The sequence below is a fragment of the Saccharospirillum salsuginis genome, from assembly GCF_014651855.1.
GTDB classification, from domain to species: domain Bacteria; phylum Pseudomonadota; class Gammaproteobacteria; order Pseudomonadales; family Natronospirillaceae; genus Saccharospirillum; species Saccharospirillum salsuginis.
Genome location: NZ_BMXR01000003.1, coordinates 170,105 through 225,561 on the forward strand (window position 1 = coordinate 170,105; position 55,457 = coordinate 225,561).

Genomic DNA, 55,457 nt, shown 5'->3' on the forward strand with positions numbered 1-55,457 from the left:
CAGATATCGGCGTAGCCTCTTCTGCCCTACAAAACAAAGCCTCAGCCCGTTACACAAATACCATCTTCAAACCGTGGCGCTGGGCCAGGCAGGGCCAGGGCCGTTCGGGATCGGTCACCAGGGTGTCGACATTGTCCACCGGCCCGGCCAGACCCGGCAAACCGTCGATGATTTCCATCCCCGCCAGATCCAGCCGGTTGGCGTAACCATCCCCGATCAGGGTATGCACCATCAGGTTGGCCAGTGCCATGTCCCAGCTCAGCAACGGCCGGCCGCTGTGCAGGCGCAACCGATCGTGCATTTCCTCCAGCAGCCGTTGTCCGAAATACACCTTGTCGAGCACGCCCACCATGCCGTAGTCCAGGCGCTGCGGGTCGATGGCGGCGAAAAACTGATCCAGGATGGCGGTCAGTTGGGCCATGGCCGACGTGCGCTCCAGGGAATCGCAAATACCGTCCGCTTCGGCCAATAGAACCGGCAACAGCAATACATACTGATGCAGCATGGCCGAGAGCCGTTCCTCCGGCTCGCCATGTTCCACGATAAAGACGTTCGGGTGTTTTTGGTAAAACTTGTCCAGAAACCGCTTCAGGCTGGTCTGACTGTCCGGAGCGTCCAGTGCGTTGTTCAATACGGTATTGATGTGACTCGATGACATGGGCAGCGGCCCCTTACCACGATAACACTCAGGTTCCGATGCCGTAGCGCGAGCATCGAAGTTCCCTGTTTCCAGGTTCCGAAAATGATCCAAAGCCATACTCATATCCTGACCATATGATCGGAGTGTAGCTTAGACAGGGCTTATTGCCCGTTCGAGCCCCGAAAAAATTCAGGAAAATCAACGATCAGCGTTTGGTTTGTGAAACCGTCGACAGTGCATTTGTGTCCGCCCTGGTCGTTCCAGGGCGAACCCGGAACCAAAAGATCGCCAGCATCCACATCGATCGGGTCAGGAACAGCAGCGAAAATCCGAACCACAGCCAGTGGTTGCCCGGGGGTAGCCACTGGCTGGCCACAATAAAGACCACGAAGCCCGCGATGACGCCGTTGCGCATGTCCGAGGTGCGTCGCGCGCCGATGAAGACGCCGTCCAGCCAGAATGCCAGCCCGCCGATGACCGGCAGCAGAGTGATCCAGAATCGGTAGCGGTCGGCCTGCTGTTGCAGATCCGGTTGGCTGGTCAGCAAATCGATGATGACCCCGCCGAGGGCACCGAACGTCAATGTCATCAGCGCCATCAGTCCGGCGGCGGACCACCCCGTTGTCCACAGGACCTGCGACAGCAAACGCGGACTGCCACGCCCGGTCGCCATCCCCACCTGGGCTTCGGCCGCCGCCGCACTGCCGTCCAGGGTGTTGGAGATCAGCGTCAGGAAGGTCAGCAGAATGGCGTTGCCGGCCAACACCAGATCACCCAATTGGGCGCCCAAACGATTGAACCAGGCAAATCCCAGCAGGAGTAGAAAGGTGCGCAGGAACAGGCTGAAACTCACCGAGAAGATGGCCCGATAGGCGCTCAGGCGCGTCAACAGATCCCGATCCAGCCCCGGTGCCAGCCCTTTCAGTGTCTTGCGCAGCGTGATCAGCACCAGAGCCAGGGCCAGGTACTCGCTGATCACGGTACCCAGCGCGATGCCGTCGGTGGTCATGCCGACGCCATAGACCAGCACCACGTTCAGGACCAGATTCACCATCTGCGCCAGCGAGACGGTGTAGAGGCTGATGCGCGTATTCTGCAGACCGGTGAAAAAACCGAGCAACATGGTGTTGAAGACCTGGGCCGGCACGCCCCAGATGCGGATGCTCAGGTACAGGTCCGCCTGCGCGGTAACCTCGGCCGAGGCGCCCATGAACGCCAGCCCGTGATCGATCAGCCAGCCATGGCTGAGCACCACCAGAGAGATCAGACCGAGAGCCACCAGGCTGTACTGGGCCAACTGAGTACGCACACGGCCGGCGTCCCGCGCCCCCCAGGCCTGGGATGTGAAGCCGGACAGCCCCATCGACAGGAAATTGAAGCCCCAGAACACGAAAGCCATCAGACTGGACCCCAGCGCCACACCGGCCAGGTAGACACTGTCATCCAGGTGCCCGAGTACGGCCGTGTCGACCAGGCCAAGCAACGGCAGCGACAGATTGGCCAGCATGACCGGCCACATCAGCCCCCAGGTGCGTACCCAGGCCTGGCGCGGAATGTTTCTCATTGACACAGTTCCTGTTCGAGGGACCCTTGCGAGCAAAAAAAGAATGGCGCCATAATTGCGCTAACGTCTTGTTTTTACAAATAAAATTGACGAATGACCGGGGTTTATAACTGAGTCGCCCGGTAACAGACGCTTGGGTTTTAAAAATATCCGTGTTTATACTAACTTCGACCGTTTCTGAATCGGGTTAACCGGGGTTTCTGGATCGGCGTACGACAAGAGAGTGGCGGGGTCTCACCGACCTGGCCATGGGCACCGTCGTGCCGTGCAGTACCAGAGACGGCCAGGGAATCGAACAACCATTCCCCATCCGGTACTCCCTATACAATAACAATGCAGAGGTGAAGGATGCAGACAAGGCTGCTTCGAGGGCTTTTTGCCCTTATGGCGATGCTGCTCGGGTCCTGGGCTCAGGCCGACTGGACATTGAACATGCCCAAGGGCGTGACGGACATCAGCCAGGAAGTGTACGGGTTGCACATGCTCACATTCTGGGTGTGCGTGATCATCGGCATCATCGTATTCGGGGTGATGTTCTATGCGATGTTCAAGCATCGTAAATCCAAGGGCGCCGTTTCGGCCAATTTCCACGAAAGCACCAAGGTGGAACTGGCCTGGACATTGATCCCGGCGGTGGTGATTTTCGCCATCGGCGTGAAGGCCACCTATACCCTGGCGGATATGTACAACACCGACGACTCGGAACTGACCGTCGAGATCACCGGGTACCAATGGAAGTGGCGGTACCGGTATCTGAACGACGATCCGAACGCCGAGGTCAGTTTCTTCTCCAATCTCGCGACCTCCCGCGACGAGATCAACAACCGCCTCGACAAGAACGAGAATTACCTGCTCGAGGTGGACGAGCCCCTGGTGCTGCCGGTTGATCAAAAGGTCCGTTTCGTGCTCACCGCGGCCGATGTCATCCATTCCTGGTGGGTGCCGCAACTGGGCGTCAAGAAAGATGCCATTCCCGGCATCGCCAACGAAGCCTGGACCATCATCAATGAGACCGGCACCTACCGTGGCCAGTGCACCGAGCTGTGCGGCAAGGACCACGGCTTCATGCCGGTCGTGGTCGAAGCCGTGCCCCAGGAGGAATTCGACACCTGGCTGGCCGGCAAACAGGAAGAAGCGCGCAAGCTGGCCGAGTTGACCGAGAAAGACTGGACCATGGATGAACTCATGGAACGGGGTCGCCAGGCCTATCAAACCACCTGCGCGGCCTGTCACGGTCAGAATGGCGAAGGCGCCGGCTTCCCGGCTCTGGCGGGCAGTGCCATTGCCACCGGCCCGGTCGAAGACCACATCGACATCGTTGTGAACGGTGTGAACGGTACGGCCATGCAGGCGTTCGGCGCCCAGCTGAGCGAGGTCGATATCGCCGCCATCATCACCTACGAACGCAACGCCTGGGGTAACAACGTCGGCGACATGGTCACGCCGGTCGATATCCTCAACTACAACGCCGGCCAATAAGGAGAAGTGACATGACGACTGCGACTCACGACCATGATCACGCGCATCACGGGCCGGCCAAGGGGATAACCCGCTGGCTCTATACCACGAACCACAAGGACATCGGCACGATGTACCTGTGGTTCAGTTTTGCCATGTTCCTGCTCGGCGGCACCTTCGCGATGGTGATCCGCGCCGAGCTGTTCCAGCCGGGTCTACAGCTGGTGCAGCCCGAGTTCTTCAACCAGATGACCACCATGCACGGTCTGATCATGGTGTTCGGCGCGGTGATGCCGGCCTTCGTCGGTCTCGCCAACTGGATGATACCGATGATGATCGGCGCGCCGGACATGGCGCTGCCGCGAATGAACAACCTGAGCTTCTGGATCCTGCCGTTCGCCTTCGCGATGCTGGCCAGTACCCTGTTCATGGAAGGCGGCGCGCCCAACTTCGGCTGGACCTTCTACGCGCCCTTGTCGACCACCTATGCGCCGCCGAGTGTGACCTTCTTCATCTTCGCGGTGCACATCATGGGCGCCAGTTCGATCATGGGGGCGATCAACATCGTCGCCACCATCCTGAACATGCGCGCCCCGGGCATGACCCTGATGCGTATGCCGCTGTTCGTCTGGACCTGGCTGATCACCGCCTACCTGCTGATCGCGGTCATGCCGGTTCTGGCCGGTGTGGTCACCATGATGCTGATGGACATCCACTTCGGTACGGCCTTCTTCAACGCCGCCGGTGGCGGTTCGCCGGTGCTGTTCCAGCACGTCTTCTGGTTCTTCGGGCACCCCGAGGTGTACATCATGATTCTGCCGGCCTTCGGCATTGTCTCGGCCATCATCCCGGCCTTCGCCCGCAAACAGTTGTTCGGCTACAGCTCCATGGTGTACGCCACCGCATCGATCGCGTTTCTGAGCTTTATCGTCTGGGCGCACCACATGTTCACCGTCGGCATCCCCTTCCTGGGTGAAGCCTTTTTCATGTGGGCGACCATGCTGATCGCGGTGCCGACCGGGGTGAAGGTGTTCAACTGGGTCACCACCATGTTCCGGGGCTCGATGACGTTCGAGACGCCGATGCTGTTCGCCGTCTGTTTCGTGGTGCTGTTCACCATCGGCGGTTTCTCCGGCCTGATGCTGGCCGTGGCACCGGCCGACTTCCAGTATCACGACACCTACTTCGTGGTGGCGCATTTCCATTATGTGCTGGTGCCGGGGGCGGTGTTCTCCATTATGGCGGCGGTTTACTACTGGCTGCCGAAATGGAGCGGCAAGATGTACAACGAGACCCTGGGCAAGGTGCACTTCTGGCTCAGCTTCGTCGGCGTCAACGTCCTCTTCTTCCCGCAGCACTTCCTGGGTCTGGCGGGCATGCCGCGCCGGATTCCGGACTACGCCCTGCAGTTCGCCGACTTCAACATGATCTCAAGCATTGGCGGCTTCCTGTTCGGCGCCAGTCAGCTGTTGTTCCTCTACATCGTGGTGCACACCATCGTCGCCGGCAAACCGGCCAAGGCCAAACCCTGGGACGGTGCCGAGGGCCTGGAGTGGTCGGTGCCGTCGCCGGCGCCCTACCACACGTTCGAGACGCCGCCGGATATCGACAAGGCGCCCCAACTCGACCGTAAAGAGCCCTGATCGATGAGCGAGCACCGGACCGATACCGAACGCAAGAGCGGTGGCCACCACTCGGTGGTGGTCAAATCCCTGCTCGCGGTCGTGGGCATGCTGGCCTTCGTCTTCGTCGGTCTGGTGCCCATGTACAACCTGATCTGTGAATGGACCGGCGTGACCGGCCGAACCACTGGGGCGAGCGAGGTTCAGAATTTCGTCGTCGCCGAGGATAGGCCGATCAAGGTCCAGTTCCTGGCCACGAACAACGCCGACATGCCCTGGGAGTTTCGTCCCATGGTCAAGCAGGTGACGGCGAAACCGGGTGAGTTGGTGCAGGTGAATTTCTACGCCCGCAACAAAACCCGGCGGGACATGACGGCCCAGGCCATTCCGAGCCTGTCCCCGTTCGAGTCCACGCCCTACTTCCACAAGACCGAGTGTTTCTGTTTCAACCAGCAACCGCTGGCCGCCGGCGAAGATGTGGAAATGGGCCTGGTGTTCCAGATCGACCCCGATCTGCCGGACTGGGTGCGCACGATCAGTTTGAGTTACACGCTCTACGATATAACCGAACAACAGGAGGTGGCCTCCGCCAAGCCCTGAACGGGCCGGCGGCAGGCAGAGCCGAATTTGCCATTGTGAGCCCGCGCGCCGCGCGGGTAACAAAAAGAATAAATGGAGAGTGCTATGTCCAGCAGTGCAAACCATGAACACTATTACGTACCGGCGCAAAGCCGACTACCGGTGTGGATGGCCTTTGCCATGTTCCTCACCGTCTTCGGCCTCGGTAGCATGTTTAACGATATGTCGGCCGGCCGGGAATCCTCGAACGCCCAATGGTTCTTTATCGCCGGTTTCGGTGTGTTGGCCGTTGTTCTGTACAACTGGTTCAGCCAGGTCATTCGCGAAAACCACGCCGGCCTGAACAGTCAGCAGCTGAAGCAGTCCTACGTCTGGGGCATGGGTTGGTTCATCTTTTCCGAAGTGATGTTCTTCGCCGCGTTTTTCGGTGCCCTCTTCTATGTGCGTAACCTGGTCGGTCCCTGGATTGGCGGCGAAGGCGCCAAGGGCGTCACCAACTACCTCTACCCGGGCTTCGAATTCAGCTGGCCGCTGATGAACAACCCGGACAACGAACTGTTCAGAGCGCCGGAGGCCATCATTCATGCCTTTGGTCTGCCGCTGCTGAACACCATCATACTTGTCGTTTCCAGTGTCACCCTGACCATTGCCCACCACGCCCTGCGTGCCGAGAACCGCAAGCAACTGAACATCTGGCTGGGCATTACCATCGTCCTGGGTCTGGCGTTCCTGTTCTTCCAGGCCGAGGAATACATCGAAGCCTACAGTCACCTGGGCCTGACCCTGGAAAGTGGCATTTATGGTTCGACGTTCTTCATGCTGACCGGGTTCCACGGGGCGCACGTCACCATCGGGACCTTCATGCTGATCGTTCAGTTCCTGCGTTCCCTGCGCGGTCACTTCAAACCGGACGATCATTTCGGGTTCGAGGCATCGGCCTGGTATTGGCACTTTGTGGACGTCGTCTGGCTCTGCCTGTTCGTCTTTGTCTACTGGATCTGAACACGGGGATGCTTCGCGGCCGATAGGCTCCGGCCGGCGGGGTTACAGAAAGGCTCGAATCGGCCGGATAAGGTGTTCCGGCTGATTCGCTCCCGCTGTCAGTAGCGCCCGCTCCAGGGCGCGTTCTGCGTCAGTTCACCGGTTACAAAGCCGACTATCAGTACGACGATGATCAGTACCGCCAGCGAGACCCGGATCGTCAGCAATTTCACCAACCGTTTGGATTCCGGTTCATCCTTGAACAAGGCAACGAGACCGCCGCTCAACGACAGCAGCATGGCGATGATCAGGATTATCAAGATGGCTTTCAGTAACATCGAACGGTGTCCCCTCTGATGTTTCGACCGGGCTGGCGCCTGACCGCATTTGTCGGTGTGTTTTTGCCACTGTTCGTGACTTTGGGAGTCTGGCAGCTTAACAGAGCTGACCAAAAAACCCAGCTGGTGGCGCGGATCGAAGCCGGTCAGGCCAGCGTGAAATCGCTGAACCGCCGGACCGAACCGCAGCCCTATCAGCGCTATGCCGTCACCGGACGGTTATCGACCGAACGAGTCTGGCTGTTGGACAATCGGACCCATGAAGGCCGCGTCGGTTACGAGGTCTGGGCGCCGCTTGCGACCGACCATGGATGGTATCTGGTATCGCTCGGCTGGGTGTCCGGTACCGGCGACCGGCAGCGCCTGCCCGAGGTCGAACTGCCCGACGGTGAGCGCCGCTGGATCGGTCAATCGCGGCCTTTGAGCGACAGCATCGTCCTCGGCGAAACGCCGCTGGCCGATCAGTGGCCCCAGGTGGTGCAGCGCATTCAACCGCAGGCCATGGCCGAGCGCATGCAAATGCCTGAACCCAAGGGCCTGCTGCAACTCGAAGCCGGCCAGGCCGGCGTCGGCCCGGTGATCTGGACACCGACGGTGATGTCCCCCGAACGGCACCAGGGTTACGCCGTTCAATGGTTTGCAATGACGGTCGTCCTGTTGATGATGTATGGCTACGCCGGATGGCGTCGAAGCGACCGGGGGTCGACATCGACCACCGGCGAAAACGAATGATTGATGTCTGGAGATAACCGCATGACCGAAGGCCACGCCAGCGGGTCCAAAACAAACTACAGCCGCGTCCAGTTGCTGATCATCCTGTTGACGCCCTTGATCGTCATGGTGGCTTCGACGGCGCTTTATTACTCGGGCTGGCTGGTACCGGACGAGCGGGTGAACCACGGCGAGCTACTCGATCCGGTTCTGTCGCTCGACGATCTGGGTCTTGAACTCGAGGTCGTCAATCCTGAACGACAGTGGCTCTGGATCCAGACCGCTATCGATTGCGATGCCGCCTGTCTTGAGGAAGTGGCTCGACAGCGGCAGATTCAGGTCGCGCTCGGCAAATACGAGCCGCGCGTTAAACGGGTGTTACTGACCGAGACCACCGGTCTCGATGAATTGAGTGGCGACTATCCGGGCATGAGCGTCGTCAACCGCCCCGCCGCTGGCTATTCGGCCGATTTTCGGGATCGAATCCCGGTGGAATTCGGCCGGGAGAACTTCATTTTCGTCGTCGATCCGCTCGGCAATATTCCGTTGTATTTCACGCCGTCGAACGACTACAAGGAACAGCTTGAGGACATGAAGCAGCTCCTCAAGTTGTCCACCATCGGTTAAGGGCGCCACCATGTTATCTCTACAGGGAACCAAACCCGGATTTCGACTGTCGGTATTCGCCACCCTCTTCGCCATCGGCGTGGTCGGACTCGGCGCCTTTACCCGACTGGTGGACGCCGGTCTCGGGTGTCCGGACTGGCCCACCTGTTACGGCCACGTCTGGGCACCGCAAACCCAGGAGGAAATCTCCGCCGCCAACGCCGCCTTTCCGGAAATTCCGGTCGACCACGCCAAGACCTGGCCGGAAATGGTGCACCGCTACCTGGCCTCGGCTCTCGGACTGCTGATCATCGGCATCGCCGCGGCGGCGTTTCGCCATCGCAAGCGGCCCGATCAGCCGTTCAAACTGCCGATGTTCCTGCTGTTCCTGGTGATTTTGCAGGGCGCATTCGGCGCCTGGACGGTCACGCTGAAACTTTGGCCGCAGGTGGTGACGGCTCATTTGATGGGCGGCTTCACCACCTTCACCCTGCTCTGGCTGCTGACGCTGAGGCTCGGCGGCTACCGGTCGACCTCGTTGTTTTCACTGCACCAGCGCGCCCTGCCGCGAGGGCTGGCGGCCCTGGCTCTGGTTGTGGTCATCGGCCAGGTATTTCTGGGCGGATGGACCACCTCGAACTATGCTGCTCTGGCGTGTCCGGATTTCCCGATGTGCCAGACCCAGCTATGGCCGGAGATGAATTTCGGCGCCGGTTTCGATCTGGCCCATCCGATCGGCCCCAATTATCTGGGCGGTCATCTCGACATCCCCTCGCGCACGGCCATACATATGGCCCACCGGATCGGCGCATTGATCACGACGGTGGTGTGCCTCTGGCTGGCGGTCCGGTTGATCCGCGAGCGGTTCTCGGGCCTGGGGGTCACGCTCTTGCTGATCCTGTCGGCGCAAGTCACACTGGGCATCAGTAACGTTGTTTTCGGTCTGCCGCTGACCGTGGCCGTCCTGCACAACCTGGGCGGCGCACTGTTGCTCGCAACGGTGGCGACGGTCAATTATGAGCTCTATCGGGAGGCGAACCATGTCTAAAACCGCGACGGCCCGCCATCAGGGGCTCTGGCACGATTTCTATGAGATGACCAAACCCAAGGTGGTGATGCTGATGCTGATCACCGCCTGGGTCGGCATGGCTTTGGCCCCGAGCGAAAGCTTCCCGCTGGCCGGCGTGGTTCTGGGCACGCTCGGCATCGCCGCACTGGCGGCTTCGGGTGCGGCTTTCAACCATTTGCTGGACCGTAAGATCGACCAGCGCATGGCCCGCACCCATCGTCGGCCGGTGGCCACCGGCCGGGTCAGCATGCAGCAGGGCGTGGTCTTCGCCGGTTCGCTGACCGTGCTCGGTTTCATCGTGCTCTACCTGTGGGTCAATACCCTGACCGCCTGGCTGACGCTGGCCTCCATGGTCGGCTATGCCGTGATCTACACCGGCTTTCTGAAACGGGCCACGCCGCAGAACATCGTCATCGGCGGCCTGGCTGGCGCCATGCCGCCCTTGCTGGGCTGGACCAGCGTCACCGGTGAGATCGGTGCCCTGCCGCTGTTGCTGGTGCTGATCATCTTCGCCTGGACGCCGCCGCATTTCTGGGCACTGGCCATCCATCGCATCAAGGATTATCAGAACGCCGAGATTCCGATGATGCCGGTCACCCACGGCATCGCCTACACCAAGATGCACGTCTGGCTGTACAGCTGGTTGTTGCTGGCGATTTCGTTGCTGCCGTTCGCGACGCTGAACATGGGCCCGGTCTATGCCGTTTGCGCCCTGGCGTTGGGGCTGCGTTACCTGCAATGGAACTGGTGGTTGTTGATGGATCGTAAAGCCAACGCCGCCTGGGGCTCGTTCCGCTTTTCCATCACCTATTTGCTGTTACTATTCGTGGCGCTGTTGCTCGACCACAGCGTAAGAGCCCTGTTCTAAGAACAGGGTTTTGAGGAAAGTGTTCTGAGGAGAGCGCCTTGACCGGCCATACCGCGACCGACCCGACCCGCCAACAACAGCGCCGCATCCTGATCACCGTTGTGGCGTTGATCGGCATCGTGCTGGCCCTCTTTGTCGGCGTGATGATACGCACGCTGCTGGCGACCCCGGATCTGAAAGCCGAACTGGAAACGCGTAGCGCCCTCTATTTCGACCCGCCGCGCAGCGTCCCGGCCGTGGACCTGGTCAACCATCACGGCGAAGCCTTCAATACCGCGAATTTCGACGGCCGTTGGCAGCTGATCAACTTCGGCTACACCCATTGCCCGGACATCTGCCCGACCAACATGATGGATATGGCCAAGGCCAATGAATTTCTGGCGGCCGAAGGGTTGGCCGACCAGACCCAGATGTGGATGATCACCGTTGACCCGGCACGGGACACCCCTGAAAAACTCGCCGACTACGTGCCGTTTTTCGACGACAGTTTCATCGGCCTGACCGGTGACATCGATGAGCTTCAGCCGCTGGCGCAGCAGCTCAATACGGTGTTCTACAGTGAAGGCAGCGGTGATGTGAACGAAGCCTATACCGTTGCCCACAGCGACAACATGGCCATTCTCAACCCCGACGGCGAATACGTCGCCCTGTTGCGCCCGCCGCACCGGCCCAAGCAGATTGCCGAAGTCCTGTCCCTGCTGATCCAGTACGCCGACTGATCAGCGTTGTCCCGGCGCCCCGGACCACCGTGTCAGGTGGCGCCACAGCCATTCCATCGGACCCTGCTGAAACACGTTCAGCCATACCATCGACAGCGCGATATTCACCGCCCAGATGCCGAGCGTGACCGGGACCAGCTCCACCAGCGTAAGACGTTCATACCAGCCGAGTCCGTGGCCGTAAAACAGGCCGGTGGCGATGACGCTTTGCAACACATAGTTCGTCAGCGCCATGCGTCCGACCCGTTCCAGCGCGTGAACCAGGCGCGGCCAGAGACCGCTGCGATAGAACAGTACAGCGAAGCCGAGATAGGCCTGGGCCATCATCAGGGCGCCGAGGTAGGCCAGTACGTCCCGACCCAAGGCGACCGTCCCCAGACTGAAACCGTTCGCGGACTGATAGAGGTAGGCGGCCTGGGTCAACACCAGGCCCGGCACCAGCCACCCCAGCGACCACAACCCGTAAAACGACGGCCGGTATACGGCCCGGGCGATGCCCAGCCGGAACAGCGCGATCCCCACCAGCATCAGACCACCGACGAACCAGACCAGATAGAACGGCAGCCCCAGCAGGTGCATGTCCAGGCTGGACTCGATACGCCAGTTCAGCGCTTCCAGCCAGGTTCCGCGATGGGCGGCGATGTCCGCGTCGATCCCGCCGATGGACGTCTGATACAGCTCGGCGCGAGCCTCCGGGGTATAGAGCCAGACGTCCAGCAGGCTCAACAGCAGCGGAATGGATAGGAAAACGAAGGCGGTCTTCAGTTGCCGTCTTATCGTCCAATTCAGGGCCGGCGTCAGCACCAGCGCCGTGACCGCGTAGGCCACCAGGATGTCGCCGTCCCAGATCAGGTAGGCGTGCACCAGGCCAATGACCAGCAGACCCAGGTTGCGCCGCAGATGAATCGACCGGACGCTCCGCCCGGCGGCCAGGGCGTTACTCGCGACGATCCAGTTGCTGATGCCGAACAGCATTGAAAACAGCGCGATGAATTTCTGTTCGACGAACAGATAACCGATGGCATGGACCAAAGTCTCCGCGGCGGACAGCGAATCCCGGATGCCGGGGCTCAGATAGGCCAGTTCGACCTGGGCGAACGCCTGGATATTCATCACCAGAATGCCGAGGACCGCGAGGCCGCGCAGCATGTCGAGGAAGGGGATGCGGGGGATCGAAGTGGCAGCGGTCACGGGCCGTGGTGTCCTGGGTTGGGGATCCGGCCGGCCAGTGTCCGTTGTTTGCGGGGCACACTCAAGTTGTTGGTGTGTCGTAGGGCGGAAGAACCGAAGGCGTTATCCGCCGTTGAGTGGTTTGCGACGCGGATGGATCGTGTTGTGGCTCGATTCCTAACGGCAGATAACGCCCTTCGGGCCCGAAGCCGGGATGCCGGACCAGACGTACCACTTCTGCCCTACCTGATTATTCCCAGACGCTGGTGATGGTCGATTCCACCTCGACTGGGCGCCAATCCTTCACCTGTCGGTTGATGAACCCTGCGTCCTCATAGGCCCGGGTCACCACGCCCTCTTTCTTTAACCGCATCAAGCCCAAATGCAGCGAGGCATTGAAGTAGCTGCCATCCGGGTGGGAGCGGGAAATCGCGAAATGGCGTGAGCCGGTCAGGCCGATCTTGACCCCCGGGATCGGCACCAGGGTGCCCTCTTCCAGAGTCAGGACCATATCCTCGGTGCGTTGAAACGGCGCCAGCAGGTAGTCCTGTTCACCGGTAAAGACGGCATCCACCATTTCGCCCCAGGTGTCGGCGTGGGTCACCCGGGCGCCGAACGCGTTCAGCGTCTGCCAGTCGATGACCCAGTTGCGACTGGAGACCCCTCTGAGCCGGCGCAGTTCGCCGTCGGATCGGGCGGTCAGGGCATCGCGGTTGGCCTGGGGGGTGTAGAACCCGGCTTCGAACTGACCGCGTTCAATCACGGCGGTGGTGATGTAGAGGTCTTCCCAGCGCTCGGTCAGATCGTTCATCCAGGCGCTGGTGGCCGAGGCGATGGCGGTGCCTTCGACCAGGGCTTCCAGCGTCTTGGCATAGTCGGCTTCGGTTTCGAAGCGCAGTTCGAAATCCGAATTGGCGCGGTCCAGCGCTTGTTGCATCAGGATGACTTCGACCACATCCCGGCGACTGCCGGGGCCGGAAAAGTCCGTAATCTCCAGCGGGTCCCGGCCGTCGACCAGTTGTTGATAGTCCGCCCAGACATCGGGCGGCACCAGGACGGTGATCGGGTCGGCCAGTGCAGCCGGCAGCAGGGACAGAAAACACAGGAATTTTATTATTGGTTGTTTCATGACAGCACCCAGCATGGCTGAAGGATGCTGTGAGTAAAGCTCAGTATAAATACCAATGCAATACCATTTTAACAAATGGTATCTATAATCGGCTAAATTACGACCATTGGTATTGTCTTTACTGGCCTTTGAACCGTTGCTCAGTACACTTCGGAGCGCAGTCGATCCAGATCCCGACACAGCTGTCCAGCGCCGATCAGCAGGCTGGGCGTTGGCCGGTGCATGGTGTCCGGGTCGACCGTGACCAGGGCGTTGTTGTTCACAGCCTGGAGCTGCGGCCATTCGGTCCAGGGGGATTCGGCCTCGTTGCCGACGGGGCCGGTCACGATGACCTGGGGGTCCTGCTCGAACACCGCTTCGAGACTGATTTGCGGCGAGATCACCGGCAGGTCGGCGAAGACATTGCGGCCGCCGCACAGGTCGATGATATCGCTGATGAAGCTCTCGCCGTTCAGCGTATAAATGGGGTCGTGCCAGACTTCGTAGAACACCGACAAGGTCTCCCGGTCGCCGTAACGGCTGCCCAGTTCGCCGATGGCGGTCTCGAAGGTAGTGGCCGCGTCGTTCGCCGATTCGTCCAGCCCGGTCAGGCGTCCGAAATCCCGCAGGGCGTCGGCGATGGTGGTGAAGGTCTGCGGGTCGCTGTGAAAGACCGTCAGCCCCATGCGTTTCAGTTGCTCGACGTCCTTCATCGCGGGCCCGCTGGTGAAGGCGATCAGCAGATCCGGTTTCAGATCGATGATCGCCTCCTGATTGAGGGCGTTGTAGTCGCCGATGCGCTGGATATCCCGGGCGGCCTTGGGATAGTCGGAATAGTCGACGGTGGCGATGATGCGATCGCCGGCACCGATCTCGAACATCAACTCGGTGGCATGAGGCACCAGAGTGATGACACGCTGTGCCGGTTCATCCAGTGTGATGTCCTGACCGGTATCATCGGTCAGTGTGATCTCGGCCAGGCCGGTCAGTGGCAGTAAGAGGCCGAATAATAAACAGAACAAGCGGTTCATCTGGGGGTCTCCCGTGATTCGATGTCGAACGGGAACGCCCGCGAACGGTGGCCGGGCAAGGCCGGATGTCCAGGGTCGCGTGGATTGGCGTTCAGCCACTCTGGCAGGTCTTCGGACTTGGGGGCGGATGCGAACGAGTTCGCATTGGCCTCGAAGGGCGGCTTCCCATCGGTCTCGCCGACAGTGCCACAATGCCCGTCTCGTTCCCCCTCACCGCTGCGCGACAGTTCCGGATTCGCACCGGATTCCCTCGTCCCGATCAATGAGGACGTTCCGGCCCCTTCAAGTGGGGCCGGAAACACCAAAGTCCGGCGATGGTAGGCAATCGACTCCCGACGATCAAGGCGAACACTGGGCAGCACGTCGGGCCTGTGTCATTATGCTCGATTAAACCCGAGCGCGATTCTCCAGGGAGCCGACGACGGCTGGTTCAAGGCTCCCCAGGGAACGGTCAGGACCGTCGATGTGTTTCTGGTACGGCGCTCCCGGTTGGGAGAACGGACGGCTGGCAACGAGGAACCCGAATGTTACCGCTCTATCCCGAGTTACGCCCTTTCAAGACTGAACAATTGCCGGTGACGGACGGTCATCGGCTTTATATGGAGCAATCCGGAACCCCGGGCGGTTTGCCCGTGGTGGTGGTGCACGGTGGCCCCGGTGCGGGCTGTTCCGCACAGATGCGCCGCTTCTTCGATCCGGAACGCTACCACATCATCCTTTTCGATCAGCGCGGCTCCGGCCGGTCCGAACCCCACGCCGAAACCTCGGCCAATACCCCGACCGATCTGGTGGCGGACCTGGAGCGGATTCGAACCCACCTCGGGCTGGACGACTGGATCCTGTTCGGCGGCAGCTGGGGCACAACCCTGTCCCTGCTGTACGCCGAACAATACCCGCAGCACACCAAGGCGTTGATCCTGCGCGGCGTCTTCCTGGGCCGCCAGGCCGATCTGGACTGGCTCTACAAGAACGGCGCCGCCCGTTATTTCCCCGAGGAATGGGAGCGTTTCATCGAACCGGTCGACGGCAAGAACGGCAACGACCTGATCGAGAGTTACTACCAACTGCTGCACGGCAGTAACGACCTGGCCCGGGTGAGCGCGGCCAAAGCCTGGGCGCGCTGGGAAGCGGTCAACGCCTCACTGCGGCCCAGCCAGCAATCGCTCGACTATTTCACCGCCACCCATGTCGCCCTGAGCCTGGCGCGCATCTCCAGCCACTATTTCCGCAAACGGTGCTTTCTCGAGGAGAACCAGATATTGCGGCACAGCCAGCACCTGGAGGGGATCCCCGGCACTATTGTGCACGGTCGCTACGACATGATCTGCCCGCCGGACCAGGCCTGGCAGCTGGCGATGCACTGGCCGGATGCCGAGCTGGACCTGATCCGTGAAGGCGGCCATTCCGCCTTCGATCCCGCCATTGTCGACGCCCTGGTGCGGGCCACCCAACGCTGGGCGCATCATTTCGGCAGCGGTGACGGGGAAGCCTGATGAAAGCCCTGATCCAACGTGTGAGCCAGGCCCGGGTGGACGTCGACGGAGAGACGGTCGGCGCCATCGATCAGGGGCTGCTGGTGCTGGTGGGCGTCGACCGGGACGACGGACCGGAGGCGATCGACAAGCTGGCGCACAAACTGCTCCATTACCGGGTGTTCGGTGACGAAGACGGCCGCATGAACCTCAATGTTCAACAAGTGAACGGCCAGTTGTTGTTGGTGTCGCAATTCACCCTGTCCGCCGACACGCGCAAGGGGCTGCGTCCCAGCTTCACTTCGGCGGCGCCGCCGGCCGAGGGCGAGTCGCGCTTCAACGAACTGGTCGCCGCCGTGCGCGAGCGGTACGATCGCGTTGAGACGGGACAATTCGGAGCCGACATGAAAGTCTCGCTGCTGAACGATGGCCCCGTGACCTTCCTGTTGGAGTGTTGAAACGGGCCGTGGCGGACACCCACGACACCCCGGACTCGTCGTCGACCGCCCAACCCTCTAAACTGGTTGTACGTTATTAACGAGAACTCGACTTGACCACCATCCCTGCCAGCGATCCGCCATTCGACGATCGGCTGCTGCAGGCCTGGAAGCTGATGATCAGCGACCCGGCCAAGGCATTGGCTTTGGTGCGTCATGCTCGCACACTGTTCGAGCCGAACGAGTTGCAACGCTGCCAGTTGGGGTTCCACGAAGGCTGGTGCCACATATTCCTGGGCGACTACATCGAAGCCCTGAAATGGCTGTCGCAGGCGCTGTCGCTCGCCGAGCGGCTGGAAAACAACGCCGAGATCAAGCGTGCCTGCAACGGCATCGGCATGGCCTATCACAGCATGGGTCAATACGGTCAGGCGCTGCAATATTACGAGCGCTCGCTGGAACTGAACCAGCAGGCCAATGACATCAACGGCATCTTCGCCGCCCTGCAAAACCTGGCCGCGCTGCATTATGAAATCGACGACCTGGAGACAGCCGAGAACCTCCTGAACGAAGCCCTGGGGCTCGATACCGGTCCGGTAAGCCAGGAGAACCTGGGCGAGGCGGCACTGCAGCAGGCGCAGATGCACAGCAAGCTCAACCGCTTTCAGGATGCCCTGCTGGGCTGCCGCGCAGCCCTCAACTACGCTCGCCAGCTCGACTACGACCACCTGGAAATCCAGGCGCTTATCGCTGTCGCCCGATGCCAGCGACTGCAAAACCGGCTGGTCGAGGCCGAAACCACGCTCCAGGTCACCATCGACCACCCCGAATTCGACAAAGAGGGCGTGGCCGGCCTGAACGCCTTCATCGAACTGGCCAAGACCCAGGCCACCACGGGGCATTTCTCCACCGCCGTGCGCACCCTACGTCAGGGCTTGCGGCGCGAAGGCTTGCCCGAATTCAGCCTGATTCAGCAACGGGCGCTGGAAACGCTGTCGATCTGCCTGGAAAAAGCCCGCAAGTACCGCGCCGCCATGCTGGTGATGCGTCTGGCGCTCGACATGGAGCGCAAACTGCAGAACCAGGACATCCGCCGGCAGATGGAACTGCGCCGCTTCCAGTCGGAAATGGATGCCGAGCGCCTGGCGCGCAAGATCACCGATCATGAAAACAAGCTTTTAAAGGCCACCCAGTCGCGCCTGCAATTGATCAACGAGCTCTCCCAGCAACTGACGGCTTCGCTGGATGTGGACGAGATCGGTCGCAAACTGTATGAGATCGTCGCCGAGCGGCTCGACGTCCATTTTGTCTCGCTGGCGCTGAACCGGCCCGAAGCCGGGGCCATCGAATTCCGGATGATCATCGACAACGGGGTCGATATCCCCGTCTACAGCATTCCCCACAGCGTGCGTGACAGCCGGGCCGTGCGAACCATCCTCGGCGGTGAACCCATCCTGTTGGGCGATGAAAGCCGCGACGCCCAGATCCAGTGGGTGGGCGACAGCCGTATTTTGCCACGTTCCCAGCTGTTCATACCGCTGGTTCACAACCACGACGTGCTGGGCATGTTCTCGCTGCAGAGCGCTGTGGAAAACCGCTTTACGCACGAAGAGCTCGACCTGCTGACGTCCCTGGCGCCGTTCGTCGCCATCACGCTCAGCAACGCCATGAGCCACCAGCAATTGTCCGAACTGAACCAGGCGCTCACGCACGAGAAAACGCAGATCGAAGCCGCGCACGAGCGCATCGAGCACATGGCCAACCACGATACTCTGACCGGCTTGCCCAATCGGCGGCTGCTGGCCGAATTCGTGGAGGACAAGGTATTGTGCGCCAATGCCCAGGGTCTGGGGTTTTATCTGGTCTACATCGACCTGGACGGATTCAAACCGGTCAATGACCGCTACGGCCACCGCGTTGGCGACAGGGTACTCACCGTTCTTTCCCACCGACTGCGCGACTCGCTGCGCAAGACCGATTTCGCAGCCCGCGTCGGCGGAGACGAATTCATCATCATCATCGACGACTTCGACAGCCGGAGCTCGCTCGATGCCTTCATTCGACGCATCCTCAACGTCATTGAAAAACCGGTGCAGATTGAACAGGATCGATTGGCCGTCTCCGCCAGCATCGGCGTCGCCCGCTATGGTCAACACGGGCGGGACCTCGACCACCTGATGCACCACGCGGATCTCGCGATGTACGACATCAAACGCTCCGGCAAGGGCGGGATAGCGTACGCGGGGAAAGCGTTGCCGCCGCTCTAGACCAACCGGGTGCATTCGATGGCGGGACAACAAATCAAAACCGGGATGCGTTTCTTGGGAATCCGGTCTCATTTCGTTCGATAGGATTAATCGATTACGAAGTTGGCCTGATCCCGCAACCTATGAGGGATAAGAAACCACAGTGAATATGTTGGGAACCCTGTATTTCATGACCGGCAAAATGGGCGCCGGTAAGTCGACTTTCGCGGAGCGATACGCCCGGGAGCATTCCGTCGCCCTGATATCCGAGGATGCATGGCTGGCCGCACTTTATCCGGACGAAATCCGGAATTTCAGCGACTTTCTGGATCGACACAAGCGCCTGTTGTCCGTCATGCAGCCGCATATTCAGAGTTTATTGCAGGTGGGTACCTCGGTCATTCTGGATTTCCCTGCGAACACAGTCGCTGCCCGACAGGGCTTCAAACAACTGGCCGAGGCGGTCGGCGCCAATCACCAACTGTTCCATCTCGATGTGGCCGATGAGTTATGCCTGAGCCGACTGGAAACGAGGCGGACCGAACAGCCTGAAAGAGCGCACTTCGATACACCCGAGGTGTTCGAGCAGGTCACAGCCCTGTTTGAAGAGCCGACGTCGGATGAGGCCCTGAACGTGACGGTGGTGACCCACACCGGATAACGCCTCAGTTGGGGCACTTACCGGACGAGCCGGGTCAGCCGCTGAACGTAATGATCTTCACCGCCAAACTCAGAAACGCCACCAGACATACCAGCCAGGCCCAGAACACCAGGGTTTCCCAGAACAATCGGAGCTTATTGCCCAAGCCTTCGTTAGACGGGCCCTCGGGCCGGCTGATCGCCAGCAGTATGCCCATCAACAGCAGGCCCAGTCCGGCCACCCAGCCGGTGAACAACTGGTCGCCGCGTAAATCCGGAAAGGCGACCGCGACGGCGATCATCGCCGGAAAGCTGAGCGTACCCAGGATCAACAGCGGCCAGGTCAGAAATCGCAGCGGGTGGAAGAGTTTCAGAACCCGGTGTTGCAGTCGCATCAGCATGGTGTGTGGTCCAGTCCTAATCAGCGTTCGGGGTCGAGGGTGCAATGGTGCCGGCGGGTTGTAAAGCCCCGCCCTATCAGCGCTGTACCGTTTGCTCCAGGAACCGCTTCATCCACTGACCAATGCGTACGCCTTCGTGCGGGTCTTCCATCGAATCCCGAATGGCGCTCATCTGCTCCGGGGGAACATCGCTCTCGCGCAGTGGCAGCAGGACCTGTTCGTATTCCTTGGTGAATTCCGGGTGCCCCTGGAAGCACAAGACCTTGCCCGGAATGTAGAAGGCGGCGTGTTCACAGAACGGGTTGGTCAGCAGGGGCCGAGCTTGCGGAGGAATCGCGGTGACCTGGTCGCGATGGCTGACCAGCAGGCTGACCGGCTGGTCGTTGTCGGCGAACGCGGGCTGCTCCAAAACCTCGTAACTCATTACCCCCAGGCCCCAACCCTGGTGAAACCGTTCGGCCCGTCCACCCAGGGCATGGGCCAGCAACTGGTGCCCGAAACAGATCCCGACCATGGGTTTGCCGTGGTCGTAGAGGGTGCGCACATAGTCGCGCAGGCGGACGATCCAGTCGTCGTCGGCGAAGGCGTCGTGCTTGCTGCCGGTGACCAGAAATGCATCGAACCGGTCGAAATCCAACGGGTATTGGTCGTGAATGACCGGAAACACCTCCATCTCCCAGTCGACGCCGACCGCCTCGAACAGGTTCAGAAACATCCGCCCATAGCCGACAAAAGTGGGCTGATGCTCGGGACGCAGGACATCGGTTTCGAGAATGGCGAGTTTCATCGAGTCACTCCAACAAGGTTTGGTAACGGATATCGGTGCTGGCCCCGGGTGATGCAAGCCCCGGGCCCGGGGTTCCGACTGTCGGCCTCGGGTAATACCGTCAGCGGCGGACAAGGCAGTCGATCACCGGCGATAGACTGTCCAGATCCGGATGGTGGGCGTGGTGCGCCAGGTACAGTGTCTTGTGCATCTCGCCGTAGGAGTCGATGCGCTGCCAGTCATCCGGTTCGGCATCGAGCAGCGAGGTGGGCAGGAAAGCACTGCCCTGGTGCCGCCGCACGAACGCCATGGCCAGACGGGCATCCCCAGTGTGCAGCACTGGCGATGGTGAATGGGCGAAACGCTTGGCGTGATCAATCATAAACCGCGTGCCCCAGTCGACCAGGACATAGGCATCGGTCAGCGCCCGTTCGATGTCCGCCCCGGCCGGGGCCGCCATGACCAGGGTCAGGGGTTGCAGCGCGACCGTCTTCAGTTCGTCCACCTTGGGCGGGTCGGTCAATACCGCCAAATCCAGCGTGCGTTCCAGCAGGCGGCGAACCATCAAATCGCCGGTCAGCGTATCCGCCCGCCAGAGTACGTCCGGAAACCGCTCGTGCAATTCCCCGAGCGCCTCACCCAGCCAGGCACTCCAGATATTGGCCGACGCGCCCAGTGTCAGGGCGCGATGCTGATCGTCGCGGCTGGAGACTTCCTGCTGCGCCCGTTGCCAGGTGGTGATGATGGTCTCGGCATGCACCTTGAGCCGCTCACCGGCGTGGGTCAACTGCAGGTTGTTGCGGTGGCGGTTGAACAGGGGAGTGCCCAGTTGGGTTTCCAATTGGCGAATGCGAAAACTGACCGCGGACTGGGTCAGATAGAGGTTTTGCGCGGCGTGGCCGAAATGGCGGGTCTTGCACACTTCAAGGAAGGTTTTCAGTTGCTGGATGTCCACCGGCGGTTGGCCTCGCATGCATCGAATTGATTGATCCTGATCGCAAAAATTACTCGTTTTACTTGGCCGCGTACAGGCTTTATGAATGCGCTCATGAACCGGGCCCCAACCCCTGGAGGACAATCGATGAGTGACGCATTCAGCCCCGAAGGCTATACCGTATTCAAACCGTTCAACGACAGCCGCAATTACCCCTACGGCCTGGAGCGCTCCGGCGACTACTCCATTCGCGAAGCCAGCGTATTGCGTCGTCTGGGCGAGACGTTTCGGCGTCTGGAAGTGGGTGAATACACACCGGCCAACGAAGTCGAAGCGCAGTTCGTGAAGATGATTCGCGGAGAGAAGGAAGCCAGCACCGATTGCGAGAAGCTCTGGCTGAAATATCGGGCCAAGGTCGAAGGCAAATCACGCGCCGGGTTCTCGTTCACGTCGAGCTACTACTACGCCAAGGGCGCCCAGCACTTCCACTCGGACGACGATTTTTCCAGCGATTTCGGCGACTGATCCTAGCCGAAACGGTGGACCGGGGCTTGTTAACCGCCCCGGCCCTTCAGCCGATCACTCGTCGGCGACAATCGCTTCCAGGCTGATTTCGACGCGCCGGTTCTGGGCGCGGCCTTCGGCGGTATCGTTGGTGGCGACCGGCCGACCCTCACCGTAACCCTCGGCGGCGATCCGCTCGAACGCCACGCCCTGCGCCAGCAGGACCTCGGCCACGCTGGCCGCGCGACGTTCGGACAGCAACTGGTTATAGCTGTCGCTGCCGGTGCTGTCGGTATGGCCTTCGATGGTCACCAGGGTGTTTTCATATTCCTGCACCACCTTGGCGACGGATTGCAGGGTATTCATGAACTCCTGTTTGACATCGGAGCTGTCGGTCGCAAAGGTGATGTTGCCGGGCATGATCAGATCGATCTGGCCTTCCTCGGTACGCACCACCTGAACGCCGCTGCCGGTCAGTTCCTCGCGCAGCTCGGCCTCCTGGCGATCCATGTACAGACCGACACCACCGCCGGCCACACCGCCGATACCGGCGCCGATCAATGCGCGTTTGGCGCGCTCTTCCTTCGGCGCCGTAGCCGCCCCCAGAACCGCGCCTATCAGGCCGCCGGCGATGGCGCCCTTGGACGTGTTGCTGACCTGGGATTCCCCGGTAAAGGCGTCCATCGTGGTACAGCCACTCAATACCGCACCGCTCAAGGCCACGGGCAATGCCAGTTTTTGCCAGGTTTTCATCGAATTCCTTCCTCCGGTTGAGACACACAGTCTGTTTGTATATGAATTCATGTCAGAGTAGACCGCCGGACCCTCGTGTATCAACGCTTAAAGCGGTGGCTGATCAGATCCAGCGGCAAAAGGGCCGTCTGCTTGGCTTCCTCCATCACGATGTAGCTCTTGGACTCGCGCACATGCGGCAGGGCCACCAGCAGTTCCCCCAGGTATTTGCGGTAGCTGCCCAGGTCCGTCAATCGCAACTTGATCAGGTAGTCGGACTGGCCGGACACCAGATGGCATTCCTGAACATAGCTGAGCCCGTCGACCGCCTTGCGAAACTGGTCGAAGGCCTCCGGCGACTGGTTCGACAGGGTAATCTCGATAAACACCAGCAAGTCGAGGCCCAGCGCCCCAGGGTCTATTCTCGCATGATAACCCTGAATCACGCCTGAACTTTCCAATCGCTTGACCCGGTCCATACAGGGTGTCGTTGACAGGCCCACCCGTTCGGCCAGCTCCACATAGGACATGCGGGCGTTGTCTTGCAGGGCGCGCAGGATTTTCAGGTCGATTCGATCCAGCTTGCGGGATTTGGCGTGACGGTCCGTCATGAGGTTCCACCCAGGGTTTCCGGGCCAAGGATACCGGCGGCCCGGGAACCAGGCAACGCGGGAGCGGCGTTAGGCCGGCACCGGGCTTCGAAAACGCCCGGAAAACGGATTTTTCGCCCGGCCCGGCGCGCAAACGGTTGACGATTCGGGCCGGACTCCGTACTATTGCGCAGCTCAAACGCCAAGGCGATTTCGGGTGTTCAAAACCCAATGAAATCAACTGCTTACGTTTGAATTGGTCACGACACGCCAGTGTCGGAGAGTAGCTCAGCTTGGTAGAGCACTACCTTCGGGAGGTAGGGGTCGCAGGTTCAAATCCTGTCTCTCCGACCAATTTCAAAGCTCCACTTCTTACTCCCCAGAATCATCGCTTGTATTCCAATCCTGTCTGATCCGACCCGTCTTCTCGTGTGTCTAAGCGCACTCGGTGTGTGTATGTAAAACCGCATTGATGCACATGGAATGGCGATTAGGTTGGTATATACTTCAGGTATATCCCAAAATACGGGAGTGAGTCATGGAAAAAGCATCGGTATTCAAAAGCAATCGCAGTCAGGCGGTACGCCTGCCCAAGGCTGTCTCTCTGCCGGATGACGTCAAGCGTGTCGAGGTTATCGCGATCGGTCGTACCCGAATCATCTCGCCGGTAGGAGAATCCTGGGACAGTTGGTTCGCCGGAGAGGGAGTATCAACGGACTTCATGAGCGAACGAGACCAACCGGATGACCAGGAACGGGAGTCCTTTTAGTGCTCAAGTACATGCTCGACACCAACATCTGTATTTACACGATCAAGAACAAACCCGAGCAGGTTCGCGTCGCGTTCAACCAGCATCATGATCAGCTGTGCATCAGTACCATCACTTTGATGGAACTGATCTATGGCGCCGAAAAATCGGCTGCCCCCGACAGAAACCTGGAGGTTGTGGAAGGTTTCGCGGCGCGGCTGGAGGTGCTGGACTACAACACGGAGGCGGCGGCCCACAGCGGCCAGATTCGCGCCGAACTGGCCAGGAACGGCACGCCCATCGGTCCTTACGACCAGATGATCGCCGGCCATGCCCGGTCTCGTGGTTTGATATTAGTCACGAACAACGTTCGCGAATTTGAGCGGGTACCCGGAATCAGGGTTCAGGATTGGGTTAATCCGACTTAGAAACGCGTGGTTTTCATTGCCCAAAGCACCACAGCCTGGTCTCGCGTCGGGCCAGAGATAGCTGCAGTGTTCACTCGCGCTACACAATCCCCCCCTGAGCAGTGAGATAGTGCGACTCCTTACGTCTGATCTATTTCCAAAATTCTCTGATAGACTTTGCCATTTATACCTCCAGGCGCATTTTTATTTGACAATTATGCGCCTGGAGGTATGGTATTTCATGAGTGGCGACTATAGGTTGGTGATGAAAAGCAAGGATTTGATCAAAGAGCTGGAGGCGGCCGGCTGGGAGCTGGCGCGAGTCAAAGGCAGCCATCACCTATTTCGTCACCCTGATCATAAGGTATCCATACCGATTCCCCACCCAAAGAAAGACTTGGGTAAGGGGTTGGTGGCCGCGATCAGAAAACAGGCCGGGCTTTAGCTTGGCACACGGTACGGAGTCATAAGCCATGAAATACCCGATAGCGATTGAATGGGGCGACGAACACTCTGCCACGGGCATCATCATTCCTGATATCCCGGGCGCGATGACTGCGGGTGATAGTTTTGAGGAAGCCTATGCGTCCGCTTTCGAAGTGGCGCATATTCAGTTAGAAGAGCTTGTCGAGCGTGGTGAACCTGTTCCCATGCCGACCTCTGTGGAGCATCATCGAGGTAACCCGGACTACGCCGCCATGGGGTGGGGGCTGATCGACCTGGACGTGACGGCCTACCTGGGGGCTACTGAGAAGGTGAATGTCACCATGCCCGGAACAGTGGTACGTCAGGTTGATCAGTATGTCAAAACCCATGCCTTAAGGTCACGGAGCGCATTCTTAACAGAAGCTGCGCTGGACAAGATTAAAGGCGAAGGTCGGTCCCACCCGCAATGATCCAGGTTGATACGGGTGGGTGCGATGATAGAAGAACTCACCCGCCTATATTCTGAGCCCCGTGTACGCTCTTATGGTTCGGTATTCAAATCCACGATTGAGTCCACCCAACCTAATTCTTCAATAGCTCATCCACGCGTTCCGCCAACTCGTACACATGTCGATCATCTGCCCCCAATTCCTCCAACGCTTCCGCCAACGACAGCACATAGTCCGCATTCGATCCGCTCGGCCCATGTGACCGGGCGATCTGTTCGGCCATGTCCGCCATCGGGGCCGGGCCCAGAAAGGCAGGGTTGTCGGGGCCGGCGACGTAGACCAGTCCTTCGGCATGGTGGCCTTCCGGGAAGGTGAGGGGGGTGAAGAAGCGGAGGTAACCGTTCTTTTCCCGGTGGTCGAGGTGGGCGAAGGTATTCGGGCTGACCCGGTAGGCCATGCCCTGGCATATGGCCCCCGGGGATTCGATCAGAGTGACGACGCGTCCGGGGGCCTCGGGCGTGCCGCGATGGTCGTGCGATCCCTGCCAGAAGCGGCGTTCCCAGCCACGAATGCTGGCCGGTTGGCGCTCCAGGATGGGGAAGTCGACCTTGTAGATCAGCGAGCCGTAGCCGAACAGCCAGACGGAATCGAGATGGTCCAGTGGATGAGCGGCTTGGTTGATGTCGATGGTGTTGTTGGCCATGGCGGTTCGGGCGGGGAATGAGGCTATTATGATGCCATGCTGAGGGATGGTGAAAAGGGGCCCTCGAAACGAGGGCCAAAGTCCGCAATTGACGGAGGAAGTCAGGCTGCTGCCCGGTCGGACGCTCCACCCGGAGCCGGGCGCTTCCATCCGTCGTAGAATCCCTTACGCAAGGGTGTCGGGGTCGGATCACACTCCGTGGTCAGCAACTGAAGCGGAATCGGTCGTCCAGCTCCAGCGGCAGGATCAGGGTCCGGAAGTTCAATTGCCGGGCGCGGTCGCACAGGGCCTCGCGGGCTTCCGGATCGGTGGCCAGGGTCCAGTCGTATTCGACGTTCAGTACCGGTTTGCCCGCCTCGATAAAGGGCGTGAGTGCCTCGCATTCGTTGTAGGCGAAACATTCCTCGTTGATCGCGAAGTCGAAGTCGTCCACCAGGTCTTCGATCTGGTCCAGGTCGTTCTTCAGGGCGATGGCGAGGCCTCGGGCATGGGCTTCGCGGGCGAGAAAGCGATTGAACCCCAGTTGGTCGTCGCCGGTCAGGTTGAAGCCGGTGTGGTTGGCGTAGCCGTCGACGTTGTCCGGCTCCACGCCGTCGCACCCTTTCTCCGCGGCCAGGTCGAGCCGGGCTTTCATGATCGGTTCCAGTGAGGGGTCGCGAACGTCGAGCCAGCGTTCATCGGCCCAGCCATCCAGGGTATGGCCCAGGGATTCGGGGTTGAATTGAGCTGCATCCGGCCGCCAGTTCTCGTAGCTGCCGGCGGAGAAATAGCAGATCACCCGACGTCCTGCGTCCTGCAGGGCAGCGATTTGTTCGCTTGAAGTGTCGAACAGGTCGATGTCGTAGAGTTCGACATCGTAATCCGTGTTGATCGTTCCCTTGAGTTGCCATTGCCAGCGGACGTCCAGCGCAGGCTGGTAGCGCTGACGGTCGGCGGCGTTGTCGGTCGGGTCGGTGCCACCGGGCAGCGTCAGTGGGCAGCCGGAGAGTGATATGGCTAGGCCCAGGTAAAGCGGTGGGAGCAGAAGACCGATCCGGTTAGGCATGCATCATTTCCTTATTGACGACTGAACGGATGTGCGAGCGCGCAACGCTCAAGCATAGGATCGAACCGGGTGACGGAACAGTATTCGCTGGGCGGGGTGTGACACAGGCCCGGTTGGGAAACCGGAAGTGCGAACGGGGTCGAATTCAGGGTGTGAATGGGTCGAACCTTTTAGTAGTAGGCGGCGTCCGTGCCGCCCCGGTCGGTCAGAAATCGAAGGTGGTGACCACCGGATAGTGATCGGAAATGTCCCGCGTGTACCCGTTGTGGTACTGGTCGCCTGAGCACAGCGTCCAGTCGCCTTCCAGATAGTCCCAGTACCAGGCCGTGGGGGATTTCAGAGGGACGACCCGCATCTCGGGTGTGTTCTCGGGCTGCAAATGGTCTGCGCGCCACATCACGTAGTCCAGCGTATCGCGATAGCACATGTCGTATTCGTAGTGATAGTTGGACGCCCGTGCCATCCAGTTCGCCTCCGGATAGGACGCGGGCTCAGCGGTCGCATTGAAATTCATGCGGCTGTCGGTGACGCTCAGCATGTCCGCAATCTGGTCGGAGAGGCTGAAGGGCACGTTCATGTCGCCGGTGAGAATCAGCGGTTCATCGGCGGGGATGTCGAACCCATCGAGCCAGGTTTTCATTTCCGATAACTGTTGCATGCGAACGGTGTGTTCATCGTCATCGCCGCCGTCGTGGGTGGCCTGCAGGTGGGTAGCGACCAGGTGCACCGGCTGGCCCTGCACCGAGATTTCCGCGTACACAGCGCCCTTGTTGGACATCGCGTCCCAGGAACCCTCGGTGTAGTGACTGAACACCAGCGCATGGCGCTCCAGGATGGGATGCTGGCTGGCGATCATCACGCCGCCGCGGATAACGGTGAACCAGCTGGAACAGTCCCCGCTGATCGAATCCCAGCCACCGCCGCTGCAGGTCTTGCCGACAATGGGCGTGCGATAGGGGTATTCGGCCATGCCGGCGATGGTGTCGTAGGCTTCGTCGGTGAAGACTTCGGAATAGCCGATCGCATCGGGCAGGGAATTCAGCGAGCGCAGCGCGTCCGGCAAATGGTTGATTCGCTGCGTCTGGTCCCAGTCCTGTACCGGCAACTGCATCAGGTTGTAGCCCATGACGGTGATGGGCGGGTAGTCCGCCAGCAGGGCGGGGCTGGTGAGGGACGTGGTGAGAAGGAACAGCAGTATCCTCGTTGTTTTTATCATGGTGTGTCCTTGTTTTTGTGTGATTTTTCGAATGAACGGCCTTGTCCGGGGTTGTCCTGGCGACATCGTAAGCACTGCGGATGACGCGGCGATGATGGTTGTATGAACAGCGGTCGAATTGCAAATCGACGGACGGGACCGGGCTGTCAATCAGGATGCACGCCGGGGGTTTTGACGGGAGGCATTGTGATCGGCTCGGGGCATCACCACCGTAGCCTGAACAGGTTTTGGAAAAAGAGGTGAAACCATGAGCCATGTTCTAATCGTAGTCACCAGCTACAACCGTCTGTTGGACGGCACCCCGACCGGACTGTGGTTGGAGGAGTTCGCGGTGCCCTATCTCGCGCTGAAAGACGCCGGCCACGAAGTCTCCGTCGCCTCGGTGGCGGGCGGGCCGGTACCGATCGACCCGAACAGCCGGGCGACGGACGAGCAGGCACAGCAGTGGGCCGGAGCCATCGCCCAGTTGAACGACACCCAGCCGTTCGACCGCTTCAATGCGTCCGATTTCGACGCTATTTTCCTGCCGGGCGGGCACGGCACCTTATTCGACATGCCGTACAATTCCCGCTTGCACGAAATGCTGTACGACTTCGACGACAACGGCAAATACATCGCCGCCGTCTGCCACGCCCCCGCCGTCTTCACCGGCATGCACCGCACCGACGGCACTCCCTGGATTCAGGGGCGCAAGGTGTCCGCCTTTACCGATGCCGAAGAGGACGCGGCCGTGGGGTCGGACAAGGTGCCGTTTATGCTGGAAAGCCGTCTGAAGGCTCTGGGCGCCGAGCACGAGGGTGCCGAACCCTGGATGCCGCTGGCTGTTCAGGACGGTCGGCTGATCACCGGCCAGAATCCCCAGTCGTCCGCCGAGGTGGCGCACTGGCTGCGGACCGCGCTGGCCGCCTGATTCCGATGTGGCCGCTGCCCACCAGGGCGCCGACCACGATCAGCCCGGTGGCGAGAGCCAGTGTCGGTGTCGCCGGGGCGATACCGGCCGTGATCAGCAACAGGGTCGACAGGACCGGCGTGAAATAGGCGAGCAGCCCCAGCAGTCGCAGGTCGCCGCGTTTTACGGCGTAATCCCAGGTGAAAAAGGCGCTGCCCACGGGGCCGAGACCCAGCGCCAAAACCGCCCAGAGGCTGGCCTCCGGCGGCCAGCCCCGAGGCTCCCACAGCCCGTGGCACAGTATCGAAAGCCCGGCCGAGGCGAGACAGGTCCAGGCGACCATGGTAGTCGGTACCCGGGCGAACAGTCGGGACAGCACCGAGTACCCGCTCCAGACGAACGCGGCCGTCAGCGCCGCCATATAACCCAATCCGTACTCGCCGGACAAAGACAATCCGTTCGGTCCGATCAGCAGGGCGGCCCCCACGAACCCGGCGAAGCCGCCGACCCCGTGATGCCAGCGCAACCGTTCCCCCGGCAACAGACCGGTGAGCAACACGATCAACAGCGGCCAGAGGTAGCTGATCAAACCGGCTTCGGCGCTGGGGGCGTTCTGCTGGGCGACAAAGTAGAGGAAGTGATAGCCGAACAGGCCGCCCACGCCCAGAACCCAGACGCGGAGCGGTTGTTTCAGGTTGGCGACCAGGGCCTCACCCTGGCCACTCAGGGTGTATACGACCAGCGCCAGTACACTCGCCCCGCCGAGGCAGAGCCCGGTCAGCAGAAAGGGAGGCACCGGCCCCGCCAACTGAGTGAGCAACGCCAGGGTCGCCCAGTTTAATAGAGTGGAGACTCCCCAGAGAGTGGCGGTGTGCGAGGTTCGATGCGTCATGATGCTGTGCGCTCTGTTCCGGAAGCCACAGTCTGCCCCGGACCGGATCCGGGAACTTGCCTCAGTCGGCCATGCTGGACCGCCATTGTCGCGGGCTCAGCCCGGTCCGGTCCCGAACGCATCGGCTGAAATGGGCCGGACTTTGAAAACCGCAGTCGAGCGCGATGTCGGTGATGGTGTGGCCTGTGGTGCGCAATTCCCGCAGCGCCACGTTCACCCTCAAACGGGTCAGCCATTGGCCGGGTGTCAGGCCGGTGTCTCGCGCCAACAAGCGTCTCAACTGCCGTTCGCTCACATTCGCGGTGTCGGCCAGGCGTGTCACCGGCCAGCGTTCATCCAGCCGCGCCATGACGCGGGAAGACAGACGCGCGAGATTCAGGCGGATGCGGGGAAGGTCCAGCATCTCGGCGAGGTCGTCGTTCAGAACGTCGTTTACGCTCAGGCGGCTGGGTATCGCGGGTAATTGAGAAAAACGGATGCGATCGAACAACCTGCGTTCCTCCGGGGAGAGCATCGGGTCGGCGAGGTTCAGCGTCAGGCAGCGATTGCCCGCACCGAGGCCGAGGTAGTGATGTACGGCGCCGGCCGGAATCACACAGAGTCCGCCGCTTTGAATGCGACCACCCCGACCTTCGACCTCAATGTCGACACAGCCCTCCAGCCCCAACAACAGCTGGTGAAAGTCGTGACGATCGGTGGCGCACAGGTCGGCGTAGCGGTGTTCTTCGAAAGCGTTCATGGCGGTGACGATAATTGAAAATCCGCGTCGAGGCTATGAGATCCGCGCCAGCAGTTCAGCGATGGCGGCCTCGCCCTCGGCTTCCTCGAACTCGCGCGCCAGGACCGATTGCGCGAACGTCAGAAAGCGTTGGGCCGCCGGTGGCAGGTGGCGTTCCCGGCGTACGATGAATTGCCAGTGACTGCGCAGTGGAAACCCCTCGACCGGCAGAATGACGGTGTCCGTTTGGGCCTCGGTCAGAACGTGGCGGGACAGAACCGCCAGCCCCATTCCGGACCCCACGGCCACGCGAATGGCCTCGTTACTGGCGATTTGCAGAGTCGAGTCGAGCTGGATGCCCCGGCTTTGCAGCCAGCCATCGAACAGATGCCGGGTGGCCGACCCCGGTTCGCGCAGCAGGAACCGCTCGCTCTTGAGTGTCTCCATTGTCAGCTGCCCGGCATCGACCCAGGGGGACCGGCGAGGTGCCACCACCACCAGCGGGTTGCTCAAAAACGGCGCGGCCAGGACGGCGTCGTCGTCGGGCGGGTGGCTGAACACGTACAGGTCGTCCTCGTGCCGTTCGAAACGGTGCAGCAATTGCTGGCGGTTGCCGATCTCCACCGTCACATCCACATCCGGGTACGCCTGGCTGAACGGGCCCAGCAACCGGGGCAGGACATACTGCGCCGTGTTGACCAGTGCGATGCTGAAATGACCCCGCTCCCCTTCGCGGTAGGCGTCCAGGTACTGGCCGAAGGCGTCGGCCCGGCTGAGCAGATCCTGACTGAGCTGGTACAGCGCCTGACCGACCTCGGTCGGAAGGATTCGGCCGGCTTCGGACTCGACGATGGGTTCGCCCACGATCTCGCGCAGCCGGCGCAATTGCTGGGAGACCGTGGGCTGGGTCAGGTGCAGTCGGCGAGCGGTCGCCGAGACGGACCCGGAACGGATCACCTCAGCGTAGACCTGCAGCAGACGAATGGTAAGTTGGCGCATTTTCATGGACCCAATATAGATAATTATCTATGTAGGCGTAAATATTATTTATTTCTTTCAATTCGAGAATGCCGATAGAGTGGCGCCGAATTCAAACAGGGGAGTATGACGGTGCCGGATATCGTCGTGATGTTTTTCGTCCTGGGTGTGGTGGCCGGTGTGGTCCGGTCGGACCTGTCGATTCCCAAGGCCGCGTACGACATTCTCAGCTTGTTGCTGATGCTGACCATCGGCCTCAAGGGCGGTATGGCGCTGCACGGCAGCCTCAGCCTGTCGCTGCTGGTGGAATTGATCGGGGTGGCATTGCTGGGGGTGTTGATCCCGCTGGTGGTGTTCCCGGTCGTCCGCTATCTGGTTCGCCTGTCCCTGGCCGACAGCGCCAGTCTGGCGGCGCACTACGGGTCGGTCAGCGCCGGTACCTTCGCCGTGGCCCTGGCCTATGTCGAAACCCAGGGTTTGATCGTCGGCGGCCAGGTCACGCTCTATCTGGTGTTGCTCGAACTGCCGGCCATTCTGCTCGGCCTGCTGTTGTACCGTCGCTTCAGCGCCGACCGCGAGGGCGGCCAGTCCACCGGGTTGTGGCACGAAACCCTCACCAACCGGGGTGTCATCCTGCTGGTCGGCGGTGTCTTCATCGGCTGGTTGTACGGCCCGAATGCCGGCGCCTCGGTGACCGGTCTCTACACCAGCGCCTTCCAGGGTGTGCTGGCGTTGTTCCTGCTCGAAATGGGCCTGGTGGCGGCCGATACCTTACGCAACCTGCGCTGGCAGCATGCGCGTCTGGTCATGTTCGCACTGCTGGCGCCGACGCTGCTGTCCGGCTTCGGATTGACCATGGCCGCGTTGCTGGGATTGCCGGCCGGCTCCGCCTTGATTCTCGCCAGCCTGACGGCCAGCGCCTCCTACATCGCCGCTCCGGTCGCGATCCGCGCCGCCATACCGTCGGCCAATATCGGCCTGGCGATGCTGGCATCGCTCGGCCTGACCTTTCCGTTCAATGTGTTGGTGGGTATCCCGCTGTATCACAGCCTGTGGGGGTGGATCGCCGGTTGATCGACCGGCGCCGACCCGGACATGATCCGGGTCAAGGTTGCCGGTAAAAACTGTGTCATCGACTGGCATTCGGGCCGGGCCGCGAGTAACCTTCCAGGGAAATCATTCCGTGTGTGTCACCATGAAGGTCACCGCCCCGATCCGATACAGCCTCTTGGTTCTGCTGGTCCTGTTCCAGTCGGGCCTGGGTGTGTCTGTGTGGGCCGGAGAGACGCCCGCGTCAATGGTGGACGTTCCAGAGGCGACCTGCCTCGACCACGGCGGCGACCACTGCGACATGCTCGAATCCGCCGGTCAGTCGCGAACCGCCTGTGGCGGATCGGCCTGCGCCGCACCCTCGATGCTTCAAGCCGTGCCTCTGTTGGCCGGGGCCAACCCATGGTTAGCCCTGCAACATGAGCGCTTCCACGAACCCTTGCCTCGTTCGGGCTACCGCAACCCTCTGGAACGCCCTCCCAGCCTCTGAATCCAATTCGCGTCGATTCATAGTCCGCCCGCGTCCCTGTCGCTGACATTCGGGTCCGGACTGTACACCGTCGCGCGTGATAGACGATCGTCCAAGCCCGCTTGGACCGTTAAGAATTGGACACCGAGGTTACTTATGAAATTCCTGTTTGAACGCATTACATACCCGACACTGCTGCGCCGATCCCTTTGGCTGGTCGTCGTACTGCTCAGTACGCTGTGGGCCTCTGCGGCCCTGGCCGATCACAAATCCAATCATGTGGATGTGGTCGTCGAAGGTTTGTCGGAAAAAGCCGAGACAGGCCAGTTGGTCTTCAATCAGTCTTGCGCGTCCTGTCATGGGCTTAATGGACAAGGGTCGGATGCGGGGCCCCCGCTCATCCACTCCATCTATAATCCGGGTCACCACTCCAATAAGGCGTTCTACCGGGCCGTAACCCAGGGCGTTCAGCAGCATCACTGGCCGTTTGGCAATATGCCGCCGCAATCGCATATCGGGTTTTCCGAGATGACTTATATTCTGTCCTTCATTCGTGAAGTCCAGACCCTCAACGGCATCGAGACCGAAGCGCATCGGATGTGATGCCGCACACCCAAGGTTCGACCCGTGACATGACGATCGGGTCCACCGCTCTTCGCAGGAGGTTCGATCATGATGTTCAATATGGGATGGGGAATGCACTGGTTCTGGTGGCCTCTGGTCGCCGCCCTGGTCGTCATTCCCATGTGGCGAATATGCCAACGACTCGGTTTCCCGGGCGTACTCAGCCTGCTGATTCTGGTGCCGCTGCTGAATCTGGGTTTGCTGTATTTCATCGCGTTCAGCGAGCCTTCGGAATCGCCAAGATGACGTCGGTAAAAGGATGAACGAAATGACACTGACACGACGACAATGGCTCAAGGGTGCCGGTACGCTGACCGCCGCCTCGATGCTGCCGTGGCCGTTGCGGGCCAGTCAATCGGAGTTGCCCCTGATTCACTTGCAAGCCCGGGAAAGCACAGCGGCGTGGCTGGACACACCAACGCCGGTATGGTCCTACGCGCAACCCACGCTGCGCCTGCGACAAGGGGTTGCCCAACGCATCCGTGTAACCAATCACTTGCCGGAACCCACCACAGTTCATTGGCACGGGCTGCGTGTCGCCAATGCGATGGACGGGGTGTCCGGGCTGACGCAGGCGCCCATCGAGCCCGGTGAGTCTTTCGACTACGAGGTGATGTCGCCCGATGCCGGGACATTCTGGTTTCACAGCCACCACAATACCATCGAGCAGTTGGCTCGGGGTTTATACGGTGCCTTGATCGTCAGTGGCGACAACGAACCCGACTTCGAACAGGACTGGCCGCTGTTGATCGACGATTGGCGTCTGACTAAAAACGGCCGGATCGATCCGGCGTTCGCCAGTTTACACACCCAAGCGCATGGCGGACGGATGGGCAATGTCCTAACGATCAACCATCGGCTTGGACCCTGGCAGGGACGAGCGCGGTCCGGAGATCGTGTTCGGCTGCGACTGGTCAACAGCGCGACCAATCGTATTTTGCAGTTGCGCGCCGAATTTCCCAGCGCCCTGGTTCTGGCGAAGGACGGCCAGCCCCTGACGAGTCCGGAGCCTTTGCCGGACGTATTTATTCTCGGGCCCGGTGAACGTCTGGATCTGGGTTGGCTGGCGAACGAGACCGGGCAACTGATGGAAGTCAGTGGTCGAAAACCCTTGGTGGTTGCGCGCGTCGAAGTCGAGCCGGGTGGCGAAGCTGGAATTCCCCGTTACCCCGGCGTCATGGCGTTGCCGGTCAATCCCATGCCTGAGGTATCGGCCGATGTCACCCAGACCGTTCCCCTGAAAATGGAAGGCGGCGCGATGGGACGGCTTGAAAGTGCTCGATACGAGGGAGAAACCATGGCCTTTCGGGAATTGGTAGATCAAGGACAGGTCTGGGCATTGAGCGGTCAGGTGGGCTTGCCTGAAGAGCCTCTGTTTCGCGCACGCCAGGGTGAAACCGTCGCCCTGCAACTGGACAACCGCACCTCCTTTCCCCACACCTTGCATTGGCATGGGCATCATGTCTGGGCCGACGACCGCTGGCAGGACAGCCTCACGGTAACCCGAGGGCAAACCAAAACCGTTCGAATGGTGGCGGGTGGTCCTGGTAAATGGTTGATTCATTGTCACATGATCGACCATCAGGCGACGGGCATGATGACCTGGTTTGAAGTGGTATGACGTTACTTTTGCAACGATAGAACGGATTAAACGATATGACGATGAGAATGATCGCGGTCCTGGTCGCTATTCTGGGGTTAGCCGCCTGCTCCGGGAGCAATGAATCGGCGGATGACACCTCTAATGAAATCGATGTAACCCAGCTGTCACTGGAGCCGGAACCGGGCACCGACCGCTGGTACACCGAAGAACAGGTGAGCCGGGGTAAGGAGGTGTTCGCGGCGAACTGCGCCGGGTGTCATGGACAGAACGCCGAGTCCACACCGGACTGGAAATCGTTGGACGCCAACGGCAATTACCCACCACCCCCGCTGAACGGTACTGCCCATGCCTGGCATCATCCGTTGAGCGTACTGAAGATGGTTATCGAGGAAGGCGGCGAACCCATGGGCGGCGTCATGCCCGGCTGGGACGATACGCTGAGTGATCAACAGATCGTGGATGTGATCGCGAGTTTCCAAAGCTATTGGCCGGATAAGACCTATCAGTTATGGCTGGAACGTGAACAATCCAATCGGGGTCAGTAAGCGATGAGCGCCGGGACTCGCGTGCGTCGGAGTGTTCTGTTGCTGGCGCCTCTGACTGAATCCGACCGGATTGCGCTACAGGATTGGCCGGGCATGGGCTCGGTCGAGTGCCGGGGACGTCGACTGCTGGTGTGTTATGACGCGGCGGATGTGCAGTGGTCCGAACTGCAGCCCTGGCTGGTCGATTGTGTCGGATTGGACACGTCCGGAGCCTGGACTCGGCTCAAGCTCGCCTGGTATCGCTTTGTGGATGGCAATGCCCGCGCCAACGCCCAATCGAGAGGCGGGCATTGCTGCAACAAACCGCCGACCGTGCCCGGTCGACGTCGTTAGTGGCAACTCCAGGGTGGACGCTGGCTGCTGTCTTTGATGTTGTCATCCACAAATTCGTAGTAGGACCGTTTGGCGTTTTCCCAGGTTGAATTGTGCAGGGGAACTTGATGGGCTTCCAGTATGTCGATTAACCGATCGATATCCAGACGAGTGGCATCGTAGGCGAGCGTCAGGCGCTGTTTGACGTCATCGAAAGACACGTCGTCTATGCCAATCAGAGCATCGATTTCCGACAGGGCCGCATCTCTCAAGTGATGATCGCAAGGTGCCAAATTCAAGCGTCTGACCACCCGATGTTTGGCGCATACGCCGGGTCGATGATGAGTGCTCATGACCTTTTCCTCCATAAATCCGTTGACTCTTCGAGACGATAGACCTTCCAGCGACTTGAAGGTCAAGCGGATTTTCCCCGTGAATGAACCGAAGACGTCATGTCCTTGTCCGCATCGCAACATAATGAGCGCGCGAGCGAAGAAGATGTATCGTCCAGCAACGGTGTAAGGATTGTCTTCAGTGCCGAGAACGCCTGGTGAGGGTGGTCCACCATTTGAAAATAATTCAGATCCGATTCGGAAATCATCCCGTGACGACGCAGCGCTTCGAAGTTGATCACTTCTCGCCAAAAGTGTGAATCGTATAGCAATACGGGGATGGGTCTGGACAGTTTTCGGGTCTGACTCAATGTCAGGATTTCGAACAACTCATCCAGGGTTCCGAACCCACCCGGAAAGACAACGATCGCTCGGGCCAGATAGGCAAACCACAGTTTGCGCATGAAGAAATACCGAAATTCGAATCCCAGTTCGTCACTGATAAAGGCGTTGGGGTGCTGTTCGTGAGGCAACCCGATATTCAACCCGATCGAGTGACCACCTGCTTCGGCGGCGCCCCGGTTTGCCGCTTCCATAATGCCACCCCCACCGCCGGAACAGACGATAAAGCGGCGGGTTTGACAGGGCAGATTCATGGACCAGTGCGTTAAATCGTTCGCGAGTGTTCGGGCCGCCTCATAAAGGTGGGCTTGGTTCCCGGACTCGGACAACCGGGCGGACCCGAAAAACACAACGGTATCCTGAATGCCCGCGTCATTTAACGCGGCCAGTGGTTTGAGATATTCGGATAGAATTCGCAATGGTCGGCCGGCATCGCTTTCAAGGAATTCCAGATCCTGATAGGCAATGTCCTCATGTCTGGTCATGGCAAACTCCGCACAATGGGCGTGTATCTGTCTCGCTCAGCCAACATGCCGGTTGTCCTTGCAAGACCGGATGGAAGCGTGCTTTATTCCAGTGTATTCCGGTGCCGGGTGGGTGGGTTGATGCAGGTCAATCGCACGCAAATGAGATAGCCTGGTATGTCATGAACGGTTACTCGTGGAACGAGCATGCACTTCTTGATCCTGACCACCGCACTGGCGGGTGCTCTGCACTTTATCTGGGAAAACATCCAGTGCCCGTTGCTGTATACCCACGGCAGTTACGACGGTTCGATCTGGGGCATGCTGCAGGCAACGTTCGGGGATGTCGTCATTACCTGGTTGCTCTATGGATGGGCTGCAATCGTCGCGGGTCGTTGGCGCTGGATGGTCGGTCCGTCCGCGTTGCGTGGTTGGCTGAGTCTGGAACTCGGCGCCTTCGCGGTCGGCTTCGCCATCGAGTGGCATGCCCTGGCTACCGGACGCTGGTCCTACCTGGATACCATGCCCACTCTGACCGGCCTGGAGGTGGGTCTGGTTCCGATTCTGCAATTGATGATGCTGACACCGGTCAGCGTCGGGTTGGTGGAACTGTGGTTGAGACGAGCCGGGTCAGGGCGCTGACCCGGACCCGGCATGGGTGGATGGCTATCAATGGGAATGTTCGGCTCGCTCCAACGGTTTGTCCAGGTCAATCGCCCGCAGCCGCAGGGCATTGCCGATGACCGAGACCGAAGACAGGCTCATGGCGGCGGCCGCGATCATCGGTGACAGCAAGGCGCCGAACAGCGGGTAGAATATCCCCGCCGCCACCGGCACACCCAGCGAGTTGTAGACGAACGCGAAGAACAGGTTCTGCTTGATGTTGCGCAGCGTACCCCGCGCCAGATAGCGTGCCCGTACAATGCCGGTGAGGTCGCCTTTCATCAGGGTGATGCCGGCGCTTTCCATGGCCACGTCCGCACCGGTGCCCATGGCGATACCCACGTCGGCGGCCGCCAAGGCCGGGGCGTCGTTGATGCCGTCGCCGGCCATGGCTACCTTCCGTCCCTGGCGTTTGTACTCATCCACCAGTTTTTGCTTGCCTTCCGGCGACACACCGGCCCGGACCTCGTCGATGGACAGTTCCCCGGCGACGGCTTTTGCGGTGGTCTCATTATCGCCCGTGGCCATGACCACCCGCATACCCTGGCGCTGCAAGGCGGCGATGGCGGTGGCCGTGGTTTTCTTGATCGGGTCCTGAACCGCGATCAATCCGGCCAATTGGCCATCGACGCCGATGTACATCACGGTCTTGGCTTTTTCCCGCAGGGATTGGGCGTCCTGATCGAGCGAGGACAGGTCGATGTTGTGATCCTGGAACAAGGCGGCGTTGCCCATCAGCAGGTCGTGACCCTGTACCCGGCCGGTCACGCCCTTACCGGTGACCGAATCGAACGCCTCGGGTTCGCTCAGCTTGGCCTCGGCGTCGCGCGCCCGTGTCACGATGGCTTCGGCCAGCGGATGCTCGGAGCTGCGCTCCAGACTGCCGATCAACGACAACAGTTCGGTCTCGGAATGCTCGCCGGTAGGCCGGATGTCGGTCACAGCAGGCTGGCCTTCGGTGAGCGTACCGGTCTTGTCGACGATCAGGGTATCGATGTGGGCGAACCGTTCCAGCGCCTCGGCGTCCTTGATCAGCACGCCCGACTGGGCACCGCGTCCGGTCGCGGTCATGATCGACATCGGCGTGGCCAGACCCAGGGCACAGGGGCAGGCGATGATCAGCACCGACACCGCAGCGACGATGGCGTAGACCATGGCCGGTTGCGGCCCGACCAGGGACCAGACGATGAAGGCCACTATGGCGATCAGAACCACGGTCGGTACGAAATAGCTGGATACCCGGTCCGCCAGACCCTGAATCGGTGCGCGTGAGCGTTGCGCCTTGGCCACCATGTCGACGATTTGTGACAGCACGGTGTCGGCTCCGACACGCTCGGCCGTCATGATCAGGGTGCCTTGCTTGTTCAAGGTGCCGCCGGTCAGGCTGTCGCCCTTGGCTTTTTCGACCGGCACCGGTTCCCCGGTGATCATGGATTCATCGACACTGGAGGAACCGTCGGCGACGGTGCCGTCGACCGGGATACTGCTGCCCGGTTTAACGCGCAGCCGATCCCCGCTGTGCACCTCGTCGAGCGATATCTCTTCGTCATCGCCCTGCTCATTGATGCGCACGGCGGTTTTCGGAGCCAGATCCAGCAACGCCTTGATCGCCGAGCCGGTGCGTTCGCGAGCCCGCAGCTCTAGGACCTGTCCCAGGAAGATCAGCGTGACAATGACGGCCGCCGCCTCGAAATAGACCGGTACATGACCGGATTCCATACGAAACGCCGGTGGGAAGGCGCCCGGAATCAGGGTGGCCACCACGCTGTAACCGTAGGCGGCGCCGACCCCGAGACTGATCAAAGTCCACATATTAGGGCTGACGTTGCGAATCGACTGCCAACCACGGACGAAAAAAGGGATCGCAGCCCAAAGAATGACCGGTGTCGCCAGCACCAGTTCGATCCAGGTCACCCAGGTCTCACCGATCCAGCTCCGGACCGGAATGCCCACCAATGGGCCCATGGTGATGATCAGTAACGGGATGGACGCAATGGCGCTTACCCAGAACCGTCTGGTGAAATCCACCAACTCGGGATTGGGGCCGGTGTCTTCCTGCGACGGGTTCATCGGCTCCAACGCCATGCCGCATTTCGGGCAACTGCCGGGTCCGTCCTGAACAATTTCCGGATGCATCGGACAGGTGTATTTCACGCCTTCCGGCGCCTGGGCCTGTGCGGGTTGTTCTCCCAGATAGTTCTCGGGCGCTTGTTCAAATTTATGGTGACAGTGGTCGGAACAAAAGTAGTAGGTTTGGCCTTCGTGACGGGATACGGCGGCCGGTTCGGCGCGATCGACGCTCATACCGCACACCGGATCCGTCGCTTCCAGGTAGGCCTCGGGATTCGCTTCGAACTTTTGCTGGCAGCGTGGGCCGCAAAAATAGTAGCTGTGGCCCTGGTGTTCGCTGCGGGGACGATCATCCGACGCCGTAACGGCCATGCCGCACACCGGATCGTGTAACGCTCGGTCCGTTTCCACGGCCTCCGAACGGGAGTGTTCTGTATGTGTTGCCATCATAACTCCTTGGGTTGTCGCCCGTGTATGGAATCGATCCTTAAGGTAGACCTTATAGTTCCTGGAAGGTCAAGTGACCTTTTAATGTAGTCGCCATAAAAAGGATTGCACCGACGGTTCTGCGAAATGAGCGCCAAAGCCGATTTACAATGTGTATTGATCGGGTGCCGCGACATAGTGTTTTGGGTCGGCGATGAAGCGTTCCCGGCATCTCGAGGAGCAAAAAACATACTCCCGGTCCTGATGCAGAAAGCGATTCGTAGCGGTTTGACGATCCACCCTCATACCGCACACCGGGTCGCGAGCCCATTCGTATTCTTGTGGCGGACGATCCCGAATCGCGCCGTCTTCGAGCCATAACACCCGATCGGCCACCTCTTCGACTCTGGGATCGTGGGTGACGATCAGGACGGATTTACCTTCGTCCCGGGCGATATCGTGCAGGATCATCATCACTTCCTGGCCTCGGGCCGAATCCAGGTTTCCGGTGGGCTCGTCGGCCAGGATAACCGGCGGGTCGTTGATCAGCGCCCGGGCGATGGCGACCCGTTGTTGTTCACCACCGGACAGCATGGCGGGCAGAGCGTCCCGACGGTGACCGAGGCCCAGTCGATCCATCAATCGATCGGCCCGCTCGCGTGTCGTGTCCGAGACCCCTTCGCCGAACCGAGCCGGGAATAGAATATTGTCGCGTGCCGACAAAGCACTCATCAGATTGAAGGCTTGAAATACAAACCCCATTCGCCGGGCCCGGAACCGCGCGATCCGCCGGGATGACATCTGTTCCAGGGGCTGGCCGTCGATGGCGATGGTGCCTTGATCCGGTTTCAATAAAGCGCCCAGCATGGACAACAGCGTTGTCTTGCCCGAGCCGGACGGACCCATGATCAGGACCAATTCGCCACGGCCGATACGCAGGCTGACCTGGTTTACGGCACGCACCTGGGTTTGGCCCCGGCCGAAGGACTTTACCAAACCATTTGCTGCAATCAACTGGGGGGATTCGACAGTCATTTGAATACCTCGGCGGGATCGACTCGTAGGACGCGGCGTACTGGTATCACTGTGGCGATCACGGCTATGATCAGTGTCAGCACGGCGTTGCGCTGGAAACTGACCATGGGGAGATGAATCGCCACGTCCGGACGCCACCGGGCCAATAAAGGTTCCAATGGAATCGCACACGCCACGGACAGTGCGAACCCCAACGCACTGAGCAACAACGCCTGTATCAAAATGGCGAACAACAGTTGCGCATTGCCGGCGCCGACGGCTTTGGCGATGGCCAATTCCGCCCGGTATCGCGCCACCAGGAGAGTGACAAACCAACTGACGACCAGCATCGCCACCAAGGCGCTGACAACCGACATGATCGCGATCAATTCGCCGCCCATTTGCAGGGCCAGGGTTTGGTCGTTGGCGAGAAATCGCGCCTGTTCGGTCACCGAGACACCATCGATTCGGCGCCGGATGTCTTCGGAGACATTCGCGGGAGTGAAACCGGGAGCCAGGTCGACCAGAACGAACGAGACGGCGCTGCTCAGATCCAGGCGATCGCGCAACCAATCCAGGTCGACGAAGGCAATGGAGTTCGCCATCGAGAAGTACCCCTCCACGATTCCAGTGATACGGACCGGTTCGTTGGCGACCTGGATGATATCGTCGATATCGACCTGGAATTTGCGAGCCAATGCCCGCGGAATGATCACTTCGCCCGGGCCTGGTGATGCCTGGCCCTGTACGGGTTGAACCGGTTCCGTGCGTTCGCTGTTGGTGCCCACGATATACGCGAAAGTCTGCTGATCGCCGTGGGCGACGAACCCATTGATGTAGAGCAAGGGTGTGGCCATGCCCACACCCGATATGTCCGGTATGGCATAGGCGTCCGCGACATTGATGAACGACGTGCTCATATGCATGTTGGTGACCCCTTCCTGTGCGACCCAGAGGTCGGGGCTGAGATCGCGCGGGTAGGCGATCACCTGGCGCGACTCCCCGACGAACATGCCTTCGACCAGCGTCGCCAACAGCAGTGAAAAGGCCACGCCGAGTATGACCGCCAGAGCGAACCGGCGATCCCGCCACAGTGTTTTCAATGCCCAGTCAACCATGGCTCCCCCGAAACACGATGGCCGGATCGGCGCGTGCGATATAACGCAGGGGCAGCAGACAACCGGCCAGACCCGCTGCGAGGCTGGCCAACCAGGCGTTCAGCAGCACCGGGAGGCTGAACACATCGACCCGAAACAAAGGAGACAGCCATTCGATCAACTGCCCGGTGGCCCAACTGACGGCGACCGCGACGGGCATGGCCAGGCAGACGATCAGTGCGCATTCCAGTGTCAACTGCACCATCAACCAGCCGGAGGACACGCCGAGCGCTTTCTGTACCCCGTATTCCCGTTGACGCCCCAAAGCCTTGGCGTACATCAGCAGTCCGAAGGTCAGAACCGCGATGATGAAACCGATCTGCACCAACAGGATCAACGCCGGATCGAGCATGCGCTGCCCGACCCTTCGATCGGCCCGGGCCAATGCCTCGGGTGTCATCAGGCTGTATTCGGTTCCGAATCGTCCTCTTAGAACGCTTTCCGCGCCGGGGTCGAGGTCCACCAGAAAGGCGCTGAGGAAGATCATCGCATCCGGTGCGATACGGGTCCCCTGCTGGAAGTAAACGTCCAGCAAGCCGTCGTAGTCGATGTAGACATAGGGCGCGAAGGGCGAGGCGGTTTCCCGGGTGGTGCCGGTCAGGGTGAAGTCGAAATCGAACAGGGGGACTGTATCGCCCGGTTCGAAGCCGAGAAAACGCGCCAGTCGATCGTCCATGACCAGGCCGGTACCGGACGCCTTGTCCGGTCCGGTGCCCCGGACCAGATCACGCGGCCCCCCGGCCGTTTCAAAGACGATGACCTGTATCGGTGTCTTGCGGTTTTGGGCGTCCAGTATGGCCGGTATGGAGGCGAGCGGATGGACGGCTTGAACGCCTGGTACTTGCTCCAGCTCCTTGCGCAGATACTGCGGCAAAATGGAGCGGACCAGGGCCAAATTCCGAACCCCCTTCTCAAGCATAACCAGTTCGGCGGGCAACCCGGCGGGAAACCGTTCAAGATCGTCGTAGATACCGACTCTCAACCCCTGGAATGTCACCAGCAGGCTCACGACAAAGCCGGCCACCAGAATGCCCAGTACGGCCTGGATCGGCTGAGTAGCCAGCTCACGGGTCGCCAGGTAAGCGCTGAACGCCAGAGATTGGATCGGGTTGGCCATGGACGAAACCGCCTCCTTCATCGTTGCCGATGACTGGCTGAATGTAAGCCAGATTGGCACACAACAGGAGGAGGGTGTTGATGCAAGTCAACCCGAAGCAATTTGGACAACCGGCTGAATGCATGGCGAGAAACGGTTACCGAGACAATTCTTTTGAATTGGAAAACCTATGCGTTTTTATTCTATGGGGACTTTAAAGAGCATGACCTGCATCAATTCAATATGGCCATCCAGGAACTAGGCTGGGTGCGTGGTTGGGAACTGGGTATGCTTTCTTCAGCTAACCCGACCTCTGGTTATAAAATGAGGTTATGATGACACGAGAAGAAGACCGTACACCGCAGTATCGGAAAAACAGTCTGACCCTGGTCGGGACCGTGGCACTCGGTACGGGCGTCATGATTGGTGCCGGTATCTTTGCCCTGACCGGTCAGATGGCGGAACTCACCGGTGCCCTGTTTCCGCTGGCCTTTCTCTCGGCTGCGGTTATCGTGGCTTTCAGCGCCTATTCCTACGTCAAAATGTCCAATGCTTACCCTTCGGCGGGCGGCATCGCCATGTATTTGTACAAGGCCTACGGGAATACTCTGCCCACCGCCTTCAACGCGCTGCTGATGTATTTCTCAATGGTGATCGCCCAAAGCTTCCTGGCTCGGACATTCGGAGCCTATACCTTGCAACTGTTCGATATCAGCGACAGCAGTCAGTGGGTGTCGTACCTGGGGGCCGGCCTGATCATAGCCGCCTTTCTAGTGAACCTGGGCGATAACCGCTATATACAAGGCGTGGCCTCACTGATGGGATTCGTCAAAATTGGCGGCATCGTGTTGTTCGGGCTGGTGGGCGTGTATGTCGCCGACAGCGTTGAGATGCGAATAGCGGTCAACTCTCCGAACGAAAGTATCAGCGGCTTCATTGCCGCAACAGCCCTGGGCATTCTCGCTTTCAAAGGCTTTACCACCATTACCAACAGCGGTGCCGAGGTTAAAGACCCGCACCGTAATGTGGGGCGAGCCATCATCATATCCATAATGCTGTGTGTGGTGGTCTACGCCCTGGTGGGGTTCGCCGTGGCCAGCAACCTGTCTTTGCAGGAGATTGTCGCTACCCGCAACTACTCGCTGGCGGCGGCCGCTCGTCCCGCCATGGGTGACCTGGGCTTGTGGTTCACCGTCCTGCTGGCGGTGATAGCGACAGCGGGCGGTATTCTTGCCAGTATATTCGCGGTATCGCGGATGTTGGCCATGCTGACCCAGATGAAACTGGTACCTCACAGCCACTTCCACATGCCTGGCAGCATACAGCGGCACACGTTGGTGTATACCGTTGTGCTGGGCCTTATTCTGACGCTCTTTTTTGATCTGACCCGGATAGCCGCACTGGGCATTATCTTCTACCTGGTGATGGATATGGCGGTGCACTGGGGGATCTTGCGTTACCTGCGCCGGGATATCGAGGCCAATAGCTTGATGCTGTTAACCGCGATTGGGCTGGACGCTGTGGTTCTGGTGGGGTTTGTTTGGGTCAAGGTCCAGAGCGATTTGTTGATTATTGTCGTGGCAGGTTCCGCAATGGCCTTGATTGCCCTTGGGGAAGTGCTGTTTCTTCGCAGAGCCCCACAATTGGCTATTGAGGGTGGTTCTAACGGTCACGATTCTTGAACGACCGGTGAAGGCTCATTCGATTAGGTGCCAGCAGCCTTTGGAGCGAAGTAAAACGTATAGGGGGATGGTTATGGAGATTCGAACATTTGAAGAACTGATCGACTGGACTCGAATGTTGCACGCGAATTTGGCGGCCTGCTTAAGTCATTGCAGTACCTCACAGGAGGAGCGCGCCCGTCTTCTAATGGACTATCTATCCGAACATGAAGCGAAGTTGGAAAAGGTCATTGGTGATTACGAGCGACAGGCTCCAGCACAGGCTCTACGTACCTATGTGTACGATTATCTAAAGCATTCACCCCTGAAACCTCATGAAGATTGCGATAAGTCCTTCGCCGATCTGGATTATCACTCGATCATCAAGCTCGTCATCGATTATCACGATCAAATCATGGCGCTCTACCAGGCATTACTGGCTCGGGTGGAGATTCCTGAAACGCGCGATCTGGTCCAGTCGTTACTGGAACTGGAAGAACATGAAAGCATGCGGTTGGTTCGACAGACTGGGCGGATGGATGATCTTTAAAGCAGATCATGGTTGTTGCCCACCGGGTTTCCGTTGCCGAATCAAGGTGGCCACCTGTCGAAGCAGCGGAATGCCCTACCTGAACGATAGGGCGGGGCAACGGGCTCAGTGATTTTGAGCGAGCGTCTCTTTCGACACCTCGATCCGGGCGTTCATGCCCGCCTCATAGTGGCCGGGTATGTTACAGGCCGCTTCGAAGGTGCCTTTTTCGGAAAACGTCCAGATCAGTTCACCGGTTTCGCCGGGTGCGACGGACACGGCGTTGGGGTCGTTGTGCTCCATCATGCCACCCTCGGCCATAGCGTCCATCATGGCGTCGCGATGCTTTGCATTGCCCTGGACGGTATCGATGACGAATTCATGCGGCATCTGGCCGGAATTGGCAACGACAAATCGAACGGTCTCGCCCGGTTGAATGGCCCAATCGTCCGGATTAAACCGCATCCGATCGGAGGCTTCGACCCGGATGACCCGGTTTACGGCGTGTTCCGTTCCAGGCTGACCCGCCGCAAAGCTGGCTTGATCGTTGTCTCCATGATCGTCCGAGTGGCCAGGGCCTGCGAACGCCAGCGTGGATAGGCCAAAGGTGAGGACGGTGAGTGTCGTTTTCAAAAGCATGTTCAGTGTTCCTTAAACAGAGTGTTTCGGTCGGTATTCGTTCGTACGGATGCGGAGCGAACCACCACTAGTTCAGGAATACGCAATTCACCAAATGGACCGATGGATCCGAACACCATTGTTCATTTCTGGGTGTGGGAAGGTTTGATAGAGTGCGGGACGGGCTGGAAGCACCCGTCGGAAACCCGGCGTGCTCATCGTTAAGCTCCTGACTTGTCAGGGGCGATTCGGTGGACGATGCCGGTAAAGGCGCGGCCTTCAGTGCGTGGCAGGGTTCCGATGAATGCGCATCGGCCGCATCGGTCGAAGCCTCGTGACCGCTAACCGGATGTGCGTGGTCGTGGACGCTGGCCAGACTGTCACACACCGGCAGGACAATCAGCAATAAGCCGATTGCCAGGGACCCGGTGCGGCGCATAGCCGACGTTAACCACGACAGTTGTCCGAAACGTCGGATCATGGAAGTAGAAGCCAGTTGGAACGTGCAACCGGCATCTTCCAGTCTGGTTGCAGACAGTCAAGCAAGGCGGTCACAGTTTACACAACTTTGCCGTTCGCAAGTGGATTCTGTCGTCGGACTGTTCGACATTGGTCCGGCCACTCGACTAGATAGCCATCACAGCCTTGTTCAGCAGATCCCGTACCTGGCCGGCGACGGCTTTCAGCTCATCGTTGTCAATGGCGCTCATCGATGCCACCGGGTCGACGGCACTGACCTCGACGCCGTCTTCTACAGATCGAAGAATCACATTGCACGGCAGCATGGCCCCCACGCGTGGCTCAAGACCGATGGCTTCATAGGCCATGGTCGGGTTACAGGCCCCGAGAATTCGATAGGGCGGCATCTCCTTGTCCAGTTTCTTTTTCATCGTGGCCTGGACATCGATCTCGGTCAGTACGCCGAAACCGTGGTCGGCGAGGGCCTGGCGGGCGCGTGCGTCTACGGTTTCGAAATCGGCATCCTGTATCAGACGGTTTAGGGTGTAGCTCATTGGGTCATCCTCCATGGGTGGTCCACTTGGGCGATTGTCACGCCATCACAGTGACAATGAAGGGTATCCGGGTCGCTTTAAAGGTTTGTATTTGTAAATACTAATATAAAGTCCGAACAGTCAAAGGCCGTTTCAGGGTCATGAGCACCGGGTTCTCTGGTGTCAGCGCTTGCGTCGGGCCAGTTCCCGGTACAGAGCCTCCGGGCTGACTCCGATTTCATTGGCGACCGATTTCCAGGTGGAGGGCGATTTTTCCGATTCGGGATCCAGGGCGAACCAGGCCTCCAGGCGCTCCTGTACGGTTTTCAGGGAAAGGATTTCCGCCCGAGTCCGAGCGGCCTGAAGGCTGTGCGTGAGCCACTGAGACCAGGCCCGGATCGCATCGGGATCGGCGGAGATTCGGGCCTGGACGGCGCCCCGTTCGAATCGGGACAGCCGTGAAGGGCCCATCGAGATCGCATCGCAATGGTAACGGTCGGAGAACATCGACCCTTCCGCGACCATCGAATCGGGTCCCGACCGACTCATAACCAGTTCCTGGCCGGCTTCGAGGTGACGGATCAAATGCACCTCCCCGGCTCGAACAATGTACAACCATCGAATCGGATCGCCTCTGGAAAACAGTCGCTGCCCTTCGTCGAGGTCCAGAATGTCCTCGGATAAACCGTCAAGCAGGCGTAAAGGAAAGTGAGACATGATAACTATCTTGTGGCGATCAAGATCCCAGTGCAAGGATAGCGGCTCGATCCATCGATAGGAGCGTTATCATGTCGGTACGAACCCTTGCTTTGATTCTCGCCTTGTTATTGGCCGCCGGTGTCCAGGCCGAATCGTCGGCTGGCCACGATATGCATGATGTTGGCGGCCATGCGGGACACCAGCCCGCGTCGGTCGCTCGAATGGTCCCTACAGAGCCGGGGCAATCCGCGTTCGCCACCATCCAGGAAATAGTCGGACTGCTTGAAGCAGACCCCGAGACCGACTGGAATCGGGTGGACATCGAACGATTACGGCAACATCTGATCGATATGAACAATGTAACGGTAGCGGCCCATGTCGACTCGGAGCGGGTCGATGGAGGCATCCGCTTCCGCGTAACCGGTGATGCCCCCGGGGTGACCGACAGTATTCAACGCATGGTGTCCAGTCACCTGCGCTCGGTGGGCGAGTCCACCGGCGATCGATACGATCTGGATGCCACCGACGAGGGGGTCGTCCTGACTCTGATGACCTCCGATGAACGTCGGGAGCAACGGTGGGCGGCATTGGGGTTCATCGGTTGGTTGTCTTCCGGTATGCACCACCAGTCCCACCATTTAGCGTTGGCGAGAGGGCAGAGCCCGCATTGAGTCAGGAGCCGGACTGATAGTTGATATAAGTCAGTATGGGCGATTAGGCGAGGGGTATCGTGAAGGTGTTCGATATCCGATAAAGGAGGACAGTACCATGAAACGTTTACTTACGACGCTTGCGCTGACAGCCATAATGGCTCCGCTGGTTGCGGGCACCGTGTTCGCGCATGGCGGATCCGGTTCCGGAGGCAGCATGATGGGCAATGGCTCCATGATGGGCGGCGATTCCATGATGGGACCGGGCATGATGGAGGATTATTCCGATGAACAGTGGAATCGATTCGACCGGTCATTTCGGGACATGAACCGGTTGATGGAGCGAATCCATCAATCCGACGACCCGGAAGAGCACTATCGCCTGATGCACGACCACATGCATGAGCTCCAGAACGGCATGATGATGATGGGCGAGGGCTGGCGCATGGGCTCACCGGATAACGGCGGAGACACTGACGATTGGGACGGTCGGATGCGAAACATGGAGCGGCAGATGTTCCTGATGCAGCAAATGCTGAATCAAATGATCGAACGCGAAGCGGCCGAGTATGACGAGGGTGGCGAATAGCCGACCCCAGGGAGCGCGGTCGCGGACGGCTCTGCGGCCAGTTTTCGAGCCATAGGCGGGAGAGCCCAACAAGACCGTGATCGGCACTGGCAAGTCCCCGATCCGGTGATAGACTTTTCCATGCCCGCACAACGCGTCATTCAAGCGAATGAGGAGGGCCCATCATGATCAACGACAAACTGCGCAGTTATCTCGACAATCAGTCCGTTCCCTACCAAACCGAACCCCATGAACCGACCATCGACGCCAGCCGAACGGCGCAGGCGGCCCATGTCCCCGGCCGCGAATTCGCGAAAACCGTGATCGTTAAGGCGGATGGGCGGATGCTCATGGCCGTATTGCCGTCCACGGACCAGGTTCACGTGGACGAGTTGCGCAAGGCACTGGGTGCCAGAGAGCTCGAACTGGCCAGCGAAGACGAAATCCGGTCCGCCTTCCCGGACTGTGAAGTCGGCGCCATGCCACCATTCGGCAACCTCTACAACATGGACGTCTTCGTCAACGAACACCTCAGGCAGGATGAACAGATCTGGTTCAACGCGGGCAGCCACGACGAGGTGATGAGGATCAGCTGGAAGGATTTCGACAACCTGGTACACCCTCAGGTGTTGCACTTCTAACTCAACCTGGCCGGTGGTGGAAACACCGCCCGGCCATTCCCTCCCAGCCTGAAGTCGGTATTCTTCAAAACGGACCTCCTTCGGGAATACCCGGACCGTTCACACCGGATTGAAATAATCCATTAATATGGGCGTGTACAACTGTCGGCCATAAGAATAAAAAGCTGGAGAGACCCATGGAGGCTGGACAACCCCGCCATCTGGTGGTGGTCGACGATGAGGTCGACATACTTGACGTCCTGGAGGATGCCCTGTCTCTGGAGGGGTACCGCGTCACGGCCTTGCGACGGGGTCGGGACCTGCTGGCGATGCTGCCCGAGGAAGACATCGATCTGATCATTCTCGACCTGCGACTGGAGCAGGAGAACGGTCTGCGCGTGGCTCAGCAGGTTCGTGAGTACTCACCTATCCCGATCATGATGCTCACCGGCAAGGGCGACGAAACCGACCGGATACTCGGTCTGGAGGTGGCGGCGGACGACTTTCTGATGAAACCCTTCAACCTGCGCGAGTTGATCGCCCGGGTCCGGGCCCTGTTGCGGCGCAGCACCCAGTTGAGCGTGACCCCGCGCAAGGTCCGCGACGAGGTTCAGGAGGGGCTGATGTTCGATGGCTGGCAACTGAACCTGACCCGACGGACCCTGACGAACCCCCGGGGCGGGCCGGTGGAACTGACCTATGGTGAATTCAACCTGCTCACCGTCTTGCTGCAGTCCCCCAACCGGGTGCTGAGCCGTGATTTCCTGCTGGAACGCACCCACGGGACCGAGACCGAATCCTTCGACCGCACGATCGATGTTCTGATTCTGCGGCTGAGGCGGAAGCTGGAGGAAAACCCCAAGACCCCCAAGTACATCAAGACCGAGCGCGGCATCGGCTACCGGTTCGATGCCGCCGTTTCCAGGTTGTGACGCCCGGCCTTCATGAGCTCGTTTAAATGGACACTGCAGAACAAGTCGCTAGTCGCCTTTCTGGTCGGGCTGGTTCTGGCGACGGGCTTGATTGTCGTCACCTGGCAGGGCCTGACGCAGACCCGAGCGGCTGTGAATGAATTCGAAGCCCTGTTGATCCCGGAAATCCGCAATGCCCTGTCGCTGTCCGACGAGGCCGCGCAGATCGTCGCCATGGCGCCTTATCTGGCCTCCGCGGGGCGCCCCATGCAGTTGCAGACCGAGCGGCAACGGCTGCAGAAACGCTATGAATTGGCCTATTCACTGTCGGAGAAGCTGCAGAACACCGAGATCCGCGAAGAACTGCAGGCCAGTCTGGCGGACATCCAGGCCGACCTGAATCGGCTGGCCGAACTGGTGTATGAGGAGCTGTTTACCCGGGAAGATTTGCTCGCGGCCCAGTTCGAGGTCGATCAATTGGCCGAGCGTCAGTCCTTCGAGGCTTCGGTCAATCCCTGGCTGCCGTTGCAGTTGTACTTCCTGTCCATCACGCAACCGGAACACTATGCCGGTCGCAACCGGGACGGGCTGACCCCGCTGGCGACGGCGACCGAGTTGTCCGACCAGTATCTCGACTGGCTGGCCCTGGCAACGAAAAGCCATCGCGGGTTGCTGCGAATCGACCAGAGCAAGGCCTTCCTGCTGGCCCGCCTGCGCACCCATTCCGAGCAACTGACCCAGCAAACCAATACCTTCGCGGCGGACATCCAAAAAGTCGTCCTGGATCAGCAGCGGGCCGTCTCCATTCAGGTCAGCCGGAGCATGCTGATGACCGTCGGCCTGGCACTGGTGTTGTTGCTGGGCATCGGAATCTACTACCTGAACAACCGGCGTCTGATCAGGGACCTGTCCGTCGTGACCGAGGACATGGGCTATCTCTCCCGGGGTGAGGACGCGCCGGCGCGCATCGACATCGAGCGCGACGATGAAATCGGCGATCTGGTCACCGCCTACGACATCTTCCGCGATCACGCCCTGGCCGCCGAACGCACCAGCAACGAACTGGATGCCCAGAAAACCCTGCTGGAAACCATCTTCAACCAGATCCAGGACGGGCTCAGCGTCTTCTCGGCGGACGGCCGGCTGGTCACCTGGAACCGGCGCTACCTGGAAATGTTCGGCTTTGTAGCGGAGGACATCCACGCCGGAATGTCGCTGGACGAGGTTCAGGCGCTGATGTCGCGCAAGCGCCACCGGAACCTGAACCTGCATCAGCAGTCCGTCGACATGCAGTCGTTGAACGCCGAGCGTCATCACAGCAATCAGAGTTTCGAGCGGCATTACGACGATGGCCAGATCATCGAATTCCGCAGCCAGCCGATGCCCAACGGGGGGTTCGTCACCCTGTACAGCGATTTGACCGAACGCCGCGCCGCCGAACAACAACTGCAGCAGTCCCAGAAAATGGAAGTCCTAGGCCAACTGACCGGCGGGGTGGCGCACGATTTCAACAACCTGCTGGCCGCGCTGATGGGCAACCTGCAACTGCTCGATCGACTGGACAACATGCCCGACAAGGCGACGAAATACCTGCAACGGGCGCTTAACGTCAGCGAAAGGGGCGCGCAACTAGTGCAGCGCCTGCTGGCGTTCAGCCGCAAACAGCAGTTACAACCCGAGTGGGTGCGCGTGGACCCCCTGCTCGACGGGATGGCCGAATTGCTGGAATACAGCGTCTCGCAACACATCACCCTGTCGCTGGACCTGGCCGCGCCCGAGGCGACGCTCTTCATCGACCCGTCGCAACTCGAGAACGCCATCCTGAACCTCGCCTTGAACAGTGCCGCCGCCATACCGGGCGGTGGACGCATCGCCATTCGTTCCTGGGTGAATGCGGCCGAGGGGACTCTGAGCGTTCAGGTGGCCGACACCGGCACCGGCATCCCAACGGCGCTGCAGAAACGGGTGCTCGAACCCTTCTTCACCACCAAGCCGGTCGGTCAGGGCAGTGGCCTCGGGTTGAGCACCGTCTATGGGTTCGTGCGGCAAAGCGGCGGCGATTTCCGGCTGGAATCGGTACCGGAGCAGGGGACCACCATCACCCTGACGTGGCCCCTGGCGCGGGACCCGCAACCCGAATCGGTGGAGGCCACGCTGGAACCGATTCGGTTCGATGCAAGCCGGGGCGTCGCCCTGGTCGAGGATGACGCCTCCGTCCGGGAGGCGCTGACGGAGCTGTTCGAGCAGCGCGGTTTCACCGTCCACAGCTTCGAGCACGGCGAGCAATTCATCGACTGGGCCCAGCATTCCGACTCGGCCGCCGGCTTGCTGATTTCGGATGTGAATCTGGCCGGCCACCTGACCGGTCTGGATGTGGTCAACATGGCCAGCAAATACTGGCCCGAGACCCGGTGCCTGCTGATATCGGGATTGCCGAAAGAACGGCTCGAACAGGAACTGGGGCTCGACATCACCTGGCCGTTTATCCAGAAACCGCTCACTCAGGCCATGTTTCGGCAGTTGTTTCCGTGAAAACGGGGATGGGTGTCTTGTGTTGGATTACGCCTTCGGCTCCGAGACGTCGAACCGATCCACCCAACATGCCTGAGAACCCGTAGGGTGGGCACCGCCCACCATGGGAGAACAACAAACCATAGGTCGTTAGTAGGTTGGATCGGCCGGCGCTCCGGTAGCCGAAGGCGTAATCCAACGTTGGAATCGAGGCACAGGTGTGTATTTCGGCCCGGCAGGAATGTCGGATTACGCCTTGCGGCTAATCCGACCTACTCGTTGGTTTGAAGTCGGTCGTTGGTCCGTGGCGGGGTAGTGTTCCTCGGGTGTTAACGAGGTTAGTTGTTCTCCCATGGTGGGCCGTGCCCACCCTACGACGACCTACCCCCAAATGTTTCAATTGTTTCAAACCGGCCTCCCCGCCTGAAATTCCCGGTTAGTACGCCTGCGTAAAGTGGATATCGAGGGCTCACCGAGCCTGTTCAACCGACCACAACAACAAGACAAAGGCAGGACTGATCATGAAAGCACCTCTGAAGACACTGGCCGTCGCCACCGGAATCACTTTCGCCTCCGCAGGCGCATTCGCCGATGACGACGTCATCGTCGGTCTGATCACCAAGACCAACACCAACCCCTTCTTCGTGAAAATGAAGGAAGGCGCGACCGAAAAGGCCGAAGCGATGGGCATCGAGCTGCGCACCTTCTCCGGCCGTTACGACGGCGACAACGAATCCCAGGTGCAGGCGGTTGAGAACCTGGTCGCCGCCGGCGCCGACGGCATCCTGATCACGCCCAACGACCCAGCCGCCATCGTGCCGACCATCGAGCGCGCCCGCGAGGCCGGTTTGCTGGTCATCTCGCTGGACACGCCGCTGAGCCCGGCGTCCGCCGCCGACGCGACCTTCGCGACCGACAACTTCAAGGCCGGCGTCATGATCGGTGAGTGGGCGAAAGCCAAAATGGGCGACAAGGCCGATGACGCCCGGATCGCGCTGCTCGACCTGAACCCGAGCGAGATCACCGTCGACGTGGCCCGCAACCAGGGCTTCCTGCAGGGCTTCGGCATCGACCTGAACGACCCGAACGACATCGGCGACGAAGACGACCCGCGCATCGTCGGCAACGACGTCACCCAGGGCTCCGAGGAAGGCGGTCGCCGCGCTATGGAGAACCTGCTGCAGAAAGACCCCTCGGTCAACCTGGTGTACACCATCAACGAACCGGCCGCCGCCGGTGCCTATGAAGCGCTGAAAGCCGTCGGTCTGGAAGACCAGGTCACCATCGTCTCCGTCGACGGCGGCTGCCCGGGCGTTCAGAACATCGACGCCGGCGTCATCGGCGCGACCTCCATGCAGTTCCCGTTGAAGATGGCCTCGATGGGCGTGGAAGCGATCGCCGCCTACGCCAAGACCGGCGAGAAGCCCGAACCGACCCCGGGCAAGGACTTCTACAACACCGGTGTGACCCTGGTGACCGACCAGCCGGTGGATGGTGTGGAGAGCATCGACTCCAGTGCCGGCCTGAACCAGTGCTGGGGGTGATGAACGTGAAGTAGGGCGGAAGAGCTGAAGGCGTTATCTGCCGCTTATACCGTGGCAATGGCTAAACCCTAGGCACGGCAGTGGGCTTCGCCCACCCGGTGGATAACGCCTCCGGCTCCGACGTGTCGGACCATTCCGCCCTACGAACAAAACCCGTAGGAGCGCACTCCGTGCGCGACCTTTCAGCGGTGGCACCGTCCACCTGTCGCGCACGGAGTGCGCTCCCACAAGACCCAATTACACCGGAGCCGCACATGACTCAATCCAAATC

Annotated in this window: 62 protein-coding genes, 1 tRNA gene and 1 riboswitch (1 of these 64 cut by a window edge); of the genes, 37 read left to right on the forward strand and 26 right to left on the reverse strand. The window is 60.1% G+C overall.

Annotation, left to right across the window (positions count from 1 at the left end):
- Positions 1–49: 49 nt before the first annotated feature.
- Both IE111_RS06945 and IE111_RS06950 read right to left on the reverse strand, forming a co-directional pair.
- The gene (locus IE111_RS06945) at positions 50–658 is read right to left on the reverse strand and encodes a hypothetical protein (protein ID WP_189607805.1); all 609 of its coding nucleotides are present in this window, start codon (positions 656–658) and stop codon (positions 50–52) included.
- A gap of 187 nt (positions 659–845) precedes the next feature.
- Entirely contained in the window at positions 846–2,204 is a 1,359-nt protein-coding gene (locus IE111_RS06950; protein WP_189607807.1) for an MATE family efflux transporter, read from the reverse strand.
- 384 nt (positions 2,205–2,588) lie between these two features.
- On the opposite strand from IE111_RS06950, the gene coxB reads away from it, so the two are divergent.
- The 4 genes from coxB (at position 2,589) to IE111_RS06970 (ending at position 6,865) form a co-directional block, all read left to right on the forward strand.
- Positions 2,589–3,683, forward strand: coding sequence for a cytochrome c oxidase subunit II (gene coxB / locus IE111_RS06955; RefSeq protein WP_229805271.1), 1,095 nt, complete (start codon positions 2,589–2,591; stop codon positions 3,681–3,683).
- A gap of 11 nt (positions 3,684–3,694) precedes the next feature.
- Positions 3,695–5,305: a cytochrome c oxidase subunit I gene (gene ctaD, locus IE111_RS06960; protein WP_189607811.1), complete on the forward strand. Its 1,611-nt coding sequence runs from the start codon at positions 3,695–3,697 to the stop codon at positions 5,303–5,305.
- Between the two features lie 3 nt (positions 5,306–5,308).
- Positions 5,309–5,884, forward strand: a complete 576-nt coding sequence (locus IE111_RS06965; RefSeq protein WP_189607812.1) for a cytochrome c oxidase assembly protein — start codon at positions 5,309–5,311, stop codon at positions 5,882–5,884.
- Positions 5,885–5,968: 84 nt separating this feature from the next.
- Positions 5,969–6,865: a cytochrome c oxidase subunit 3 gene (locus IE111_RS06970; RefSeq protein ID WP_189607814.1), complete on the forward strand. Its 897-nt coding sequence runs from the start codon at positions 5,969–5,971 to the stop codon at positions 6,863–6,865.
- A 98-nt stretch (positions 6,866–6,963) separates the two neighbouring features.
- Here the strand turns inward: IE111_RS06970 and IE111_RS06975 are convergent, their stop codons facing one another.
- Entirely contained in the window at positions 6,964–7,182 is a 219-nt protein-coding gene (locus IE111_RS06975; protein ID WP_189607816.1) for a DUF2909 domain-containing protein, read from the reverse strand.
- An 18-nt stretch (positions 7,183–7,200) separates the two neighbouring features.
- On the opposite strand from IE111_RS06975, the gene IE111_RS06980 reads away from it, so the two are divergent.
- From IE111_RS06980 to IE111_RS07000, 5 genes are read left to right on the forward strand one after another with little or no spacing between them, the layout of a single operon-like run.
- Entirely contained in the window at positions 7,201–7,914 is a 714-nt protein-coding gene (locus IE111_RS06980; protein WP_189607817.1) for an SURF1 family protein, read from the forward strand.
- Positions 7,915–7,917: 3 nt separating this feature from the next.
- Positions 7,918–8,520 carry a redox-active disulfide-containing membrane protein gene (locus IE111_RS06985; protein ID WP_189607818.1) on the forward strand — a complete coding sequence of 201 codons (603 nt, stop codon included), beginning with the start codon at positions 7,918–7,920 and terminating at the stop codon, positions 8,518–8,520.
- 10 nt (positions 8,521–8,530) lie between these two features.
- Entirely contained in the window at positions 8,531–9,547 is a 1,017-nt protein-coding gene (locus tag IE111_RS06990; RefSeq protein WP_189607820.1) for a COX15/CtaA family protein, read from the forward strand.
- Positions 9,540–10,436, forward strand: coding sequence for a heme o synthase (cyoE, locus tag IE111_RS06995; protein ID WP_189607822.1), 897 nt, complete (start codon positions 9,540–9,542; stop codon positions 10,434–10,436). Before IE111_RS06990 ends, cyoE begins: the two co-directional genes overlap by 8 nt.
- A 38-nt stretch (positions 10,437–10,474) precedes the next feature.
- On the forward strand, positions 10,475–11,155 hold the full coding sequence (locus IE111_RS07000) for an SCO family protein (protein ID WP_189607823.1): 681 nt from the start codon (positions 10,475–10,477) through the stop codon (positions 11,153–11,155).
- Here the strand turns inward: IE111_RS07000 and IE111_RS07005 are convergent, their stop codons facing one another.
- The 3 genes from IE111_RS07005 to IE111_RS07015 all read right to left on the reverse strand — a co-directional run bounded on the left by IE111_RS07005 (position 11,156) and on the right by IE111_RS07015 (position 14,464).
- Positions 11,156–12,346: a DUF418 domain-containing protein gene (locus tag IE111_RS07005; RefSeq protein WP_189607824.1), complete on the reverse strand. Its 1,191-nt coding sequence runs from the start codon at positions 12,344–12,346 to the stop codon at positions 11,156–11,158.
- Between the two features lie 229 nt (positions 12,347–12,575).
- Positions 12,576–13,454, reverse strand: coding sequence for a hypothetical protein (locus tag IE111_RS07010; RefSeq protein ID WP_189607826.1), 879 nt, complete (start codon positions 13,452–13,454; stop codon positions 12,576–12,578).
- 140 nt (positions 13,455–13,594) lie between these two features.
- Positions 13,595–14,464, reverse strand: a complete 870-nt coding sequence (locus IE111_RS07015) for a cobalamin-binding protein (RefSeq protein ID WP_189607827.1) — start codon at positions 14,462–14,464, stop codon at positions 13,595–13,597.
- 85 nt (positions 14,465–14,549) lie between these two features.
- Positions 14,550–14,785, reverse strand: a riboswitch (cobalamin riboswitch).
- A 203-nt stretch (positions 14,786–14,988) separates the two neighbouring features.
- On the opposite strand from IE111_RS07015, the gene pip reads away from it, so the two are divergent.
- The 4 genes from pip (at position 14,989) to IE111_RS07035 (ending at position 19,280) form a co-directional block, all read left to right on the forward strand.
- Positions 14,989–15,957 (forward strand): prolyl aminopeptidase, encoded by a 969-nt coding sequence (pip, locus tag IE111_RS07020; protein ID WP_189607829.1) that lies wholly within the window; start codon positions 14,989–14,991, stop codon positions 15,955–15,957.
- Positions 15,957–16,394, forward strand: a complete 438-nt coding sequence (gene dtd / locus IE111_RS07025; protein WP_189607831.1) for a D-aminoacyl-tRNA deacylase — start codon at positions 15,957–15,959, stop codon at positions 16,392–16,394. The genes pip and dtd overlap by 1 nt, the downstream gene beginning before the upstream one ends.
- 92 nt (positions 16,395–16,486) lie before the next feature.
- On the forward strand, positions 16,487–18,640 hold the full coding sequence (locus tag IE111_RS07030; protein ID WP_189607833.1) for a diguanylate cyclase domain-containing protein: 2,154 nt from the start codon (positions 16,487–16,489) through the stop codon (positions 18,638–18,640).
- Positions 18,641–18,788: 148 nt separating this feature from the next.
- Positions 18,789–19,280 (forward strand): P-loop nucleotide/nucleoside kinase family protein, encoded by a 492-nt coding sequence (locus tag IE111_RS07035; protein ID WP_229805290.1) that lies wholly within the window; start codon positions 18,789–18,791, stop codon positions 19,278–19,280.
- A gap of 34 nt (positions 19,281–19,314) precedes the next feature.
- Here IE111_RS07035 and IE111_RS07040 read toward each other — a convergent pair whose 3' ends face one another.
- The 3 genes from IE111_RS07040 to IE111_RS07050 form a co-directional block, all read right to left on the reverse strand.
- Positions 19,315–19,659: a hypothetical protein gene (locus tag IE111_RS07040; RefSeq protein WP_189607836.1), complete on the reverse strand. Its 345-nt coding sequence runs from the start codon at positions 19,657–19,659 to the stop codon at positions 19,315–19,317.
- A 76-nt stretch (positions 19,660–19,735) separates the two neighbouring features.
- Positions 19,736–20,446 (reverse strand): glutamine amidotransferase-related protein, encoded by a 711-nt coding sequence (locus IE111_RS07045; RefSeq protein WP_189607838.1) that lies wholly within the window; start codon positions 20,444–20,446, stop codon positions 19,736–19,738.
- Positions 20,447–20,546: 100 nt separating this feature from the next.
- Positions 20,547–21,398: a LysR family transcriptional regulator gene (locus IE111_RS07050; protein ID WP_189607840.1), complete on the reverse strand. Its 852-nt coding sequence runs from the start codon at positions 21,396–21,398 to the stop codon at positions 20,547–20,549.
- A 108-nt stretch (positions 21,399–21,506) separates the two neighbouring features.
- On the opposite strand from IE111_RS07050, the gene IE111_RS07055 reads away from it, so the two are divergent.
- Positions 21,507–21,884 carry a MaoP family protein gene (locus IE111_RS07055; protein WP_189607842.1) on the forward strand — a complete coding sequence of 126 codons (378 nt, stop codon included), beginning with the start codon at positions 21,507–21,509 and terminating at the stop codon, positions 21,882–21,884.
- A gap of 54 nt (positions 21,885–21,938) precedes the next feature.
- Here the strand turns inward: IE111_RS07055 and IE111_RS07060 are convergent, their stop codons facing one another.
- Together IE111_RS07060 and IE111_RS07065 are read right to left on the reverse strand one after the other, a co-directional pair.
- Complete coding sequence (locus tag IE111_RS07060) at positions 21,939–22,616, reverse strand: YiaD family glycine zipper/OmpA-like lipoprotein (protein WP_189607844.1); 678 nt, start codon at positions 22,614–22,616, stop codon at positions 21,939–21,941.
- Positions 22,617–22,696: 80 nt separating this feature from the next.
- Positions 22,697–23,206 carry an Lrp/AsnC ligand binding domain-containing protein gene (locus tag IE111_RS07065; protein WP_189607846.1) on the reverse strand — a complete coding sequence of 170 codons (510 nt, stop codon included), beginning with the start codon at positions 23,204–23,206 and terminating at the stop codon, positions 22,697–22,699.
- 256 nt (positions 23,207–23,462) lie between these two features.
- Between IE111_RS07065 and IE111_RS07070 the strand changes: the two genes are divergently transcribed.
- The 5 genes from IE111_RS07070 to IE111_RS07090 all read left to right on the forward strand — a co-directional run bounded on the left by IE111_RS07070 (position 23,463) and on the right by IE111_RS07090 (position 25,236).
- Positions 23,463–23,539, forward strand: a tRNA-Pro gene (locus tag IE111_RS07070).
- Positions 23,540–23,723: 184 nt separating this feature from the next.
- On the forward strand, positions 23,724–23,954 hold the full coding sequence (vapB, locus tag IE111_RS07075; RefSeq protein ID WP_189607848.1) for a type II toxin-antitoxin system VapB family antitoxin: 231 nt from the start codon (positions 23,724–23,726) through the stop codon (positions 23,952–23,954).
- A complete protein-coding gene (vapC, locus tag IE111_RS07080) occupies positions 23,954–24,361 on the forward strand; it encodes a type II toxin-antitoxin system tRNA(fMet)-specific endonuclease VapC (protein ID WP_189607849.1) in 408 nt (135 codons plus the stop codon). The genes vapB and vapC overlap by 1 nt, the downstream gene beginning before the upstream one ends.
- Positions 24,362–24,581: 220 nt before the next feature.
- Positions 24,582–24,785, forward strand: a complete 204-nt coding sequence (locus tag IE111_RS07085) for a type II toxin-antitoxin system HicA family toxin (protein WP_229805272.1) — start codon at positions 24,582–24,584, stop codon at positions 24,783–24,785.
- Between the two features lie 28 nt (positions 24,786–24,813).
- Positions 24,814–25,236: a type II toxin-antitoxin system HicB family antitoxin gene (locus tag IE111_RS07090; RefSeq protein ID WP_189607850.1), complete on the forward strand. Its 423-nt coding sequence runs from the start codon at positions 24,814–24,816 to the stop codon at positions 25,234–25,236.
- Between the two features lie 112 nt (positions 25,237–25,348).
- Here IE111_RS07090 and IE111_RS07095 read toward each other — a convergent pair whose 3' ends face one another.
- The 3 genes from IE111_RS07095 to IE111_RS07105 form a co-directional block, all read right to left on the reverse strand.
- The gene (locus IE111_RS07095; RefSeq protein ID WP_189607851.1) at positions 25,349–25,918 is read right to left on the reverse strand and encodes a gamma-glutamylcyclotransferase; all 570 of its coding nucleotides are present in this window, start codon (positions 25,916–25,918) and stop codon (positions 25,349–25,351) included.
- A gap of 202 nt (positions 25,919–26,120) precedes the next feature.
- Positions 26,121–26,963, reverse strand: a complete 843-nt coding sequence (locus tag IE111_RS07100) for an endo alpha-1,4 polygalactosaminidase (RefSeq protein WP_189607852.1) — start codon at positions 26,961–26,963, stop codon at positions 26,121–26,123.
- Between the two features lie 205 nt (positions 26,964–27,168).
- A complete protein-coding gene (locus IE111_RS07105; protein ID WP_189607853.1) occupies positions 27,169–28,179 on the reverse strand; it encodes a sphingomyelin phosphodiesterase in 1,011 nt (336 codons plus the stop codon).
- 247 nt (positions 28,180–28,426) lie between these two features.
- Between IE111_RS07105 and IE111_RS07110 the strand changes: the two genes are divergently transcribed.
- Positions 28,427–29,089: a type 1 glutamine amidotransferase domain-containing protein gene (locus IE111_RS07110; protein ID WP_189607854.1), complete on the forward strand. Its 663-nt coding sequence runs from the start codon at positions 28,427–28,429 to the stop codon at positions 29,087–29,089.
- On the opposite strand, the gene yddG is transcribed toward IE111_RS07110, so the two are convergent.
- From yddG to IE111_RS07125, 3 genes are all read right to left on the reverse strand, one after another.
- A complete protein-coding gene (yddG, locus tag IE111_RS07115) occupies positions 29,022–29,960 on the reverse strand; it encodes an aromatic amino acid exporter YddG (RefSeq protein WP_189607855.1) in 939 nt (312 codons plus the stop codon). The two genes, IE111_RS07110 and yddG, sit on opposite strands and share 68 nt — an antisense overlap.
- 61 nt (positions 29,961–30,021) lie before the next feature.
- The gene (locus IE111_RS07120) at positions 30,022–30,699 is read right to left on the reverse strand and encodes a helix-turn-helix transcriptional regulator (RefSeq protein WP_189607856.1); all 678 of its coding nucleotides are present in this window, start codon (positions 30,697–30,699) and stop codon (positions 30,022–30,024) included.
- Between the two features lie 33 nt (positions 30,700–30,732).
- The gene (locus tag IE111_RS07125; protein WP_229805273.1) at positions 30,733–31,677 is read right to left on the reverse strand and encodes a LysR family transcriptional regulator; all 945 of its coding nucleotides are present in this window, start codon (positions 31,675–31,677) and stop codon (positions 30,733–30,735) included.
- 111 nt (positions 31,678–31,788) lie between these two features.
- On the opposite strand from IE111_RS07125, the gene IE111_RS07130 reads away from it, so the two are divergent.
- From IE111_RS07130 to IE111_RS07160, 7 genes are all read left to right on the forward strand, one after another.
- Entirely contained in the window at positions 31,789–32,730 is a 942-nt protein-coding gene (locus tag IE111_RS07130; protein ID WP_189607858.1) for a sodium-dependent bicarbonate transport family permease, read from the forward strand.
- A 121-nt stretch (positions 32,731–32,851) separates the two neighbouring features.
- The gene (locus IE111_RS07135; protein ID WP_189607859.1) at positions 32,852–33,196 is read left to right on the forward strand and encodes a hypothetical protein; all 345 of its coding nucleotides are present in this window, start codon (positions 32,852–32,854) and stop codon (positions 33,194–33,196) included.
- A gap of 135 nt (positions 33,197–33,331) precedes the next feature.
- Positions 33,332–33,778 (forward strand): c-type cytochrome, encoded by a 447-nt coding sequence (locus IE111_RS07140; RefSeq protein ID WP_189607860.1) that lies wholly within the window; start codon positions 33,332–33,334, stop codon positions 33,776–33,778.
- A 69-nt stretch (positions 33,779–33,847) separates the two neighbouring features.
- A complete protein-coding gene (locus tag IE111_RS07145) occupies positions 33,848–34,045 on the forward strand; it encodes a hypothetical protein (RefSeq protein WP_189607861.1) in 198 nt (65 codons plus the stop codon).
- Between the two features lie 22 nt (positions 34,046–34,067).
- Entirely contained in the window at positions 34,068–35,420 is a 1,353-nt protein-coding gene (locus IE111_RS07150; protein WP_189607862.1) for a multicopper oxidase family protein, read from the forward strand.
- A gap of 35 nt (positions 35,421–35,455) precedes the next feature.
- Positions 35,456–35,947 carry a c-type cytochrome gene (locus IE111_RS07155; protein ID WP_189607863.1) on the forward strand — a complete coding sequence of 164 codons (492 nt, stop codon included), beginning with the start codon at positions 35,456–35,458 and terminating at the stop codon, positions 35,945–35,947.
- Between the two features lie 3 nt (positions 35,948–35,950).
- Entirely contained in the window at positions 35,951–36,280 is a 330-nt protein-coding gene (locus tag IE111_RS07160; RefSeq protein WP_189607864.1) for a hypothetical protein, read from the forward strand.
- Here IE111_RS07160 and IE111_RS07165 read toward each other — a convergent pair.
- Both IE111_RS07165 and IE111_RS07170 read right to left on the reverse strand, forming a co-directional pair.
- Positions 36,277–36,612: a cation transporter gene (locus IE111_RS07165; protein WP_189607865.1), complete on the reverse strand. Its 336-nt coding sequence runs from the start codon at positions 36,610–36,612 to the stop codon at positions 36,277–36,279. The two genes, IE111_RS07160 and IE111_RS07165, sit on opposite strands and share 4 nt — an antisense overlap.
- A 62-nt stretch (positions 36,613–36,674) precedes the next feature.
- Entirely contained in the window at positions 36,675–37,478 is an 804-nt protein-coding gene (locus IE111_RS07170) for an LOG family protein (protein WP_189607866.1), read from the reverse strand.
- Between the two features lie 186 nt (positions 37,479–37,664).
- Between IE111_RS07170 and IE111_RS07175 the strand changes: the two genes are divergently transcribed.
- Positions 37,665–38,099, forward strand: a complete 435-nt coding sequence (locus IE111_RS07175) for a hypothetical protein (RefSeq protein ID WP_189607867.1) — start codon at positions 37,665–37,667, stop codon at positions 38,097–38,099.
- A 27-nt stretch (positions 38,100–38,126) separates the two neighbouring features.
- On the opposite strand, the gene IE111_RS07180 is transcribed toward IE111_RS07175, so the two are convergent.
- The 4 genes from IE111_RS07180 to IE111_RS07195 all read right to left on the reverse strand — a co-directional run bounded on the left by IE111_RS07180 (position 38,127) and on the right by IE111_RS07195 (position 43,904).
- Positions 38,127–40,637, reverse strand: a complete 2,511-nt coding sequence (locus IE111_RS07180) for a heavy metal translocating P-type ATPase (protein WP_229805274.1) — start codon at positions 40,635–40,637, stop codon at positions 38,127–38,129.
- A 144-nt stretch (positions 40,638–40,781) separates the two neighbouring features.
- Positions 40,782–41,651 (reverse strand): ATP-binding cassette domain-containing protein, encoded by an 870-nt coding sequence (locus IE111_RS07185; RefSeq protein ID WP_189607869.1) that lies wholly within the window; start codon positions 41,649–41,651, stop codon positions 40,782–40,784.
- On the reverse strand, positions 41,648–42,748 hold the full coding sequence (locus IE111_RS07190) for an ABC transporter permease (RefSeq protein ID WP_189607870.1): 1,101 nt from the start codon (positions 42,746–42,748) through the stop codon (positions 41,648–41,650). Before IE111_RS07190 ends, IE111_RS07185 begins: the two co-directional genes overlap by 4 nt.
- Positions 42,741–43,904 carry an ABC transporter permease gene (locus IE111_RS07195; RefSeq protein ID WP_189607871.1) on the reverse strand — a complete coding sequence of 388 codons (1,164 nt, stop codon included), beginning with the start codon at positions 43,902–43,904 and terminating at the stop codon, positions 42,741–42,743. Before IE111_RS07195 ends, IE111_RS07190 begins: the two co-directional genes overlap by 8 nt.
- 314 nt (positions 43,905–44,218) lie before the next feature.
- On the opposite strand from IE111_RS07195, the gene IE111_RS07200 reads away from it, so the two are divergent.
- Positions 44,219–45,565, forward strand: a complete 1,347-nt coding sequence (locus IE111_RS07200) for an APC family permease (protein WP_189607872.1) — start codon at positions 44,219–44,221, stop codon at positions 45,563–45,565.
- Positions 45,566–45,638: 73 nt separating this feature from the next.
- On the forward strand, positions 45,639–46,094 hold the full coding sequence (locus tag IE111_RS07205) for an ATPase (RefSeq protein WP_189607873.1): 456 nt from the start codon (positions 45,639–45,641) through the stop codon (positions 46,092–46,094).
- Positions 46,095–46,199: 105 nt separating this feature from the next.
- Here IE111_RS07205 and IE111_RS07210 read toward each other — a convergent pair whose 3' ends face one another.
- From IE111_RS07210 to IE111_RS07220, 3 genes are all read right to left on the reverse strand, one after another.
- Entirely contained in the window at positions 46,200–46,712 is a 513-nt protein-coding gene (locus tag IE111_RS07210; protein ID WP_189607874.1) for a cupredoxin domain-containing protein, read from the reverse strand.
- Between the two features lie 605 nt (positions 46,713–47,317).
- Positions 47,318–47,704, reverse strand: coding sequence for a DUF302 domain-containing protein (locus IE111_RS07215; protein ID WP_189607875.1), 387 nt, complete (start codon positions 47,702–47,704; stop codon positions 47,318–47,320).
- 162 nt (positions 47,705–47,866) lie between these two features.
- Entirely contained in the window at positions 47,867–48,400 is a 534-nt protein-coding gene (locus tag IE111_RS07220) for a Crp/Fnr family transcriptional regulator (protein WP_189607876.1), read from the reverse strand.
- A gap of 71 nt (positions 48,401–48,471) precedes the next feature.
- On the opposite strand from IE111_RS07220, the gene IE111_RS07225 reads away from it, so the two are divergent.
- From IE111_RS07225 to IE111_RS07255, 7 genes are all read left to right on the forward strand, one after another.
- Positions 48,472–49,053, forward strand: coding sequence for a hypothetical protein (locus tag IE111_RS07225; RefSeq protein ID WP_189607877.1), 582 nt, complete (start codon positions 48,472–48,474; stop codon positions 49,051–49,053).
- A 97-nt stretch (positions 49,054–49,150) separates the two neighbouring features.
- Complete coding sequence (locus IE111_RS07230) at positions 49,151–49,621, forward strand: hypothetical protein (protein WP_189607878.1); 471 nt, start codon at positions 49,151–49,153, stop codon at positions 49,619–49,621.
- Positions 49,622–49,785: 164 nt separating this feature from the next.
- Positions 49,786–50,241, forward strand: a complete 456-nt coding sequence (locus tag IE111_RS07235) for an aminoacyl-tRNA deacylase (protein WP_189607879.1) — start codon at positions 49,786–49,788, stop codon at positions 50,239–50,241.
- A 176-nt stretch (positions 50,242–50,417) separates the two neighbouring features.
- Entirely contained in the window at positions 50,418–51,152 is a 735-nt protein-coding gene (locus tag IE111_RS07240; RefSeq protein WP_189607880.1) for a response regulator, read from the forward strand.
- Positions 51,153–51,164: 12 nt separating this feature from the next.
- Positions 51,165–53,663 (forward strand): hybrid sensor histidine kinase/response regulator, encoded by a 2,499-nt coding sequence (locus IE111_RS07245; RefSeq protein WP_189607881.1) that lies wholly within the window; start codon positions 51,165–51,167, stop codon positions 53,661–53,663.
- 500 nt (positions 53,664–54,163) lie between these two features.
- Positions 54,164–55,186 carry a sugar ABC transporter substrate-binding protein gene (locus tag IE111_RS07250; protein WP_189607882.1) on the forward strand — a complete coding sequence of 341 codons (1,023 nt, stop codon included), beginning with the start codon at positions 54,164–54,166 and terminating at the stop codon, positions 55,184–55,186.
- A gap of 254 nt (positions 55,187–55,440) precedes the next feature.
- On the forward strand, positions 55,441–55,457 hold the 5' end (the start) of the coding sequence (locus IE111_RS07255; RefSeq protein ID WP_189607883.1) for an ABC transporter permease. The gene runs 1,066 nt beyond the window's last position; only the first 17 of its 1,083 coding nucleotides appear in the window; it begins with the start codon at positions 55,441–55,443; the stop codon falls past the right edge of the window.

Coding starts and splice junctions, on each gene's coding strand:
- IE111_RS07210 (WP_189607874.1), bottom strand. CDS start 46,712: ATGCTTTTGAAAACGACACTCACCGTCCTCACCTTTGGCCTATCCACG.
- IE111_RS07050 (WP_189607840.1), bottom strand. CDS start 21,398: ATGCGAGGCCAACCGCCGGTGGACATCCAGCAACTGAAAACCTTCCTT.
- IE111_RS06990 (WP_189607820.1), top strand. CDS start 8,531: ATGTTATCTCTACAGGGAACCAAACCCGGATTTCGACTGTCGGTATTC.
- IE111_RS07105 (WP_189607853.1), bottom strand. CDS start 28,179: ATGATAAAAACAACGAGGATACTGCTGTTCCTTCTCACCACGTCCCTC.
- IE111_RS06945 (WP_189607805.1), bottom strand. CDS start 658: ATGTCATCGAGTCACATCAATACCGTATTGAACAACGCACTGGACGCT.
- IE111_RS07225 (WP_189607877.1), top strand. CDS start 48,472: ATGTCGGTACGAACCCTTGCTTTGATTCTCGCCTTGTTATTGGCCGCC.
- yddG (WP_189607855.1), bottom strand. CDS start 29,960: ATGACGCATCGAACCTCGCACACCGCCACTCTCTGGGGAGTCTCCACT.
- IE111_RS06975 (WP_189607816.1), bottom strand. CDS start 7,182: ATGTTACTGAAAGCCATCTTGATAATCCTGATCATCGCCATGCTGCTG.
- IE111_RS07090 (WP_189607850.1), top strand. CDS start 24,814: ATGAAATACCCGATAGCGATTGAATGGGGCGACGAACACTCTGCCACG.
- IE111_RS07160 (WP_189607864.1), top strand. CDS start 35,951: ATGAGCGCCGGGACTCGCGTGCGTCGGAGTGTTCTGTTGCTGGCGCCT.
- IE111_RS07165 (WP_189607865.1), bottom strand. CDS start 36,612: ATGAGCACTCATCATCGACCCGGCGTATGCGCCAAACATCGGGTGGTC.
- IE111_RS07120 (WP_189607856.1), bottom strand. CDS start 30,699: ATGAACGCTTTCGAAGAACACCGCTACGCCGACCTGTGCGCCACCGAT.
- IE111_RS06950 (WP_189607807.1), bottom strand. CDS start 2,204: ATGAGAAACATTCCGCGCCAGGCCTGGGTACGCACCTGGGGGCTGATG.
- dtd (WP_189607831.1), top strand. CDS start 15,957: ATGAAAGCCCTGATCCAACGTGTGAGCCAGGCCCGGGTGGACGTCGAC.
- IE111_RS07215 (WP_189607875.1), bottom strand. CDS start 47,704: ATGAGCTACACCCTAAACCGTCTGATACAGGATGCCGATTTCGAAACC.
- IE111_RS07015 (WP_189607827.1), bottom strand. CDS start 14,464: ATGAACCGCTTGTTCTGTTTATTATTCGGCCTCTTACTGCCACTGACC.
- IE111_RS07155 (WP_189607863.1), top strand. CDS start 35,456: ATGACGATGAGAATGATCGCGGTCCTGGTCGCTATTCTGGGGTTAGCC.
- IE111_RS07150 (WP_189607862.1), top strand. CDS start 34,068: ATGACACTGACACGACGACAATGGCTCAAGGGTGCCGGTACGCTGACC.
- IE111_RS07240 (WP_189607880.1), top strand. CDS start 50,418: ATGGAGGCTGGACAACCCCGCCATCTGGTGGTGGTCGACGATGAGGTC.
- IE111_RS07110 (WP_189607854.1), top strand. CDS start 28,427: ATGAGCCATGTTCTAATCGTAGTCACCAGCTACAACCGTCTGTTGGAC.
- IE111_RS07235 (WP_189607879.1), top strand. CDS start 49,786: ATGATCAACGACAAACTGCGCAGTTATCTCGACAATCAGTCCGTTCCC.
- IE111_RS07250 (WP_189607882.1), top strand. CDS start 54,164: ATGAAAGCACCTCTGAAGACACTGGCCGTCGCCACCGGAATCACTTTC.
- IE111_RS07095 (WP_189607851.1), bottom strand. CDS start 25,918: ATGGCCAACAACACCATCGACATCAACCAAGCCGCTCATCCACTGGAC.
- cyoE (WP_189607822.1), top strand. CDS start 9,540: ATGTCTAAAACCGCGACGGCCCGCCATCAGGGGCTCTGGCACGATTTC.
- IE111_RS07230 (WP_189607878.1), top strand. CDS start 49,151: ATGAAACGTTTACTTACGACGCTTGCGCTGACAGCCATAATGGCTCCG.
- coxB (WP_229805271.1), top strand. CDS start 2,589: ATGGCGATGCTGCTCGGGTCCTGGGCTCAGGCCGACTGGACATTGAAC.
- vapB (WP_189607848.1), top strand. CDS start 23,724: ATGGAAAAAGCATCGGTATTCAAAAGCAATCGCAGTCAGGCGGTACGC.
- IE111_RS07060 (WP_189607844.1), bottom strand. CDS start 22,616: ATGAAAACCTGGCAAAAACTGGCATTGCCCGTGGCCTTGAGCGGTGCG.
- IE111_RS07170 (WP_189607866.1), bottom strand. CDS start 37,478: ATGACCAGACATGAGGACATTGCCTATCAGGATCTGGAATTCCTTGAA.
- IE111_RS07245 (WP_189607881.1), top strand. CDS start 51,165: ATGAGCTCGTTTAAATGGACACTGCAGAACAAGTCGCTAGTCGCCTTT.
- IE111_RS06980 (WP_189607817.1), top strand. CDS start 7,201: ATGTTTCGACCGGGCTGGCGCCTGACCGCATTTGTCGGTGTGTTTTTG.
- IE111_RS07175 (WP_189607867.1), top strand. CDS start 37,665: ATGCACTTCTTGATCCTGACCACCGCACTGGCGGGTGCTCTGCACTTT.
- IE111_RS07045 (WP_189607838.1), bottom strand. CDS start 20,446: ATGAAACTCGCCATTCTCGAAACCGATGTCCTGCGTCCCGAGCATCAG.
- IE111_RS07035 (WP_229805290.1), top strand. CDS start 18,789: ATGTTGGGAACCCTGTATTTCATGACCGGCAAAATGGGCGCCGGTAAG.
- IE111_RS07185 (WP_189607869.1), bottom strand. CDS start 41,651: ATGACTGTCGAATCCCCCCAGTTGATTGCAGCAAATGGTTTGGTAAAG.
- ctaD (WP_189607811.1), top strand. CDS start 3,695: ATGACGACTGCGACTCACGACCATGATCACGCGCATCACGGGCCGGCC.
- IE111_RS07145 (WP_189607861.1), top strand. CDS start 33,848: ATGATGTTCAATATGGGATGGGGAATGCACTGGTTCTGGTGGCCTCTG.
- IE111_RS06970 (WP_189607814.1), top strand. CDS start 5,969: ATGTCCAGCAGTGCAAACCATGAACACTATTACGTACCGGCGCAAAGC.
- IE111_RS07010 (WP_189607826.1), bottom strand. CDS start 13,454: ATGAAACAACCAATAATAAAATTCCTGTGTTTTCTGTCCCTGCTGCCG.
- IE111_RS07065 (WP_189607846.1), bottom strand. CDS start 23,206: ATGACGGACCGTCACGCCAAATCCCGCAAGCTGGATCGAATCGACCTG.
- IE111_RS07040 (WP_189607836.1), bottom strand. CDS start 19,659: ATGCTGATGCGACTGCAACACCGGGTTCTGAAACTCTTCCACCCGCTG.
- IE111_RS07100 (WP_189607852.1), bottom strand. CDS start 26,963: ATGCCTAACCGGATCGGTCTTCTGCTCCCACCGCTTTACCTGGGCCTA.
- pip (WP_189607829.1), top strand. CDS start 14,989: ATGTTACCGCTCTATCCCGAGTTACGCCCTTTCAAGACTGAACAATTG.
- IE111_RS07135 (WP_189607859.1), top strand. CDS start 32,852: ATGAAGGTCACCGCCCCGATCCGATACAGCCTCTTGGTTCTGCTGGTC.
- IE111_RS07190 (WP_189607870.1), bottom strand. CDS start 42,748: ATGGTTGACTGGGCATTGAAAACACTGTGGCGGGATCGCCGGTTCGCT.
- IE111_RS07200 (WP_189607872.1), top strand. CDS start 44,219: ATGACACGAGAAGAAGACCGTACACCGCAGTATCGGAAAAACAGTCTG.
- IE111_RS07205 (WP_189607873.1), top strand. CDS start 45,639: ATGGAGATTCGAACATTTGAAGAACTGATCGACTGGACTCGAATGTTG.
- IE111_RS07125 (WP_229805273.1), bottom strand. CDS start 31,677: ATGCGCCAACTTACCATTCGTCTGCTGCAGGTCTACGCTGAGGTGATC.
- IE111_RS06965 (WP_189607812.1), top strand. CDS start 5,309: ATGAGCGAGCACCGGACCGATACCGAACGCAAGAGCGGTGGCCACCAC.
- IE111_RS07180 (WP_229805274.1), bottom strand. CDS start 40,637: ATGGCAACACATACAGAACACTCCCGTTCGGAGGCCGTGGAAACGGAC.
- IE111_RS07140 (WP_189607860.1), top strand. CDS start 33,332: ATGAAATTCCTGTTTGAACGCATTACATACCCGACACTGCTGCGCCGA.
- IE111_RS07085 (WP_229805272.1), top strand. CDS start 24,582: ATGAGTGGCGACTATAGGTTGGTGATGAAAAGCAAGGATTTGATCAAA.
- IE111_RS07195 (WP_189607871.1), bottom strand. CDS start 43,904: ATGGCCAACCCGATCCAATCTCTGGCGTTCAGCGCTTACCTGGCGACC.
- IE111_RS06985 (WP_189607818.1), top strand. CDS start 7,918: ATGTCTGGAGATAACCGCATGACCGAAGGCCACGCCAGCGGGTCCAAA.
- IE111_RS07055 (WP_189607842.1), top strand. CDS start 21,507: ATGAGTGACGCATTCAGCCCCGAAGGCTATACCGTATTCAAACCGTTC.
- IE111_RS07220 (WP_189607876.1), bottom strand. CDS start 48,400: ATGTCTCACTTTCCTTTACGCCTGCTTGACGGTTTATCCGAGGACATT.